This window comes from Pseudomonas sp. MN1F, from assembly GCF_009391885.1.
Taxonomy (GTDB): domain Bacteria; phylum Pseudomonadota; class Gammaproteobacteria; order Pseudomonadales; family Pseudomonadaceae; genus Aquipseudomonas.
In genome coordinates, this window is record NZ_VZII01000021.1 from 1 (window position 1) to 55,871 (window position 55,871).

At 63.9% G+C, this 55,871-nt stretch carries 51 protein-coding genes and 1 pseudogene (1 of these 52 running past the window's edge); 21 read left to right on the forward strand and 31 right to left on the reverse strand.

All coding sequences use genetic code 11. The annotated features are described in order from the left end of the window. Positions 1 to 196: 196 nt before the first annotated feature. Entirely contained in the window at positions 197 to 424 is a 228-nt protein-coding gene (locus tag F6X59_RS12060) for a hypothetical protein (protein WP_256669265.1), read from the forward strand. A gap of 404 nt (positions 425 to 828) precedes the next feature. On the opposite strand, the gene F6X59_RS12065 is transcribed toward F6X59_RS12060, so the two are convergent. Then, entirely contained in the window at positions 829 to 1,326 is a 498-nt protein-coding gene (locus tag F6X59_RS12065; protein WP_152956446.1) for a helix-turn-helix domain-containing protein, read from the reverse strand. A 207-nt stretch (positions 1,327 to 1,533) separates the two neighbouring features. On the opposite strand from F6X59_RS12065, the gene F6X59_RS12070 reads away from it, so the two are divergent. Then, positions 1,534 to 2,160 (forward strand): isochorismatase family cysteine hydrolase, encoded by a 627-nt coding sequence (locus F6X59_RS12070; RefSeq protein WP_152956447.1) that lies wholly within the window; start codon positions 1,534 to 1,536, stop codon positions 2,158 to 2,160. Between the two features lie 11 nt (positions 2,161 to 2,171). Further along, positions 2,172 to 3,380, forward strand: coding sequence for an MFS transporter (locus F6X59_RS12075; RefSeq protein ID WP_178120077.1), 1,209 nt, complete (start codon positions 2,172 to 2,174; stop codon positions 3,378 to 3,380). A 222-nt stretch (positions 3,381 to 3,602) separates the two neighbouring features. On the opposite strand, the gene F6X59_RS12080 is transcribed toward F6X59_RS12075, so the two are convergent. Further along, positions 3,603 to 4,526 carry a LysR family transcriptional regulator gene (locus tag F6X59_RS12080; protein ID WP_152956448.1) on the reverse strand — a complete coding sequence of 308 codons (924 nt, stop codon included), beginning with the start codon at positions 4,524 to 4,526 and terminating at the stop codon, positions 3,603 to 3,605. A gap of 126 nt (positions 4,527 to 4,652) precedes the next feature. On the opposite strand from F6X59_RS12080, the gene F6X59_RS12085 reads away from it, so the two are divergent. The 3 genes from F6X59_RS12085 to F6X59_RS12095 all read left to right on the forward strand — a co-directional run bounded on the left by F6X59_RS12085 (position 4,653) and on the right by F6X59_RS12095 (position 7,264). After that, positions 4,653 to 5,273 (forward strand): TetR/AcrR family transcriptional regulator, encoded by a 621-nt coding sequence (locus F6X59_RS12085; protein ID WP_167654047.1) that lies wholly within the window; start codon positions 4,653 to 4,655, stop codon positions 5,271 to 5,273. A gap of 45 nt (positions 5,274 to 5,318) precedes the next feature. Next, positions 5,319 to 6,302 (forward strand): MDR family oxidoreductase, encoded by a 984-nt coding sequence (locus tag F6X59_RS12090; protein WP_152956449.1) that lies wholly within the window; start codon positions 5,319 to 5,321, stop codon positions 6,300 to 6,302. 272 nt (positions 6,303 to 6,574) lie between these two features. Then, positions 6,575 to 7,264 carry a pyridoxal-phosphate dependent enzyme gene (locus tag F6X59_RS12095; RefSeq protein ID WP_152956450.1) on the forward strand — a complete coding sequence of 230 codons (690 nt, stop codon included), beginning with the start codon at positions 6,575 to 6,577 and terminating at the stop codon, positions 7,262 to 7,264. Between the two features lie 63 nt (positions 7,265 to 7,327). Here the strand turns inward: F6X59_RS12095 and F6X59_RS12100 are convergent, their stop codons facing one another. From F6X59_RS12100 to F6X59_RS12110, 3 genes are read right to left on the reverse strand one after another with little or no spacing between them, the layout of a single operon-like run. After that, a complete protein-coding gene (locus F6X59_RS12100; RefSeq protein WP_003291493.1) occupies positions 7,328 to 8,038 on the reverse strand; it encodes an SDR family NAD(P)-dependent oxidoreductase in 711 nt (236 codons plus the stop codon). A 28-nt stretch (positions 8,039 to 8,066) separates the two neighbouring features. Continuing rightward, complete coding sequence (locus F6X59_RS12105; protein ID WP_152956451.1) at positions 8,067 to 8,723, reverse strand: DsbA family oxidoreductase; 657 nt, start codon at positions 8,721 to 8,723, stop codon at positions 8,067 to 8,069. After that, positions 8,720 to 8,935 (reverse strand): 4-oxalocrotonate tautomerase family protein, encoded by a 216-nt coding sequence (locus tag F6X59_RS12110; RefSeq protein WP_046614894.1) that lies wholly within the window; start codon positions 8,933 to 8,935, stop codon positions 8,720 to 8,722. Before F6X59_RS12110 ends, F6X59_RS12105 begins: the two co-directional genes overlap by 4 nt. Before the next feature lie 129 nt (positions 8,936 to 9,064). Here F6X59_RS12110 and F6X59_RS12115 point away from each other — a divergent pair. Then, positions 9,065 to 9,511 (forward strand): annotated as a pseudogene (locus tag F6X59_RS12115) (alpha/beta hydrolase); the annotation flags it as partial. A gap of 80 nt (positions 9,512 to 9,591) precedes the next feature. On the opposite strand, the gene F6X59_RS12120 reads toward F6X59_RS12115, so the two are convergent. Continuing rightward, on the reverse strand, positions 9,592 to 10,413 hold the full coding sequence (locus tag F6X59_RS12120; protein ID WP_152956452.1) for a helix-turn-helix domain-containing protein: 822 nt from the start codon (positions 10,411 to 10,413) through the stop codon (positions 9,592 to 9,594). A gap of 240 nt (positions 10,414 to 10,653) precedes the next feature. Here F6X59_RS12120 and F6X59_RS12125 point away from each other — a divergent pair, with 240 nt between their 5' ends. Further along, entirely contained in the window at positions 10,654 to 11,082 is a 429-nt protein-coding gene (locus tag F6X59_RS12125; RefSeq protein ID WP_346653486.1) for an MAPEG family protein, read from the forward strand. A 135-nt stretch (positions 11,083 to 11,217) separates the two neighbouring features. On the opposite strand, the gene F6X59_RS12130 is transcribed toward F6X59_RS12125, so the two are convergent. The 5 genes from F6X59_RS12130 to F6X59_RS12150 form a co-directional block, all read right to left on the reverse strand. Then, a complete protein-coding gene (locus F6X59_RS12130; protein WP_152956453.1) occupies positions 11,218 to 12,540 on the reverse strand; it encodes an MFS transporter in 1,323 nt (440 codons plus the stop codon). 165 nt (positions 12,541 to 12,705) lie between these two features. After that, positions 12,706 to 14,379, reverse strand: coding sequence for an FAD-dependent oxidoreductase (locus F6X59_RS12135; protein WP_152956454.1), 1,674 nt, complete (start codon positions 14,377 to 14,379; stop codon positions 12,706 to 12,708). Positions 14,380 to 14,413: 34 nt separating this feature from the next. Beyond that, positions 14,414 to 14,734 carry an NIPSNAP family protein gene (locus F6X59_RS12140; RefSeq protein ID WP_152956455.1) on the reverse strand — a complete coding sequence of 107 codons (321 nt, stop codon included), beginning with the start codon at positions 14,732 to 14,734 and terminating at the stop codon, positions 14,414 to 14,416. Continuing rightward, the gene (locus F6X59_RS12145; RefSeq protein ID WP_152956456.1) at positions 14,719 to 16,446 is read right to left on the reverse strand and encodes an FAD-dependent oxidoreductase; all 1,728 of its coding nucleotides are present in this window, start codon (positions 16,444 to 16,446) and stop codon (positions 14,719 to 14,721) included. The genes F6X59_RS12140 and F6X59_RS12145 overlap by 16 nt, the downstream gene beginning before the upstream one ends. 4 nt (positions 16,447 to 16,450) lie before the next feature. Then, on the reverse strand, positions 16,451 to 17,260 hold the full coding sequence (locus F6X59_RS12150; protein ID WP_152956457.1) for a shikimate dehydrogenase: 810 nt from the start codon (positions 17,258 to 17,260) through the stop codon (positions 16,451 to 16,453). Positions 17,261 to 17,405: 145 nt separating this feature from the next. On the opposite strand from F6X59_RS12150, the gene F6X59_RS12155 reads away from it, so the two are divergent. From F6X59_RS12155 to F6X59_RS12165, 3 genes are all read left to right on the forward strand, one after another. Continuing rightward, positions 17,406 to 18,176: an IclR family transcriptional regulator C-terminal domain-containing protein gene (locus tag F6X59_RS12155; RefSeq protein ID WP_152956458.1), complete on the forward strand. Its 771-nt coding sequence runs from the start codon at positions 17,406 to 17,408 to the stop codon at positions 18,174 to 18,176. A 132-nt stretch (positions 18,177 to 18,308) separates the two neighbouring features. Further along, positions 18,309 to 18,713, forward strand: coding sequence for a DUF2251 domain-containing protein (locus F6X59_RS12160; RefSeq protein ID WP_152956459.1), 405 nt, complete (start codon positions 18,309 to 18,311; stop codon positions 18,711 to 18,713). A gap of 211 nt (positions 18,714 to 18,924) precedes the next feature. Continuing rightward, positions 18,925 to 19,425, forward strand: a complete 501-nt coding sequence (locus tag F6X59_RS12165; RefSeq protein WP_152956460.1) for a glycine zipper domain-containing protein — start codon at positions 18,925 to 18,927, stop codon at positions 19,423 to 19,425. Positions 19,426 to 19,449: 24 nt separating this feature from the next. On the opposite strand, the gene F6X59_RS12170 is transcribed toward F6X59_RS12165, so the two are convergent. Next, complete coding sequence (locus F6X59_RS12170; protein ID WP_152956461.1) at positions 19,450 to 20,310, reverse strand: CAP domain-containing protein; 861 nt, start codon at positions 20,308 to 20,310, stop codon at positions 19,450 to 19,452. A gap of 210 nt (positions 20,311 to 20,520) precedes the next feature. Beyond that, complete coding sequence (locus tag F6X59_RS12175) at positions 20,521 to 20,907, reverse strand: glutathione binding-like protein (RefSeq protein WP_152956462.1); 387 nt, start codon at positions 20,905 to 20,907, stop codon at positions 20,521 to 20,523. A 220-nt stretch (positions 20,908 to 21,127) separates the two neighbouring features. On the opposite strand from F6X59_RS12175, the gene F6X59_RS12180 reads away from it, so the two are divergent. Together F6X59_RS12180 and chrA are read left to right on the forward strand one after the other, a co-directional pair. Then, complete coding sequence (locus F6X59_RS12180; protein WP_152956463.1) at positions 21,128 to 22,069, forward strand: chromate resistance protein ChrB domain-containing protein; 942 nt, start codon at positions 21,128 to 21,130, stop codon at positions 22,067 to 22,069. After that, positions 22,062 to 23,432, forward strand: coding sequence for a chromate efflux transporter (chrA, locus tag F6X59_RS12185; protein ID WP_152956464.1), 1,371 nt, complete (start codon positions 22,062 to 22,064; stop codon positions 23,430 to 23,432). The genes F6X59_RS12180 and chrA overlap by 8 nt, the downstream gene beginning before the upstream one ends. A 52-nt stretch (positions 23,433 to 23,484) precedes the next feature. Here the strand turns inward: chrA and F6X59_RS12190 are convergent, their stop codons facing one another. From F6X59_RS12190 to F6X59_RS12245, 12 genes are all read right to left on the reverse strand, one after another. Further along, a complete protein-coding gene (locus tag F6X59_RS12190; RefSeq protein ID WP_256669267.1) occupies positions 23,485 to 23,958 on the reverse strand; it encodes a fasciclin domain-containing protein in 474 nt (157 codons plus the stop codon). Between the two features lie 161 nt (positions 23,959 to 24,119). Then, positions 24,120 to 24,827, reverse strand: a complete 708-nt coding sequence (locus tag F6X59_RS12195; RefSeq protein WP_152956466.1) for an anti-sigma factor domain-containing protein — start codon at positions 24,825 to 24,827, stop codon at positions 24,120 to 24,122. After that, a complete protein-coding gene (locus F6X59_RS12200) occupies positions 24,824 to 25,399 on the reverse strand; it encodes a sigma-70 family RNA polymerase sigma factor (RefSeq protein WP_152956467.1) in 576 nt (191 codons plus the stop codon). Before F6X59_RS12200 ends, F6X59_RS12195 begins: the two co-directional genes overlap by 4 nt. A gap of 72 nt (positions 25,400 to 25,471) precedes the next feature. Next, complete coding sequence (locus F6X59_RS12205; protein WP_372240370.1) at positions 25,472 to 26,971, reverse strand: diguanylate cyclase; 1,500 nt, start codon at positions 26,969 to 26,971, stop codon at positions 25,472 to 25,474. A gap of 171 nt (positions 26,972 to 27,142) precedes the next feature. Continuing rightward, entirely contained in the window at positions 27,143 to 27,928 is a 786-nt protein-coding gene (locus F6X59_RS12210) for an ABC transporter ATP-binding protein (RefSeq protein ID WP_152956468.1), read from the reverse strand. A gap of 26 nt (positions 27,929 to 27,954) precedes the next feature. After that, positions 27,955 to 28,710 (reverse strand): ABC transporter permease, encoded by a 756-nt coding sequence (locus F6X59_RS12215; RefSeq protein ID WP_152956469.1) that lies wholly within the window; start codon positions 28,708 to 28,710, stop codon positions 27,955 to 27,957. Between the two features lie 9 nt (positions 28,711 to 28,719). Further along, positions 28,720 to 29,472, reverse strand: coding sequence for an ABC transporter permease (locus tag F6X59_RS12220; protein WP_152956470.1), 753 nt, complete (start codon positions 29,470 to 29,472; stop codon positions 28,720 to 28,722). A 207-nt stretch (positions 29,473 to 29,679) separates the two neighbouring features. Continuing rightward, positions 29,680 to 32,127, reverse strand: a complete 2,448-nt coding sequence (locus tag F6X59_RS12225; RefSeq protein ID WP_152956471.1) for a TonB-dependent siderophore receptor — start codon at positions 32,125 to 32,127, stop codon at positions 29,680 to 29,682. 59 nt (positions 32,128 to 32,186) lie between these two features. Beyond that, complete coding sequence (locus F6X59_RS12230; RefSeq protein WP_152956472.1) at positions 32,187 to 34,430, reverse strand: TonB-dependent receptor; 2,244 nt, start codon at positions 34,428 to 34,430, stop codon at positions 32,187 to 32,189. A 219-nt stretch (positions 34,431 to 34,649) separates the two neighbouring features. Then, on the reverse strand, positions 34,650 to 35,708 hold the full coding sequence (locus F6X59_RS12235; RefSeq protein ID WP_152956473.1) for an ABC transporter substrate-binding protein: 1,059 nt from the start codon (positions 35,706 to 35,708) through the stop codon (positions 34,650 to 34,652). Then, positions 35,705 to 36,769, reverse strand: coding sequence for an ABC transporter substrate-binding protein (locus F6X59_RS12240; RefSeq protein WP_152956474.1), 1,065 nt, complete (start codon positions 36,767 to 36,769; stop codon positions 35,705 to 35,707). Before F6X59_RS12240 ends, F6X59_RS12235 begins: the two co-directional genes overlap by 4 nt. A gap of 18 nt (positions 36,770 to 36,787) precedes the next feature. Then, positions 36,788 to 37,939 carry an LLM class flavin-dependent oxidoreductase gene (locus F6X59_RS12245; protein WP_152956475.1) on the reverse strand — a complete coding sequence of 384 codons (1,152 nt, stop codon included), beginning with the start codon at positions 37,937 to 37,939 and terminating at the stop codon, positions 36,788 to 36,790. 28 nt (positions 37,940 to 37,967) lie between these two features. Here F6X59_RS12245 and F6X59_RS12250 point away from each other — a divergent pair, with 28 nt between their 5' ends. Next, the gene (locus tag F6X59_RS12250) at positions 37,968 to 38,135 is read left to right on the forward strand and encodes a hypothetical protein (RefSeq protein ID WP_152956476.1); all 168 of its coding nucleotides are present in this window, start codon (positions 37,968 to 37,970) and stop codon (positions 38,133 to 38,135) included. A 19-nt stretch (positions 38,136 to 38,154) separates the two neighbouring features. On the opposite strand, the gene F6X59_RS12255 is transcribed toward F6X59_RS12250, so the two are convergent. Genes F6X59_RS12255 through F6X59_RS12265 form a run of 3 tightly spaced genes read right to left on the reverse strand, consistent with a single transcriptional unit; the run spans position 38,155 to position 43,052 of the window. Continuing rightward, positions 38,155 to 40,005 (reverse strand): ABC transporter ATP-binding protein, encoded by a 1,851-nt coding sequence (locus F6X59_RS12255; protein WP_152956477.1) that lies wholly within the window; start codon positions 40,003 to 40,005, stop codon positions 38,155 to 38,157. After that, positions 39,998 to 41,773 (reverse strand): ABC transporter ATP-binding protein, encoded by a 1,776-nt coding sequence (locus tag F6X59_RS12260; RefSeq protein WP_152956478.1) that lies wholly within the window; start codon positions 41,771 to 41,773, stop codon positions 39,998 to 40,000. Before F6X59_RS12260 ends, F6X59_RS12255 begins: the two co-directional genes overlap by 8 nt. A gap of 46 nt (positions 41,774 to 41,819) precedes the next feature. Continuing rightward, positions 41,820 to 43,052 carry an acyl-CoA dehydrogenase family protein gene (locus F6X59_RS12265; RefSeq protein WP_152956479.1) on the reverse strand — a complete coding sequence of 411 codons (1,233 nt, stop codon included), beginning with the start codon at positions 43,050 to 43,052 and terminating at the stop codon, positions 41,820 to 41,822. Between the two features lie 293 nt (positions 43,053 to 43,345). Here F6X59_RS12265 and F6X59_RS12270 point away from each other — a divergent pair, with 293 nt between their 5' ends. The 7 genes from F6X59_RS12270 to F6X59_RS12300 all read left to right on the forward strand — a co-directional run bounded on the left by F6X59_RS12270 (position 43,346) and on the right by F6X59_RS12300 (position 51,666). After that, entirely contained in the window at positions 43,346 to 44,401 is a 1,056-nt protein-coding gene (locus tag F6X59_RS12270) for an ABC transporter substrate-binding protein (protein WP_152956480.1), read from the forward strand. A gap of 21 nt (positions 44,402 to 44,422) precedes the next feature. Continuing rightward, a complete protein-coding gene (locus F6X59_RS12275) occupies positions 44,423 to 45,154 on the forward strand; it encodes a class II aldolase/adducin family protein (RefSeq protein ID WP_152956481.1) in 732 nt (243 codons plus the stop codon). A 72-nt stretch (positions 45,155 to 45,226) separates the two neighbouring features. Beyond that, complete coding sequence (locus F6X59_RS12280; protein ID WP_152956482.1) at positions 45,227 to 46,414, forward strand: LLM class flavin-dependent oxidoreductase; 1,188 nt, start codon at positions 45,227 to 45,229, stop codon at positions 46,412 to 46,414. A gap of 10 nt (positions 46,415 to 46,424) precedes the next feature. Beyond that, on the forward strand, positions 46,425 to 48,002 hold the full coding sequence (locus tag F6X59_RS12285) for an ABC transporter substrate-binding protein (protein WP_152956483.1): 1,578 nt from the start codon (positions 46,425 to 46,427) through the stop codon (positions 48,000 to 48,002). Beyond that, on the forward strand, positions 47,995 to 49,074 hold the full coding sequence (locus F6X59_RS12290) for an ABC transporter permease (protein WP_152956484.1): 1,080 nt from the start codon (positions 47,995 to 47,997) through the stop codon (positions 49,072 to 49,074). Before F6X59_RS12285 ends, F6X59_RS12290 begins: the two co-directional genes overlap by 8 nt. Next, entirely contained in the window at positions 49,067 to 49,894 is an 828-nt protein-coding gene (locus tag F6X59_RS12295) for an ABC transporter permease (protein WP_152956485.1), read from the forward strand. The genes F6X59_RS12290 and F6X59_RS12295 overlap by 8 nt, the downstream gene beginning before the upstream one ends. Further along, positions 49,891 to 51,666 (forward strand): ABC transporter ATP-binding protein, encoded by a 1,776-nt coding sequence (locus tag F6X59_RS12300; protein ID WP_152956486.1) that lies wholly within the window; start codon positions 49,891 to 49,893, stop codon positions 51,664 to 51,666. The genes F6X59_RS12295 and F6X59_RS12300 overlap by 4 nt, the downstream gene beginning before the upstream one ends. Positions 51,667 to 51,743: 77 nt before the next feature. Here the strand turns inward: F6X59_RS12300 and F6X59_RS12305 are convergent, their stop codons facing one another. From F6X59_RS12305 to F6X59_RS12315, 3 genes are all read right to left on the reverse strand, one after another. Continuing rightward, positions 51,744 to 52,832: an LLM class flavin-dependent oxidoreductase gene (locus tag F6X59_RS12305; protein WP_152956487.1), complete on the reverse strand. Its 1,089-nt coding sequence runs from the start codon at positions 52,830 to 52,832 to the stop codon at positions 51,744 to 51,746. A gap of 23 nt (positions 52,833 to 52,855) precedes the next feature. Further along, entirely contained in the window at positions 52,856 to 55,432 is a 2,577-nt protein-coding gene (locus tag F6X59_RS12310; RefSeq protein ID WP_152956488.1) for a TonB-dependent receptor plug domain-containing protein, read from the reverse strand. A 97-nt stretch (positions 55,433 to 55,529) separates the two neighbouring features. Continuing rightward, a protein-coding gene (locus tag F6X59_RS12315; RefSeq protein ID WP_152956489.1) for an ABC transporter substrate-binding protein crosses the window boundary here: on the reverse strand, positions 55,530 to 55,871 show its final stretch. 1,212 nt of this gene lie beyond the right edge of the window; 342 of the gene's 1,554 nt are visible here — the last part of the coding sequence; its start codon lies beyond the right edge, outside the window — the gene reads right to left on this strand; it ends in the stop codon at positions 55,530 to 55,532.

Here is a 55,871-nt window from a genome sequence, read left to right on the forward strand (position 1 = left end):
ATCGCTTCATGATCGTCCCCGCCGCGATCTCGACGATCAGAAGGTTAGACAATCGCAGGCGTTTTCACACAGCCTGGACCCATTGCTGCCTCTCGTGACGGGTAGCAATAGTGGACTCATGTCATCTAGCTATGGTCTCGGTCCCGCATGATAAAGTTCTCGTGGAAATCATTTTTTGAAGTCCCTTACCGAGTACTTGGATTACGTTTACCCCGACGGGCCTTTATATCCTCGTGCGCCCCGTGCTAAAGCACGTGCTCGGCAACTTCAGGCATGGATACGCAGTGATTTCATGCCCATTCGTGAAGAGCGCTCCACTGCTGTGATCTTCTTCCGACCAACCAACAATCCGCTATCCGAAAACGCCCAACAGGCCGCGCATCGGCTATTCGAAGCGATCGATCCGCTGATAGAAGATCCATGAACTGTTGCTGGCATTCGCCGTCTTGTTTGGCATTTTTGACTACTCCACGGTTCCGGTCACGGCGAGCCTACTGGGTAGCCGGTTGGGTCTACGGAATTTAGGGCTATCGCTTGGTCTACTCTCTGCCGGGCACGCGATCGGCGGTGCATCCGGCGCATTTTTCGGAGGGTAGATATTCGATCACGCGGGTGAGTACGTTACCTTATGGTACGTCTCCATCATGCTTGCCGGCCTGGCAGCAGCTTTGATCATCCTATTGAAAGAAGAAAGGGAGCCTGCCGGTACCATTCAGGCTCAGGACGCTTAGTTTTCAGGCACTGAGCGAGACCCCAGCTAATCGCTTCCCTTCATAGCGTCCACTTCCAATTCAAACATGTCAGTACAGGAAAGCCTCTTAGCCTCAGCTACTTCCGCTTGAAGGCATCACGACGAGACTCGCGTTCGTGAAGGAAACGATCGCTGATCAGCGCTTCCAAGTCCTTGCGTTCCACAGCGTCGCCGCAGTGAGGACAAACGCTGGCCACACCCACATCATGGCCGCAGGCGCGGTGCACGAAATGTACGGCCAACCCCTCATCCGGGTTCTTGCACCACTTCTCGCCCCAGGCGCGCAGCGCGTAGATAACAGGATAGAAGTCCCATCCCTTGTTGGTCAGATGATATTCGTAGCGCAGCGGCTTCTCGCTGTAGGGCCGGCGTTCGACCAGGCCATTCGCCTCCAGCGCTTTGAGCCGCGAAGTCAGCATCTGGGGCGTAGCGGTGGTCTGGATCTGCATTTCCTCGAAGCGTGTCGCGCCCATGTACAGCTCACGCAGGACCAAAATGGTCCATTTGTCGCCCACTAAATCCATCGAGCGTGCCACCGGGCACACCGTATCGCTTGTCACGTCCAGCCTCGACATCACGCTGCTTTCTCCGCAGAAACTATTGTTTTCATAGTAACCCAGCGTGATTAACCATGTCGCATGGATTAACGCTCAAAGCCTCATCCTTGTTGACACTATGATTTTCATAGTTAGTATGAGGCCTATGCGGCTTGCGCTGTCGCAGCGCGGCATTTGTCGGTATAGCAAACGTCCCAGAACGCCTCTCTCACCTGGAGCACCATCATGACCCATCCTGTGTATGCCTCGGAGCGGACCGCTCTGCTGCTGGTCGACCCCTACAATGACTTCCTGTCCGATGGCGGCAAGCTTTATCCCATGCTCAGAAGCGTCGCGGACGAGGTTCAACTGCTCGACAACCTGCGCAGGACCGTTGCCGCCGTTCGGGCACAAGCAATTCAGGTGTACTACGTGCCTCATCGGCGCTGGCAGCCCGGCGACTACACCCGCTGGGATCACCCCAATCCCACCCAACGCCTGATCCAGGAACGTCACACCTTTGCCAAGGGCTCCTGGGGCGGCGAATGGCATCCCGACTTCGTGCCACAGGAGGGCGACATCATCATCCAGGAACACTGGGGACAAAGCGGGTTCGCCAATACCGACCTCGATTTCCAGCTGAAGCAACGAGGCATCACACACTTGATCGTCGTCGGCCTGCTGGCGAACACCTGCATCGAATCGACCGCACGCTTCGCCATGGAGTTGGGTTATCACGTCACGCTGGTACGCGATGCGACAGCCGCCTTCAGCAAGGAAATGATGCACGCGGCGCACGAACTGAACGGGCCGACGTTTGCGCACAGCATCGTCGACACCCACGGGCTCGTACTGACTTTGCAACAGCAGTGAAGAGGCTACGCATGTCTGCCTCTAGCGCATCGCCAATGGGGGTTTCCAGCCGCCTTGCCACACTCATGGCCATGTGCTGCGCGCTGGCGGTCTCGACTATCTACTACCACCAGCCGCTTCTGCCGCAGATGGCAGCGTCGTTTGGCATGGCGCCGACACAGGCCGGCCTGGTCGCCACGCTGACGCAGCTTGGCTATGCGCTAGGCCTGCTGTTCATCGTGCCACTCGGCGATTGCCGACAACCACGCCAACTCGCGCTGCTGGCCATCGCGGGAAATGCCGTTGCCTTACTTCTTTGCGCGGTATCACCGACTTTCATGATGCTGTGCATAAGCAGCCTTCTGGTCGGGGTGACGGCGATCACTGCGCAGCTCATCATTCCCTGTCTGTCGGGGTTGGCCACTCCGGCTGAGCGAGGTCGAATCGTAGGGAGCCTGCTCAGCGGCCTCTCGGCAGGCCTGTTACTGGCCCGCATGCTCGGGGGCTTCGCCGGTGCACATGCGGGGTGGAGAGTCGTCTTCGTGCTGGCCTCGCTCAGCGATGTCCTACTGCTGTTCATCGTTGCCAAGCGCCTGCCCGCCACCGCGAGTCTGCAGACGATAAGCTACGGGCGGCTCCTGGGTTCGTTAGGCAGCCTGGTCAAACAGGAAAGCGTGCTGCGTTACTGCGCGGCGAGCGGCCTATTGATGTTCGCTGCATTCAGTGCGCTGTGGGCTTCGCTTGCCGCGCTATTGGCACAACCTCCATACGGACTCGACTCCGCTACCATTGGTCTGTTTGGCCTGGTCGCGTTGTTGGGCATCGTCGCGTCACCTTGTATTGGCACGCTTACCGATCGCCTGGGCAGGCACACCATGGTTCTAGCCGGCGCGATGACCCTCGTCCTGGGCTTCGCCTGCATAGCAGCGGGCGGGCAACATCTTGGCTGGCTGATCCTCGGCATGGTGCTGCTCGACCTAGGCAATCGTGCCGGGCTGGTTGCCAACCAGGCACGCGTATTCACCCTGAGGACGGAGGCCAGAAGTCGGCTAAATACCGTATTCATGGGGTCGTATTTTCTGGGGGGAGCGATCGGCGCCGCATTGGGGAATTATGGCGTGCACCAGGCCGGCTGGATCGGCCTTGCCACTGTTGGCATTCTGCTGTCTTTAGCGGCCACAGTTATCAATGCGCTTGCACCCCGTGAATCGAGCTCGACGATGGGTGAGGTACGCCCATGAGCGATTAAAAGACGACTCGACAGCGCATCTTTTGCTGGTTTGCTTAGGCTTCCAGCCATGCCGTAAGCTGGCATTCAACTCCCGGGCGGGCGCAACACTCACCCAACAATCGAGACATCCAATCCGCTTGGCTCCCCATCAAGCTCTCATAACTGGGTGGGGATCCTGCGTCGTGTTTCGTTCGCCCCTACTCGAACACGGAACGGGGGACCAACTTTCGTGCTAGAGCGAAGCCCACTCATCGCGATACTGAACCAGGAAATCCACAAAAGCGCGCACCCTCTGCGGGATATGACGACCGTGAGGGTACAACAACGTGTACGGCCTCGATCGCCCGCTAAACGGTTTCAAGACTTCGACGAGTCGCCCATCAGCGAGCTCTTGTTCCACGATGAATTTGTAGGTTTGGAATAATCCGGCACCGTTCTTGGCAAGTGTCACTCCGCCCAGCACGTCGTCGGAACAGGAATAGCCTCCAGCAGTGAATACCTCACGCTCTCGACCGTCCTCTTGGAACAGCCAAGAGATACGCCGCCCGCTACTCGGAAGCTCAAATTGAATGCATTCATGCTGGTCCAGGTCCTGCAAAGTCTGCGGTGCCTCGACCTTCTGCAGGTAGGCTGGAGACGCTACGACAACCAACTTTGCATCCTCCAGTAACCTCGCAATCATCGTGGAATCAGGCTGAGCTCGTACCCGAATCGCCAGGTCGTACCCTTCTGCAACAAAGTCGATATTTCGATTACCGAGGTGGATATCAACGGTTACCTCAGGATATAGCTCCCGAAATTTTGGCAGCAAAGGCAGGATGCGGTGGTGCCCATAAGTCGTGGGCAGGCTGATACGAAGGCGGCCTGAAGGCGTTGCTTGAGCGCCCATAACTGCCTGCTGGGCCTCTACCAGTTGCGTGAGCGCCTGGCTGCACTGCTCGAAAAAATCCTTTCCCGCATCGGTCAATCGAATGCTTCGCGTTGTCCTTGCGAACAGCCGTGAGCCCAGCCTTTGTTCCAAGCGAAGGATCGACCTGCTCACTGCGGCCGGAGTAACGCCAGCGAGCTGAGCTGCGGCAGTAAAGCTGCCCGCTTCTGCGGACAGGCAAAACAGCTCAATACTTCCCAACTGCAGATCGTCAAAATGCCGCTTCATAGGATTTATCCGTACAGGGGCTGGTAGAAGGCTTGTTGTCGGACTGCAGTAGACGGTTGCGCGGACCGGAGAACGCTGCTTGACATTTAGACTGTTCGGTCTAATTATCCCTAGATGGACATTCCAATGAAAGCCCCCAGGCGCGGGCGCCCTCCAAAAATCTCGCGTAGCGATCCCGATACTCGGCGTGCATTGATCCGCTGTGGCGTGGAGCTGCTGACCGAGCAAGGATTCAACACTACTGGTATTGAACAGGTTCTCAAACGGGTCTCCGTACCGAAAGGCTCCTTCTATCACTATTTCGACAGCAAGGATGCCTTCGGGCGTGAGGTCCTCGCTGAATACGGAAATTTCTTTGAGCGCCGCCTGCGCCGGATCCTGCTCAACCCCCATCGAGAACCGTTGGAGCGCATCGAAGATCTGCTGCAGGAGTCGCTCATCGGCATGGAAAAGTACAACTGGCGTCGCGGCTGCCTGGTAGGCAATCTCGGCCAGGAAGTGACTTTGCTGCCCGATGATTTTCGCGATCAGATAGAGAAGATTTTTCGAGTTTGGGAGGCACTACTCAGCCAATGCCTCCAGGAAGCGCAGGCCAACCAATCGATAGCCCAGTCTGTGGAGTGCCAACAACTGGCAGCTTTTTTCTGGATTGGCTGGGAGGGCGCAATCACGCGCGCACGTCTCTGCGAAAGTGGTCACCCACTATCGATCTTCGTCAGGGGATTTCTCGCCGGCATTGCCCGGTGAGTTTTTATCGTCGATTACTAGACAACCGGTCTAAAAGGAGTCGCTATGTTCAATGCTGTCGTTGTGGAGAACCAGGAAGGCGCTAAGCAGGCACATTACAGAGAGCTATCAGATGACCAATTGCCAGCCGGCAGTGTCACCGTTGCGGTGTCTCACAGTACGCTGAACTACAAAGATGCCCTTTGCATCACAAGCCGTAGTCCTATCGCCCGGCACTTTCCCATGATTCCTGGGATCGATTTTGTAGGGGTAGTGGAGGGCAGCGAAGACAGCCGCTATCGCGAAGGCGACGCTGTTTTACTCAACGGCTGGGGTGTTGGGGAAAGTCATTGGGGCGGACTATCCCAGAAGGCCCGAGTGAGCGCAGATTGGCTGATTTCTTTGCCGCAGGGGATGACGCCGCGTAACGCCATGGCGATAGGCACCGCAGGTTATACATCCATGCTTAGTCTAATCGCCCTGGAACGCGCCGGGCTAAGGCCTGATGCAGGGCCTGTTTTGGTAACCGGGGCGAATGGTGGGGTCGGCAGCATTGCCGTAGCGCTGCTGGCCGCGCGTGGGTATGAGGTCATTGCCTCGACCGGCCGGTTAGATGAGGCAGACCACTTGGTCCGGCTGGGCGCGACGGAAGTGATTGATCGAAACACGTTATCTTCACCAGGTAAGCCATTGGGCAAAGAGCGCTGGACAGCGGCGATTGACTCGATAGGAAGTCATACCCTTGCGAACGTATGTGCTCAGACCAAAGCCGACGGCTGGGTTGCCGCGTGTGGCCTGGCACAGGGCATGGAGTTCCCGGCTACGGTAGCCCCCTTCATTCTGCGGGGGGTGAGCCTCTTGGGGATCAACAGCGTCACACGTCCATATGCCGAGCGAGTCGAGGCATGGGCTCGGCTGAACGCGGAGCTTGATCTGTCGATTCTGGAGCAGTTAACAAGCGAAGTACCACTTTCAGAAGTCATCCCTGTTGCAGATGACCTATTGGCTGGAAGGATTCGCGGGCGCCTCGTTGTTGATACCAGCATTTAATCCATAGCCCAAGCACACTCATTGCTTTCAAAGAGGCCAGCCCTCTGCGTTGGGGGCTGGATCGCTGTCAATGTGAAATACCAACCGGAGCACATGCCAATGAGGGATGCTCAAAAGGATGTACTGGACGCTTTCGATAGAGTGACGCTCATCGAGGCGGCAACCCCGAACGACTGGCGGACTCCAATCTAACCATGCACGACTTACTGCCGCTGCAGCTGCGCGACTCGGCTTGGACTGCGAACTGGTCCTCGGCAGGGTAGTGCCGCGGCATGATGCAGAGTACGAAAACAACGGCAACGTTCTTGCTTGATAAGATCTATGGCGCCAAGCTCCATGTACTCCCGCAAGGAAAAAAGGCAGCCGAGTTCGCAGCTAAAAGAATCCAGCTGCTGATCGAAGAGGGCAAGAAACCCTACCTGATCCCTATGGGGGGATCGTCACCTCTTGGCGCGCTGGGTTACGCCAGATGCGGTGATGAGATAATGCAGTATGAACGGGATAACGACATCCGCTTCGAGAAGGTACTTCTGCCTAACGGCAGCTCGGGTACTCACGCGGGTCTAGCCGCAGGTTTCGTCACGCGTGGACGATCCCCGACGATTATTCGATCCTATTCAGTGTTGGGAGAGCAAGAACAGGCGGTGCAGCAAACCCTGAAGCTCGCTAACGACGCGCTGGCATTGGTCGGGGCCTCAGAGATCGCGCCCAATCAGATCGATGTAGATGGGAATCACCGGGGAGAGGGTTATGGAATTCCGACGGCTGAGGCTCTTGAGGCAATTGCTTCCCTAGCTCAGTCCGAAGGCATCCTGCTTGATCCGGTTTACTCTGCAAAAGCCTTTGCCGGCATGCTTCATGATATTGCTGCAGGAGGCTTCGTCGAGGGGGCTAACCTGCTGTTCCTGTTTACAGGCGGCGGACCAGGCGTTTATGCCTATCGCAGTGCATTCGATTTCTGAGAAACCAGCCTTCACAGGAAACTGCTCATCACCGGAATGTGCTGGTGATGAGCATTCTGTCAATCAATGACCTGCGCTCTGACCGCCGTCGACGTGCAGGATCTCGCCGGTGACGAACGAAGCGCTGTCCAAGTAGAGAATCGCTTGAACGATGTCGTTGATCTCGCCCATGTGGCCGACGGGGTGCAGCTTGCCCAGGGCATCGTGAGTTTCGGCGCCATGCATAGGGGTCTTGATGATGCCAGGCGACACGGCGTTAGCGCGGATACCTCGTTTGGCATACTCAATTGCGATCGATTTGGTGGCAGCGTTGATGCCACCTTTGGTGAGCGATGCCATTACCGAAGGAACGCCGTCGATTGCGTGGTCAACCAGGCTGGTGGTGACGCTGACCACATGCCCGCTACCATTCTTTTCCATTTCCGCGATGGCGAGTTGGGAGATGTAGAAGAAGCCGCTCATATTGGTCGCAACGACCTGCGCATAGTCTTCTTTGGTGTAGCTGGTGAACGGCTTGGCAACAAAAATCCCGGCATTGTTGACGAGCGTATCGATGCGCCCGAAGCGGGCCACGGCTTCGCGCACAACTCGTTCCGCTGTGGCCGGATCCGCAATATCACCGGCAACAGTCAGGATATCTGGATCGGTCGATGGTTGAATGGAGCGCGAGGTCGCTACCACTTTGTGGCCGAGGGCTCGGAACCCTTCCACTACACCTGCACCAATGCCTTGAGATGCGCCAGTTACGATGATGACTTTTTGAGAATTGCTCATGATATTTCCTCTACGATGGATTAAATTTTCAGTTAGACGAAGCGGCTTGTGCCGCCTGTCTTAACACTTGCTCGTAATACTCAACAGACTGTGAGCCTGCGACGACTTGCCGATTGTTCAGTACCATTGCGGGTACAGAGTTGATGCCGCGATCCAAGTAAAAATTTTCGAGCGCTCGGACTTCATCGGTGAATTGCCCGCTTTCAAGTACTACCTGCGCTTGCTGGGCGTTCAAACCGACTTTCTGAGCCAACGCCACCAACGTCTGGTGACTGCTAGGGTTTTGCCCGTTCACGAAGTAAGCCTCAATCAGCGCTCGGTGAAGCTCGCTTTGGAGCCCTTCATTCGCTGCCCAGAACAGCAGGCGATGTGCATCATGGGTATTGAAAAAGTGAGTTCGCCTTTGGAGATTGAACTCAAAGCCGAGCTCCCATCCTCTTTCAACAACCATCTGATTACGTGCCGCCACCTGCTCCGCAGTTCTTCCGTACTTGCGAATCATGTGCTGGATGGCGTCCTCACCTTCGGCAGGCATATCGGGATTGAGCTCAAACGGTTTAAACGTCAACTCGACGTCGATTTCGTCGGCTACGTTGGCGATGGCTTGGACCAAGGCAGTCGAGCCCAGTGCGCACCAGGGGCAGACGACATCAGAAACGAAGTCGATTTTTACCGTGTGCTTCATGGCTTTGACTCCGACAATTGCTTTCTGTACTCGGTAGTCGTAATGCCGGAGTAGCCCCAGTTATCAGTGTCGACTTCTTCGATCACGATGTGGGTCAACTTAGGGTCTTTATGAAGCACGCGCTCCATAGTTTCAGTAATTTCTTTTATTACCTGAGCCTTTTGCTCTCGGGTAACACCATCACGAGTGATGCGGACGCTGATGAATGGCATGGGAAGTTCCTCTATCAAGTGTGCATTTGGGTGATGAGCAGTTGATGGAGAAACTTTAAGATTCCAGAGCAAACTGATAAATATGCCCTGAGGTACTTCATTTGTGACCTCGTGTATCGAATCACGGGGCACAACGCAGCGATGCTTGCGCTAGACCCTCGATGGCTGGCGGAGGTGGACATGGTGCCTTCGATGCTCCGCGGCTGGATCGGTCTGGCCGGGGCCTACGATTTTCTGCCCATCGCAAACCCGGAGGTGAAACCGGTTTTCTACTTTCCGAATTCGCCACCCGGCTCCCAACCGATCAACCACGTTAGCGCCAAGTCGCCCCCTGCGCTGTTAATAGCCGCAAAGGACGATACGCTGGTCAATCCCGCGCGCAACACGGGAGGCATGGCCCGCCGCTTGCGGGAGCAGGGTGTGCCCGTGCGCGAGCTCTATTTCGCAAGGCCAAGCCACGGGACATTGATTGCGGCGTTCTCCCGCCCTATGCGATGGCTGGCGCCGGTCCTGGATGAGGTGGTGGCGTTCATTCATGGGCAAAATCCAGCATCGGAAATCTCTGACGACAGATGAAGCGTTTGTGCCCAGTGCGCATCTTCTTTCTGGAAACGTGAAGACACGTTCGGGGCGAAAATTGCCTTCATCGAACGGGGCTATCGGCCGTAGTCCGCATTCCAAGCATCGAAAGCTTGCATCATCCTTTGTCTGGTCGACAGATCGGCAGGTATCAAATGCTCGATTCGCAGTGACTCTACAGTGATGTCCAGGGGTAGCCCGAAGGTCGTGAAGGTAGAGAGAAAACTCAATTCGCCATCGGCGGTGCGCACTCGTGTCAGCAGCACGGGGTTGCCAGTCTCTGCGTGCAAGGCCATGCCCGGTGGCGGGAGGCTGCTCAGGCGCTCTGCGAGCGCAGGGCTGCTGACTGACTCCCTGGCCGCGCGTTGCCACGCGGCAGCACGGATCTCTTGGGCATTGACCAGGCGATCTCCCAGGCCGCCGGGGCATAGCAGCGTTTCCAGCAGGTTGAGGCCTGATGACAGGTTCTGCTCCACACCCGCCAGCGCCAACAGCAGCCCCGTGCTCACGTTGGCGGCAGTGATATCCCAATTGCTGTCAATAACGATGGCAGGCGCCGGATTGTTTGCCTGCAGGATATGTTCGAGGGCGGTGTGCACCACACCCATAGCGGGCGCATCGAGTGGCGTCGCGGTGTAGCGCGGCGCGTATCCAGCGGCTAGAAACACTTCGTTGCAGTGATCCAGTGGCGCCCCAAGGGTCGACAGTAAGGCATGCAAGGTGCCGGGGCTGGCTTTGGCACGCCCGGTTTCCACACAGCTGAGGTGGCGCTGTGAAACCCCGGCCATCAGTGCCAGGTCAAGCTGGCTGAGCCCGGCCTGGCGGCGCAGGTGGCGCACATGCTGGCCCGCCGTTGTGGCCGGTGCGGGGGATTTTTGATGGAACAGTTGGTAACTCATGCGTCGTCTCTAGCCCGTCCTTGCGCTCGGGCTCAATGACCTCAGAGGTCATTGAGCGCCAACAATCCTATCTCTACTGTGCCAGGAAAACCTATCAGGGACATGATCATGGCACTTCGTTTTTTTGCGCTGGCATCGTTGGTGCTCTTTTCGATTTACAGCGGCTGGGCGATGTTGATTGCTGAACAATCGCTGCTGGCCTTCGGGCGCGAGCTTGTTTCGCAACCTGATAAAGCCCAGGTGAACGGTGCCTTGAACGTCTACGCGCTGTGCGTGGTTGTGCTGTTCCTCAAGATGTTTGCGGTCTCCTGTTACCAAGGTTGGTTCAGGCTGCGACACAGGGCATTCACCAACATAGAGGACGCCGCTGTTTTCAATCGGGTTGCCCGTGAAGCAGAGCTTGCACAAGTGATTCGGGCGAGCAGGGCCTGGGCAAACGACCTGGAGAACATCCCGGCTTTTTTCGCGCTCGGTGGCTTGGCCATTGCCATGAATGCACCGGCAACCGTCACGGCAGTGTTGAGCATGCTGTTCACCGCCGCCAGGGTCCTGCATACCTTGGCTTACTTGAGGGGTGTTCAGCCATGGCGCACGGTTTTCTATGGTGTCGGGATACTCTGCCTCTTGGGGCTCTGCACGTCGCTCACAATGACGATATGGGGGCGCTGATCCTGGGTTTCTGCCAGGAGCCCGAGGCAGCATTTGCTACTGCGAGGCCACCCGTGGAGAGTGCAGGAAACCCCGGACAGGCATGAAAAAAGGGGCCCGTCAGGGCCCCATCGAGGTAACTGGAATCCGCGCTTGTCAGGCTTCGATCTTGCGCGGCGCCATGAAGTACATCCAGATCAGCGCCAGGAAGTACATGGCCGGGATCATGGTGAACAGCACGGCATAGTTGTTGTTCGTCGCCGTCAGCACGCTGCCGACGATCTGTGTCATGAACATTCCGCCAATCGCCGCGCACATGCTGGCGAAGCCGAATACCGTGCTGATCAGGTGCTTGGGGGTGTAGTCCATCACCAGGCTCCAGATGTTCGCGGTCCAGGCCTGGTGCGCGCCGACCGCCAGGGCGATGGCCAGCACCGCCACCCACAGGCCGCTGGCATGGGCGGCGAAGGTCACGCTGACCATGGTGCAGGCGAAGATCAGCATCGACACCAGGCGCGCGGTGGTGGCGCGCACGCCGCGGCCGATCAGCCACGAGGACAGGATGCCGCCGCCGATGCTGCCGAAGTCCGCAGTCAGCCAGATCAGCATCAGCGGGATACCCATCTGGGTCACGCTGATGCCCAGGCTGTACTGCTGGTTGAGGAACGGCGGCAGCCAGTACAGGTAGAACCAGAACACCGGCGCGGTGATTGCGTAGGCCACGGCAAAGGCCCAGGTGCCGCGCATGCCGAGGATGCGGCTGAAAGGCAGGCGCGCCACTTCCGGCTCGACGTCCTGCTGGATGTAGTCAAGTTCGCTCTGGCGCACACTTGGGTGTGCTTCCGGGTTGAAGTACTTCAAGCCCCAGAACACCAGCCAGACCAGGCCCAGGCAGCCCATGGCGATGAACGCGGCCTGCCAGCCCCAGACGGTGAGGATCAGCGGCAGCAGGGCCGGGGTGACCATGGCGCCGACGTTGGTGCCGGCGTTGAACAGGCCAGTGGCGATGGCGCGCTCGCCAGCCGGGAACCACAGGCGCACGGTCTTCACGCAGGCCGGGTAGTTGGCCGCTTCGGTCAGGCCGAGGATGAAGCGGCAGACCATGAAACCGGCCGCCGAGGTGGCCAGGCCGTGGGCGCCGGTGGCCAGGCTCCACAGCAGCACGGCGGCGAAGAAGGCGCGCTTGACGCCGACCTTGTCGATCAGCCGGCCCTGCAGCACGAAGCCGACGGCATAGCCGACCTGGAACCAGAAGTTGATGTTGGCGTAGTCCATCGCCGTCCAGCTCATGGCCTTGGCCAGTTCCGGCTGCATGATGCCGAGCGCGGCGCGGTCGATGTAGTTCAGGGTGGTGGCGAAGAACACCAGGGCGAGCATGCCCCAGCGGGTCTTGCCGACGGCGAAGGCGCCACGGATCTTGTCGCCGATGCCGGCGGATGGCAGCCGTGGGCTGGCGGTAGTGAGCTTGGAGTGGTTCATATCCTGGTCGTTTCTTGAAATTGTAATGAACGGCTTTTTCTCGAACGTGACCTGGCCCCAGGCAGGGGGTACACGCAAGGCCGGTGCATGGTGAGCAGTGAATCGGCGACCGTCAATTCGCTGGAGGGGGCTATTGTTCGATAACCGAACAATAGCGAGCCCCGCTCACACGCTGGCCAGCGCCTTGCCCGCCAGATAGCCGAAGGTCATGCCCGGCCCCAGGGTGATACCACCGCTAGGATAATGCCCGGCCATCACGCTGTGCATGTCGTTGCCGACCGCGAACAGGCCGGGTATCGGCTGCTGTGCGTGATCGAGCACGCGCGCGGCAGCATCGGTGTGCAGGCCGGCGAAGGTGCCAAGGCTACCGGGCAGCAGTTTCACCGCATGGAAGGGGCCGTGCAGCAAGGGCCGCAACGACGGGTTGGGCCCACTCAGCGGCTCGCCCTGGGCTATGTTGTAGGCCGAGGCGCCGCGCTGGAAGGTCGGGTCTGCGCCGAGAGCCGCATGGCGATTGAACTCGGCCACGGTGCGTTGCAGCTGTTCGGCATCGATCCCGCAGCGCTGCGCCAGTTCTGCCAGGGACTGGCCGCTGAACAGATAGCCACGGCGCCGATAGAAGCGGGTCGGGAATGGGAACGGCTTGGCCCAGCCGATACCGTAGCGCCGCTGTGCGGCATGGTCGCAGATCAGCCAGGCCTCGTGCGCTTCGCCCGCTGGCGTGGCGGCGAACAGTGCATTCATGAAGTCGTGGTAGCAGTCGGCTTCGTTGACGAAACGCTGGCCGTCACGGCGCACTGCGATGAAACCGGGCTTGGCGCGGTCGATCAGGTGCGGAAAGTGGCCAACGCTGCCGTCACGGCGCGGTACCTGCGAGACCGGTGCCCAGGCGCCGGCCTGTGCCAGCGTGGGGCCGAGCCGGGCACCGACCTGTTCACCCAGGCGCAGGCCGTCACCACTGTTCTGCGGCGGCGCGGCCGAGTGATGCTGAGTGCCATCGGGCGCATGGGGCATCAGCTGGGCGATGCGCTGGCGATCGTGGGCAAAGCCGCCACACGCCAGGACCACGCCACGGCGTGCGTGAATCACCTGGCCATTGGCGAACTGGGCGCCGTCGATGCGCCCATTGCCAAGCAAGCGGGTGGCCGCTTTGTCGGTGAGCACGGTCACCCCGAGGTCCAGGGCACTGCGCAACAGGCGGGCGACCAGGGCGTTGCCGTTGACCAGTTGCAGGCCGCGCCGATGCAGCAGCAGGTCGCGGCCATGGCGCAGCAAGCGCTTGCCAACGTGCAGGGCTGCTTGAGGTGAGCGACGGGCATTGAAGAAGGCGGCCAGGTCGGCGCCACCGGCGATGCCCATGCCCGCCAGGCTGATGATGTCCAGCGGCGGGCGCAGCTTGTGCAGCCATGGCCCGAGCAACCGACCGTCGAACGGCAGCGCGCACAGCGAGCGCCCGCCACGCGCGCTGCCGTCGCCTTCACGCATGTCGGGCATCTTGCTGCCGGACTGGAACTGCACGGCCGTGTGTTGCTGGAAGAACGCCACCATCTCCGGGCCATGGCGCAGGAAGGCTTGCTGGCGAGGGTCCAGTTCGGCGACGTGGGTCTGGGCGCGCAGGTAGCGTTCCGGAGCATCGTCGCTTTCGACGATGCCTTCGGCGACGGCCAGCGGGTTGCGTGGAATCCACAGCCAGCCCCCCGACCAGGCACTGGTGCCGCCAAGCTGGCTGGCCTTTTCCGCGACGATCACCTGCAGGCCGTGATGCGCGGCGGTAACGGCGGCCGCCAGGCCAGAGGCACCGGAACCGATGACAAGTACGTCACACGCGAGGGGTTGCATGCTGGGGTCCCGCTCAGGTTAATGAAGTGGTCAGTTATTGCAGCGGTGAAAAGCCCGTGGGCCGCAGCAGCCGCGAGTGCAGTTGCACCACCGCGCCCAGCTCCCGGTTACGCCGCGAGAACTCCGCCCAGCGCGGGTCGGCGGCCATCGCGGCGCGGCGCGCCATGCGCTCGTCGAGGCTGGCGTAGGCCCACATATGCACCACCTGGTTGACCTCGCCGAACTCGCTGGTGAAGAAACCCACCAGGTTGCCCAGGTGCTCGCTCTGCACCTCCAGCGCATGGCTCTGATACAGGGCCAGCCAGTCGGCCATCTTCAGCGGGTCGAGGGTGTAGGTTCTCAGTTCGTAGTACATGTGGGTTTCTCCAGAAGGGTGGCTGGCGCCTGCAGGCGCTCGGCGATATGGCTGGCAGCGATCCAGCCAAAGGTGAGGGCGGGGCCGAGGGTGATCCCGGGGCCTGGGTAGGTGCCGTTCATCATTGAGTTCATGTCATTGCCCACGGCATACAGCCCGGCAATGGGCGCGCCGCTGCGGTTCAGCACGTTGGCATTGGCGTCGGTCACCAGGCCGCGTGCCGAGCCGAGGTCGCCGGTATGGAGGCGGATGGCGTAGTACGGCGCTTTGGTCAGTGGCGCCAGGCACGGGTTGGGCTGGTGCTGTGGGTCGCCCATGTAGCGGTTGTAGCTGTTGCCGCCTTTGCCGAATTCACGCTCGATGCCGTTACGCGCGTCGGCATTGAAGTGCTCAAGCGTCTGCTGCAAAACCTGCGGATCGACGCCGATGGCCGCAGCCAGGGCAGGCACGCTGGCGGCGCGCTGCAGGTAGCCGGCGGCGATCAGCGCCGCGTTGTCCACCGGTTTGGGCCGCGCCAGGCCCAGGCCATAACGGTTCATCGCCTCGGCGTCGCAGATCAGCCAGCAATGGCCGATGCCGTTGGCGAACATGGTCTGCACGAAGTGGTGGTAGGAATTGGACTCGTTGACGAAGCGCCGCCCGCCCGGGTCGACCGCGATCACCCCCGGCTTGGCGCGGTCGGTGACCAGGTGCGGAAAGCGTTCGCGCTCGCCATTGGCATGGCGCAGCTCGGACACCGGTGCCCAGAAGAAATTGGCCGCCAGGCCCTCGCCCTGGGCGGCTGCTACTGCCTCGCCAAGGCGCAGGGCGGCGCCGTCGTTGGTCGGCGGCGACATGCTCAGGTGTGGCGCTGTGGCGTCCGGACGATAGCCGGCAGCCAGCTGCCCGGCAGCAAAACCGCCCATGGCACAGACCACGCCACCGCGGGCCTGCACCGGTATTCGCCGGCCTTCGCGCTGCACGATGACACCGGTTACCACGCCGTGTTCGACGACCAGCTCTTGCGCTTCGCTGCGCAGCCACAGGTGTGTGCCATGGGCGAAGGCGCTGCTGGCCAGGCGGGCGATCAGCGCGTTGCCGGTGGTCAGGCGAGTACCCCGCGGGTGCTTCAGGCGGTCCCGCGCATAACGTGCCATCAGTTTCAGGCAATGCCACAGCGAGGCGGGCGAGCGGCGCAGGTTGAGAAAGTGCTGGATGTCCACGCGGTTGACCATCATGCCGCCGAACAGCAGCATGCCCGGTGGTGGCATCTTCAGGTCCTTGAAGCGTGCACCGAGGTGGCGACCGTCGTACTCGACCATCTCCAGCGCCCGGCCGAACTCGGTGGCGCCGGGCTCGTCGGGGTAGTAGTCCGGCGAATGCGGGCGCAGGCCGTAGCGCAGCTCGGTGTTGTGCTCCAGCCAGCGCAGGGCCTGGTGGCCACGCGCGATGAAGGCATCCACCAGCGCCGGGTTGTAGCCTGCGCCGATGATAGTCTGCAGGTAGGTGCGCATGGCCTCGGGCGAATCCTTGGCACCGGCAGCCTGTGCCTGATCGCTGCCGTAGATCCATGCCGCGCCGCCGGAAATCGCCGAGGTGCCGCCAAAGTGCTCGGCCTTCTCCACCACCAGTACCTTCAGCCCGCGGCGGGCCGCCGTGGCCGCCGTGGCGAAGCCCCCGGCACCGCTGCCCAGCACCACCAGGTCGAACACCGCTTGTTCGCTAGCGCTCATGGCTTCAGATCTCCAGCGGCGTGACGCCCATGAAGGCGCCGAGGTGGCCCAGTTGGGCGAAGGCCATCTGCGCGCCGGTCTGGATCGGGCAGCCGCGTTCACGCGCCTTGTGCAGCAGTGGGGTGATTTCCGGCGAGGTGACCACGTCGGCCACCAGCGTGGCGGCTTTGAGGGTCTCCAGCAGTGCAGCCGGCAACGGCAGGTCGCCGCTGTTGCCCATGCCGACGGGGGAGGCGTTGACGACCAGGTCGAAGTCCTCCAGCGAGTGATACTGTGTGGCGATTTCCAGTTCCGGGAAGGCATTGCCCAGCACTTCGCCCAGCGCACCGACGCGTTCGGTGCTGGGGTCGCTGAGGGTGATCTGGCCCAGGCCTGCTTCACCCAGCGCATAGGCGATCGCACTGCCGACCCCGCCGCAGCCCACCACCAGCGCCCGCTTGCCGCTGGCCACGAAGCCTTGCAGGCGGGCGGCGCCGAGGAAGCCCGCGCCATCGACGTTATCACCCAGCAGGCGGCCGTCGCGCTCGCGGCGGATCACGTTGACCGAGCCCAGTGCCTTGGCGCGGTCGCTGAGCCCGTCCAGTCGTGTGGCCAAGGCCTGTTTGTAGGGCACTGTCACCACACAGCCGCGCAGGTTGCGCCAGCCGCGCAGGTTGTCGACAAAAGCACCCAGCGCCGTTTCCTGCAGGTCGATGGGCAGCATCGCCAGGTCGCGGGCGTTGTTGGCGAACCAGGTGTTGAAGTTTTCCGGCGACTTCACCTGAGCGATTGGCGAACCGACGATGGCGACCAGTTCTGTCGAACCTCGGATCATGCTGACCTCCGTTGTGACTGTTGTTGTGGAGGCAAGCTTGGCGCGAGGTGGCGCCCTCAACAATGCGCTTATCGAGCGATTGATGCGATAATCGCAGCCAGCATGCGTTAATCGCATTAAAGGCCACTTTCCAAGAGCCGAGTTCATGTCCCCACCCGAGATCCACCCCCGCGACCTGATTGCCGGCCTGCAGAAAGGCCTGGCGCTGATGCAGCTGTTCAGTGCCGAGCAACCACGCCTGAGCGTGCCCCAGGCGGCCAGGCTGTCCGGCCTGACCCCCAGTGCCGCACGGCGCTTTCTGCTGACGTTGGTGCATGAAGGCTTTGCCGAGACCGACAACCGCCATTACTGGTTGACGCCCAAGGCCCTGCGTATCGGCCAGGCCTATGTCGACTCGGCGCAGTTGCCGCGCATGTTGCGGCCGATCGTCGAGCAGGTGGCACGGCAGACCCAGGAACACGTGTCGGTGGGCAGCCGTGATGGGGACGAGATCATTCACCTGGTGCGCAGCCGCTACAGCCACATTGCTTCGTTGTCGATCCGCCCCGGGTCACGGGTGCCGATGTATTGCACGGCCAGTGGCCGGGTCTGGCTGGCGTGGCTGGAGCCGGAGCAGCGCGAGGCATACTTCGCACGCAATCCGCTGCATGCGCTTACGCCCTACACCCAGACCGACCGGGCATTGCTGGAGGCGCAGCTGCAGCAGGTGAGGGCGCAGGGCTACAGCATCGTCGATCAGGAATACGAAATCGGCATGCGCGTGCTGGGCGTGCCGCTGCTCGACCGCAGCGGCCAGCTGAAGGCGACCCTGACGATCACCACCCATGCTGCGCGGTTGAGCGTTGACGAGATGCGCCTGCGCTACCTGGCGACGCTGTATGAGGCGCAGGCACTGCTCAAACCGGTGCTCGATTGAGCGCCGGCCAGCTGGCGGCGCGGATTCCGGCCAGTGCAGCCCGGTATTGCATGGCCCGATCTGATTCGCTTGCAGGGCGCATCCGTTGCTGGGCATGATCAAGCTCCCAGACATAGGAATAGGAATGCCAACATGCCTGCTTATCTTGCCGCGCAGAACGAATTGCTCGTAGGGGATGGCCTGGTAGTCGAGGCGCCGGCCGGGGAAGGGCCCTTCGTCGTGGTGTTCGAGGACGATGAGGAAACGGGATATTTCTACGCCCTGGACAGCTCAGGCGGCGGCAACCCGATCCAGAATGCGCTGCACATCTACGACGTGGAGAGCGTCACGGACCGGGACAAACCGTCGATGGTCAAGATTGCCTGGTCCGAGGACCACCGCAAGGCGCTGCTGCTGATCAACGACTACCCCCATGCGGTCTTCGACTTTGAAGCCAAGCAGGGGCATTGCCGTACCGGGTTCCCATTGCCGATGGACAACGGCTGGTCGCACGCGGGCCATGAATGGGATGACAGCGCACTGCGGCATTTTGCCTGAAGGCCATTCAGGCTTGACCAGCCAAGGCTCGATGGATGGCCTTGATCTGTTCAGTGCCAAGTAGCCAAAGACCGTCAAAAAGCCGAAAAGTTTCGCAGAAAAAACAGCAACTTAGAGAATTTTTACAACCCGTGTTACTCGTCGGATTTCCGTTGTAAGCCTCCGTGCAGAGCCTCAGGATCGCCTCGGCATTCCCTTGAGGCTTTCATGAATGAAGTACTCCTCGATTCTGTTGTTGTCACTTGGCCTGCTGAGCGGCGTTGCATCGGCAGGCGGTAATACCGAAGCAGGCATAGGCGGCGCATTGGGCGGGGTATTGGGCTCGGTGGTCGGCCAGTCGATCGGTGGCAGCACCGGCTCGGCAATCGGCGCAGGCTTGGGTGGCGCGGCCGGCGGTGCGGTGGGTGCCAACAAGCACAGCCGTGGCGAAGCTGCCATTGGCGGCGCACTGGGCGCCGCCGGCGGCAACGTGGTAGGTCGGCAGATGGGCGGCACCACGGGCAGCATGATTGGTGCGGCTGCCGGTGGCGGCGTGGGCGGTGCCCTGGGTAACCACATGGGCCGCGAATACGACGATGAAAGTGGTCACCGCGGCGGTGGTCGCGGCTATGACGATGATGACGACGACCGTGGCTGGCGCCGTCACCACCACGACCGTGGCCACCACTATGGCTGGCGCAAACACCACCGGGACTGGCGCGACGACGACTGATCGGCGCCAAGGCTGGCGCGCCTATCAAGGCGCGCCGAACAGCATCGTCCAATACACGCCCTGATCGCTGCGCGCATTCGCGACATAGGCCGCGCCAACCTGGGTGAACATCGGGTTCATCAGGTTGGCGCAATGCCCGGGGCTGGCCAGCCAGCCGGCCATCGCCTTGCTCGGGGACCCTTGGCCGGCGGCAATATTCTCACCTACCTGACGCCCCCGGTAGCCGGCATCCCACGCCCGGTCTGCGGGCCAGTCACCGTTGGGATCACGGTGCGCGAAGTAATTGCCGTTGGCCATCGCCCGGCTATGGCGCTGCGCCGCCGTTCCCAGGGCGGTGTTCCAGGTGAGCGGCCGCGCAGCGGCGAAACGCTGGCGACCACACAATCGCGGTTTCGCTCGTGCTGCGTTGACCTCGGCCAGTAACGCTTTGCTTGCAGAGCGCTGATCGCCCAGCTGAGCGTCGAGCACGGGACGCGCCAGCACCACCTGCCACTCGCTGCGGGCGCGACTGACGCCGATATCGGCAAACTGGTTATCGAGCAAGGCAGCGCAGTAGCTGCTGCGCAACCTGTCAAAAGCCTCCTCGGCATCCTGTGCACCGATTACACGGATGCTGCGCACCCTTGCTGCCTGATAGCCGGCGGCCTTCAAACCTTCGCGCAAAGCGCCGCCGTAGCCGACCGGCAACGCCAGGTTCGACTTCAACGTAAGCGGTGTCGAGACCAACACCCGGCGCCCTTCGCAGCGCTGTGGCTGGGCGCGGTAGTCGTTGATGGCTGCCACCAGTTGGCGTTCCCCGCTGGCATGGGCGGGGCTGATGATCAGCGGGAAGCAATGAACGAGGCACAGCGAGACAAACGACGAGCAGCGGGCAGCTTGGCGCATGGGGCGGACAGCTCTGCAGGGATGATGGCGGGAGTGCCGAACAAAGGGCCCGGATATGACTGCGCGCCTCAATTCAGGTTCACCAGCAGAGGTGACAAATCTGTCGCCAGGGGCCGCGATGCGGCCCCGTTTTACCCAGCACGGATTCTCGACATTTCCCCCGCATAGGGCTCAAGCCGCAAAGGGCAGGGGGCTTGAGCCCAGCGAGGGTCAGATCAAGCCTTCGGCTTGCAGGGTTTTCTGCACGGCAGGGCGGCTGGCCACGCGTTTCTGGAACGCCGCCACGGTCGGCCAGGGTGATAGGTCAATGCCCAGCATTGGCGCCCAGTTCACGATGGTAAACAGGTAGGCATCGGCCACGCTGAAGTGCTGGCCGGTCAGGAAGTCCTTGCCCTGCAATGCCTTGTCCACGAAGCCCAGGCGTTTGCCGAAGGTATCGATGGTCTTGCTCTTGGCCTCTGGGCTGTAGTAATCCGCGCCGCTGGCAGTCGTGTGGTGCTTGAGGTCGACTTTTTCGGCGGTGTAGGTCAGGCCCAACTCGTTGAGTACGATATGCGGCGAGAGTGAGCAGGCACCTGGCGAGTAAAAGAGCTTCATTTTCGTCTCCCATTTGCGTGGGTCAGCCGTGCGAAGGCTGGCGAGGTGAGGCACTGTGCAGCGCTCTGGTTATGACACCAAAGCGGGAATTCACGCAAGACGCCAAGGGAGCTTCGTCGACGCGAGCCCCTGTTTTTCAGCACACTCGAAGAATAATCGTTGCTTTTGGACAAGCCTCGATTAATGTAGAGGAAAGTACATTTTTCGTTGAGTATTCTACATGACCTTGTGGTCGCTATTGATCCTTGGGTTGCCGACGGCCAACGCCACCGAGCGAATGCGTGCCTGGAGGACGCTTAAAGCCTCGGGTGCAGCTGTCCTGCGGGATGGCGTATACCTGCTGCCGGAAAGACGCGCGGGCCGAGAAACCTTCGAAGCTGTGGAGCGAGATGTGCTGGCCATCAACGGCACCGCGTTTCTGTTATCGCTGTCTGAACGTGAAGAGCGCTTCAGCGGGCTGTTCGACAGAAGCGATGAGTACGCCAGGCTGATGGACGAAATTGCACATAACCGGGCTGATTTGACGCCGGACAATGCGCTTCAGATAGCACGGCAGGCACGCAAGCTCAGAAAGGCTTTCGGCCAGTTGGCGGCGATCGATTTCTTCCCAGGCCTGATCAAGGCTCAAGCCGACTCGGCACTGCAAGAGCTTGAGACCGCTATTAGCCGGGCACTGTCCACCGATGAGCCGCGTGCGCACGATGAAGCTATTACTCGACTGGCGCGCACCGACTACCAGGGGCGACGGTGGGCAACCCGAAAACGTCCCTGGGTGGATCGGTTGGCCTGTGCCTGGCTGATCCGTCGCTTCATCGATGCCGACGCCCAATTCATTTGGTTGGACAGCCCCAGCGACTGCCCGAGCGATGCACTGGGCTTCGATTTTGATGGGGCCCGGTTCAGCCACGTTGGCCAGCGGGTTTCCTTGGAGACCCTCATCGACAGCTTTGCCGTGCAGCAGCCAGGCCTGGCACGCCTGGCTGGCATCATTCACTACCTGGATGTGGGGGGTAACCAACCTTCCGAAGCTCCAGGTATCGAGCGTGTCCTCGCCGGCTTGAGAGAGAGCATTGGCGATGACGATCAACTGACCATGGTCGCCGCGGGCATCTTCGATGGCCTGCTGACGGCTTTTGCAAGTGAGGAAGCCCAAAATGGTTGATACCACCTCCGTAGTGAGTGAGCAGCCGCCATCACAAGCGACTCGGCAGCCGATAGGCTTGTATGAAGCCTTCCTGTTCTGGCTCAAGTTAGGCTTCATCAGCTTTGGCGGGCCCGCCGGGCAGATCTCGATCATGCACCAGGAGCTGGTCGAGCGCCGGCGCTGGATCAGCGAGAAGCGTTTCCTGCACGCGCTGAACTACTGCATGTTGTTGCCCGGCCCCGAGGCTCAGCAGCTCGCCACGTATATCGGCTGGCTCATGCACCGCAGCTGGGGCGGGGTGATTGCCGGCGCATTGTTCGTGCTGCCTTCGCTGTTCATCCTGATCGCGTTGTCCTGGGTCTATGTCGCCTTTGGCGAGGTACCGGTCGTCGCCGGGATCTTCTATGGCATCAAGCCGGCGGTCACGGCCATTGTCGTCCACGCCGCCCACCGGATTGGTTCACGCGCCCTGAAGAATGGCTGGCTGTGGGCCATGGCCGGAGCCTCGTTCGTGGCCATCTTCGCCCTTAATGTGCCGTTCCCACTGATCGTGCTGATGGCCGCCCTCATCGGCTATGTGGGGGGTCGCTTGGCGCCAGGCAAGTTTGTGGTCGGCGGCGGTCATGGGGCCGTGAAGGACAGCTTTGGCCCGGCGCTGATCGATGACGACACCCCACCCCCTGAGCATGCCCGTTTCAGCTGGGGGCATCTGCTACGCCTGCTGCTGATCGGTGCAGGGCTGTGGGTACTGCCCATGGGGTTGCTGACGCTGTCGTTCGGCTGGGGCGGCACCCTGACGCAGATGGGCTGGTTCTTCACCAAGGCCGCACTGATGACCTTTGGCGGTGCCTACGCGGTGCTGCCCTATGTCTACCAGGGGGCTGTCGGGCACTACGGCTGGCTCTCACCCACCCAGATGATTGATGGCCTTGCGTTAGGGGAAACCACGCCAGGCCCGCTGATCATGGTGGTTGCCTTCGTCGGCTTCATCGGTGGCTACGTCCATCCGATGTTCGGTGCCGAGCACCCGTTCCTGGCCGGCGCAGTCGCGGCAAGCCTCGTCACGTGGTTCACCTTCCTGCCGTCGTTCATCTTCATCCTTGCCGGAGGCCCGGTGGTGGAGTCGACTCACAACGAGATGAAATTCACCGCCCCGCTAACAGGCATCACCGCCGCTGTGGTGGGGGTGATCCTCAACCTCGCCCTGTTCTTCGGCTACCACGTGCTTTGGCCAACGGGTTTCAGTGGGGCGTTTGACTGGCCTTCTGCAGTGATCGCGGTTAGCGCTGCGATTGCGCTGTTCCGCTTCAAGCGAGGGGTGATTCAGGTGCTGTTCGCCTGCGCACTGGCAGGCCTGGCCGTTCACCTGTTGCGTGCATGAAACCAGAGCAAACCAGCGACGGCCCAACCCGGGCCGTCGCTGGTCGGTCTATCTATTTGGGCATCAGCACAGTATCAATGACGTGGATCACGCCGTTGGACTGCATTACATCGACGATGGTAACCGCAGCCTTGCCGCCCTTGGCGTCCATCAACCAGAGTTTGCTGCCGTGCATCATCACGGTGAGCGGCTCCCCCTGGACGGTGGTCAGCGTGGTTTTGCCACCCTGCATCTTGACCTCGTCCATGAGTTGCTTCGCCGTATGAGTACCGGCTACGACGTGATAGGTCAGGATCTTCGTGAGGTCGGCCTTATGTTCAGGTTTCACCAAGGTGTCCACCGTACCTGCCGGGAGCTTGGCAAAGGCTTCGTTGGTGGGCGCGAAGACGGTGAACGGGCCTTTGCCGTTGAGGGTATCCACCAGGCCGGCGGCTTTGACAGCTGCCACCAGTGTCGTGTGGTCCTTGGAGTTGGCCGCGTTTTCAACGATGGTCTTGTCCGGGTACATCGGTGCGCCGCCCACCATTGGCAGGTTTGCGGAAAAACCATTGGATGCCACAAGGCACAGGGCGACCAGGCAGGTTTTTGCGAGGCGTTGAGCAAAGCTAGGCATGATGCGTCTCCTCGATTCTTCGACCCTTCGAATGAAGGTGAGGAATATACGGAGCAGCCCAGGAAACGGATGCATCACAGCGACGATATTTTTCCTTGAGCAATGACGGGCCCGGTGGGCAAGCCCGTAGGTGAGCCGTTTTCAGGCTCTAGCGACACGGCTAGCACTGCACCATCGCCGAGTGATGCCGCCAGCTCCGGTGGAATGGCCAGGTCTGCGGCCGCATTCGCCGGGAGCAGGCCCAGCGAGTGAGGTTTGCCATCCTTGCCAATTAGCCAGGCTTGGGCGCTGAGGTCCTTCCAGTTCGAGGCACGCGTGGGCACAAATAGCACGGCGCGGTCGCCAGGGTGGACCGTTGCGGTAAACAGGACATCACCGTCACTTTGCTCAAGGCGGGCCAGTAGGGTTGTCGCTACCCTGTGCTCGGGCATGCCAAGGGTGAAGACAGCGATGATCAGGCCGGCAGCCAGGGCCGCAGTGGTCCAGCGCCAAAAACCGACAGTTTGCCACCCGCTACGACGGGGTTGCTTCATTGACGGCTCATTCGAGAACAGTTGCGCCTCGATCCGCTGCCAGGTGCGGTCAGGCGGACTGACCTCAGGTACCTGACTCAACCAGCCCTCGAACTGACGCTGCCACGCAGCCACTGCGGCTTGCACGGCGGGGTCGCGCGCGGCCAGCGCCTCCACCTCTTCGCAGGCTTCGCGGCCAAGCACTCCCAGCACGTATTCGGCGATCAATAGATCGCGATCATCATCCGGGGGAAGTTCGTGTTCGTTCATAAGCCAAGGCACACACGCAGTCTGAGGAGCCCACGGCGAATCCAGCTTTTCACTGTCCCTAGGGGGACGCTGTGACGCTCAGCCAGTTCAGCGTAGGAATAGCCTTCGAAAAATGCCACTCGAATGTATCGCTGCTGGTCTTCCTCAAGTGTCGCGAGGCAGCGCTCCAGGGCACTGCCTTGGTGATCTCGCTCGACGCTGTCCACTACCGAATCCAGCGTGGGCCACTGCGTGAGGGTTTCGAGGGGTTCGTGGATGTGCCGGGAACGGCGTCTGTCGATTGCCTTGTGTCGAGCAATCGAAGCCATCCAGGTGCCAGCACTGGATAGCGCCGGATCGAAGCTGGAGGCCTTGAGCCAAATACTGGTGTAGATCTCCTGAAGGACTTCTTCTGCCTCTGCGCGGTTGTTCAGGTAGTACAGGCAGATACCGAACAATTTAGCCGAGGTGGTGCGGTACAGTGCCTCGAATGCCAGACGGTTGCCTGTGCCACAGGCCAGCAGCAGCACGTTCTGCGCCGCAGCTTGCGACTGCTCGGCATGATGACCTGTGATGTCAGCGCTTATGGCCAATGTGCAGTCTCCTGAAGGCGCTAAACAACCTTAGCCCGGATTTTCAATCGCTGGCGACCCAGGCTGCCGGTTTCAGCCGATCTGCACACCGTTACGGCCTGCGTCCTTGGCCCGGTACAGCGCCCGGTCGGCGCGCGCGAGCAGGGCCTGTTCGCTCTCCAGTTCACTACCCGTCGTGCAGGCGATGCCGATGCTCACGGTCACTCGGGAGAAAGGGCTGAGCGGGTGGGTGATGGGCTCCTTGCTCAGGCTATCGAGCATTGCCTGGGCGACAATGGCCGCGCCGGCGCTGTCGGTGCCGGGCAGGATCGCGGCCAGCTCCTCGCCGCCATAACGGGCCAGCAGATCGGGGGGGCGACGGATGCAGGCCGATAGCCGCTTGGCCACCAGGTGCAGGCAGGCGTCACCGGCCGGGTGGCCATAGGTGTCGTTGTAGCGTTTGAAGTGGTCGATATCGATCATCAGCAAGCTCAGGGCGCCGCCGTTGCGCCGGGCCCTTCCAGCCTCCCGGGCCAGGGCCTGGTCGAAACTGCGGCGGTTGGCCAGCCCGGTCAGTGCATCGTGCATCGCCAGGCGTTCGAGCTGCTGGTTGCTGTCGAGCAGCTGTTGCTGGGCCACCCGCAGGTCACCCTCGGCCAGGCTGCGCCGGCGCATGGCGCGGATCAGCAGCCAGCCGATGGTGCCGGTCAGGCCCAGCAGTGCGCAAACCACCAGCAACGACAGCTGCGCCTCGAGCTGCCAGGCGGCCAGTGCTTCACCCTTGCCCAGGGCGACGGTGGTCACCAACGGCAGGTGGTCGCTCTTGCGAAACGCATACAGGCGCTCGACGCCGTCCAGGCTGGAGGTGAACGAGGCGGTGCCGACCGACTTGTCGACCAGGTACTTGGTGTAGATCGGCGACTGGGAAAAGTTGCGCCCCATGTCCTGCTCGCGAAACGGGTAGCGCACCAGCATTGAGCCGTCGGTGTAGGACAGCCCGATGGCGCCATCCCGGCCGACGTCAATCTGACCGAACAGGTGCAGGAAGTTCTCGACCCCCAGCGTCACCGCCACCACGCCGGCGAATTCGCCCTTGGCATCGTTGAAGCGACGACTGATGGTAATCACCCATTCCTGGTTGGAGCGGCTGCGGATGGGCAGGCCAATGAACGACTCACGCGAAGGGTCGTCGCGGTGATGGATGAAGTAGGCCCGGTCGCTGCTGTTGGCACCGGCCGGGATCGGGCGATTGGAGGACATCAGCCAGCGCCCGTCCCGGGCGTAGATGGTAATGCCGCTCAACTGTGGCATCAGCGGCTGTTGCCGGCTGATCAGCTGGCTCAGCCGTTCGATCTGTGCCGGCCCGCTGCCTTCGTTTTCCAGGCGTTCCACCAGGCCGAGCAGGATCATCGAACTTTGCCGCACGATGCCTTCGGAATAGGTGGAAAGCGCCTGGGTGAGGTTCAGGCCATGGGTGTTGATGTCTTCCAGCGCACGTTCGCGAGAAGCCATGACCTTCCATAGCGTCAACGAAGCGAGTGAGCAACCAATGACTGATAGCAAAAGGACAACGAGATGAATGTCACGCTTCACGTTAGTACCTGAGAAGTCCGGATTTCGACGCTGGCGATCATTGGCTGAAGGCCATGGCACTTAGCCATTCCTGGCATTAGAGCTAGAATACCGTGGAGTCGAATCGAACCGCAGCAGATACATCACTTACTTGAGCATATTGACGGGCATTTGTTGTCTCTGAATGGCTGCTCAGCGACCGATCAGCTCCGCCAGCAGCCGTTGCTTGTAACCATGCAGCAAAGCGCTGTCGCGTTCGCGCGGGTGCGGCAGGTCGACGCGCAGGTCTTCGCGGATACTCCCGGGGTGCGCATCCATCACGATCACCCGGTCGCCCAGGTAAAGCGCTTCTTCGATGTCGTGGGTCACCATGATCACGGTGCAGCCCTCCTGTAGCCAGATGCGTTGCAATTCCTGTTGCAACCGTACCCGGGTCAACGCGTCGAGCGCGCCCAGTGGCTCGTCGAGCAGCAGCACCTTGGGCTTGTTCACCAATGCCCGGGCAATGGCTGCCCGTTGCGCCATACCGCCCGAGAGCTGGTGCGGGTAAGCGCTTTCGAAGCCGCTCAGGCCTACCAGCTCGATGTGTTCGGCCACCAGCCGGTCTTTCAGCGTGGCCGCCATGGCGTGATTCTTCAGGGCCAGGGCAATGTTCTGCTGCAGGGTCATCCAGGGAAACAGGCGATGGTCCTGGAACACGATGCCGCGCTCCAGGCCCGGCCCGCGCACGGGCCGGCCATCGAGCAGAATCTGCCCTTGATAGTCTTGATCGAGGCCGACGACCAGCCGCAGCAGTGTCGATTTACCGCAACCACTGGCGCCGAGAATGCTGACGAATTCGCCGGGGCGAATATCCAGGTCGATGTTTTCCAGTACGGATACCGGCTTGCCCTTGAGCGGGTACTGCTTGCTCAAGCCTTGGATGGACAGTGCGCCAGCGATGGCGCTGGGGTGAAACGGATGGGCGACGGCGTTCATGGTCGGGGCTCTTGAGGGTTCAGGCATCAGTGGTTCGGGCGCCAGCGCAGCAGGCGGCGGGCGAGGCGGCTGCAGAGCCAGGACATCAGGTAACCGCACAAGCCGATGCACAGCACGCAAACCACGATGATCTCCATGCGTGCCGCCGCCTCGGCATTCATCATCAAGCTGCCCAGGCCGGCGCCGGAGGACAGGAACAACTCGCTGCCCACCGAGGTTACCCAGGCGAATGCCAGGGCCTGCAGAACCCCGGTGGCAATGCCGGGCAGGGCTGCCGGCAGCAGTATCAGGCGCAATTGCTGCCCGTGGCTGAGCATCAGCACGCGCGCGGCTTCGCGGTGCTGGCCTTCGACCTGGCGCAAGCTTTCGCAGCTGTTGAGCGCCACCGGATAGGTGGCCGCCAGGCTGACGATCAGCAGCTTGGCGCCCTCGCCGTTACCCAGCCACAGGGCGATGAGCGGGATCCAGCCCAGCATCGGCACTTGGCGCAGGGCGTGGAACAGTGGGGCGATCAGCCGGTTGGCCGGCGCCGAAAGGGCCATCAGGGCGCCCAGGGCGAGGCCGGTGACGATACCGATGGCCAGCCCCGTACAGGTGCGCAGCAGGCTGGCCCACAGGTTGACCAGCAGTTCGCCGCTGCCCAACAGTTCGCTCAATGCCGAACCGACCTCGGCCAGCGGCACGAAGGCATAGGCCCCTGCCGCGCCCTGACGCGAGGCGTATTCCCAGGCACCGAGCAGCAACAATGGCAACACCACACCCCGCAGATTCTTCAGGTTCATCAGCAATCCTCAACGGCTCTGCCAGGCGGTAAAGCGCCTTTCGACGCAGCGCAGGCCATGATCCAGGGTGAATCCGATTACCCCGGTAAGCACCACGCCGACCATCACCACGTCGATGCGCAACATCTGCCGGCCCATTTCGATCATTTGCCCCAGTCCGCTGTCGGCGGCCAGCAGCTCGCACGCCACCAGCACCACCCAGGCGCGCGTCAGGGCAACGCGGATGCCGGTGACAATGGCCGGCAGGGCCGCCGGCAGGGCAATGCGGCCCACCCGTGCAGGCCAGCTCAGGCGGTACACGGCGGCAACTTCGAAGTGGCTACGGGCAATGGCGCGTATGCCTTCGCATGTGGCCAGTGCCACCGGGAAGAACGCCGTCTTGGCGACGATCGCCACCTTGAAGGCTTCGTCGACGCCCAACAGCAGGACGAACATCGGGATCAGGGCAATGCTGGGTATCTGCCGCAGGCAGTGGAACAACGGCGCGCAGTAGGCTTCCACGGTCTTCGACAAGGCCAGTGCGGTGCCGAATGCCAAGCCGCCCAGCGCACCGAAGACGAAACCCAGGGCCAGCCGTGACAGGCTGCCGGCCAGGTGCTCTTGCAGCTCGCCGCTGGCCAGCAGTTCGCTGAAGCTTAGCCACACCTCGTGTGGGGGGACCAGGAGGTTAACCGGGAACAGGCCAGCGTTGGCCAGCAAGCTCCAGAGGGCGAGCAGGGCCAGGGGCGATATCAGCCAGGTAAGAGGGGAGAGCAAGCGCATGGCAGGCCTTGGAGGAAGCGGACGATGTCAGTCACTTCGCAAGAGCTGTGCCAAGCCTCGCGGCGCCTGAAAACAGGCACAGCGCGAGCGATGCTGCTGCTGGCGCAACAAGGGGGTGCTGCTGGTGCAGCAGTCTTTCAGCAATGCGCTGACGGCAGCAGGCAGCAGCGCGCAGCGGCCCAACGGGTAGCTGCGCGCGCCCTCAGGTCAGAAGTCGTAGCTCACGCTGGTGTAGTAGAACGCCCCCTGCGCGCCCTCGGGGCTGGTAATGGAGTACTTCGGCACGCCATACAACTGCGCGCCCTCAAGCTTGTCCGGGTGGCTGTCGAACAGGTTGATCGCGCCTGCCGACAGGGTGAGCCCAAGGTCGAAGTGGTACGAGACATCCAGGTCGGTCACCCACTGCGCACCGAAGGTCTGGTCCAGCGCCGGGTTGGCGGCGTTGCGGTTCTGCCATTGGCCATAGCGCCGCTGCGCCACGGTCACGCTCCAGCCGTCATACAGCCAGTTGGCGCTCAGGGTCAGCTTGTCCTTGGGCGTGCCATCCTCGATCAGGCCCTGGGTGTTGCGCCCGATGATCTGGTTGCCGGGGATGCTGCCGACATCGTCCAGCCCGGTGATGCGCGTGTTGTTGCGCGCATAGCCGCCGTTGAAGTCCAGGCGCCCCCAGCGGGCCAGGTCAAGCTGGTAGTGGCCGGCCAGTTCGAAACCGTCGGTGCGCGTGTCGACGATGTTGGTGTAGAAAGCGGCACTCTGGATATTGGCGTACGGGGTACCGGCGAAGATCGGCCTGACCACTGAAGACGGCAACTGGTCGGACAGGGTGATGCGGTTGTCGATGTCGATGCGGTAGGCATCGAGGGTCAGCGAGGCATTGGGCAGCGGCTGCCAGACCAGGCCCACGGAGAAGTTCGTCGACTCCTCGGGCTTCAGCGCCTTGCCCCCCAGCAGCGCCGCCTCCGGGCTGTCGGCGCGCAGGGTGCGCTGCTGCACTTCAACCCAGTTGCCACTGCCTGGCGGCTGCTCCACCACCTGCACGCTGAACGACGACAGCCCGCTCTGTACCAGCGAAGGCGCCCGATAGCCAGTGCTGGCACTGGCCCGCGCGGCGATCTGCGGGGTGAAATCGTAGCGCAGCGACAGCTTGCCGTTGGTGGTGTCGCCAAAGTCGGAATAGTGTTCGCTGCGCACCGCCACGCCGGCCTGGAATTTCTCGGTGAGCTGCGCTTCGACGTCGAAGTAGGCGCCGATCACGCGGCGGTCGAGTGACACCGCATCGACCTGGGTAATGCCCGAGTAGTAGCCTGGAATGCGCCGGCCAGTGATCGGGTCGACGGTGTTGAACAGTGGCCCGTTGGACCAACCCGCGGCATCGCCAGCTGTCAGGTCGTAGTTCTCCTGGCGCCAGGCAAGCCCTGCCGAAACGGTCAGCGGTTTGAACAGCCAATCGTTTGCGAAGTCGCGGGTCCAGTCGAGGGTCAGGTTGGTCTGGTCGGCCTCGCGGCGGCCGGTGTAGATGGTCGATGGGCTGGCGTTGCCCCAGCTGGGGTTGATGGCGTCGCGGTCGGTGGAGTCGACCCGGTTGTTGCCGTAGTTCAGCGCCAGGTCGAAGTGGCCCAGGGTTTCGTTGTCCAGGCGCAGGCCGCCGGTGACGGCATAGTCTTCCAGGCCGTAGCGGGTGACTGGCAGGCGGCCGTCGGGGTAGCGCGCCAAGGCCACGCTCCCGTAATTGTTGCGCAGGGTCGTGGGCGGGTCGAAGAAGTTCTCGGCGTCGGTATTCTTGTGCGCATAGGTGGCAAAGCCGTAGGCGCTCAGGCCCTCGCTCAGGCCCATCTCGGCATTGGCGGTGAAGTTGTACTGGTCGGAGACATTGCCCGAGCCCCAGCGCCAGTTGCGGTAGCGGTTGTTTTGCTCGCGCGGTGTATTGATGCTGGTGGAACCGGGGTAGAACACGCGGTTGTCGTCGCGGGTGTCGCTGGCCGGGTCCTGGCTGCCGGCGTCGAACGCCAAGGTCAGGAAGCCGTCGTTGGGCAGGGCGAAGCCTTTCCATCCGCTGAGCTTGCGTTGCAGGCCATCGCCCTTTTTGTAACCGCCGAAACGGTAACCGGCATTACCGCCGTCATCGCGTTCCTTGAGGACGATGTTGATCACCCCGGCGATGGCGTCCGAGCCGTACTGGGCGGCCGCGCCATCGCGCAGGATCTCTACCCGTTCGATGGCCGAAAGCGGGATCAGGCTGAGGTCCACCGCTGCGGCGCCGCGGGCGTTGACCAGGCCCTGGCGGGTGACGTTGGCGCTGGTGTGCCGGCGTTTGCCGTTGACCAGCACCAGTACCTGGTCGGTGGCCAGGCCACGCAGCGAAGCGCCCTGGGCAATGGAGCCGGCGAAGGCCCCTTGCGGTGATTGCGGGAAGCTGAACGAGGGCGACAGTGCGGTGAGGGCGCCAGACAGGTCGCTGGCGCCGGTTTCCTGCAGCTTTTCGCCACTGAACACGTCCACGGGGGCGGCGCTTTGCAGGGCAGTGACGTCGCTGCGATGGGTGCCGACCACGACCACGGTGTCGAGGTAGTCGTTGGCTTCGGCGGCGAAGGCGGGCACGGCAAGGCTGCCGATGGCCAGGGCGATGGCGCCGGCCAAGGGGTGGTGGTGGGGCATGCTGGGTTTCCTTGAGTAGGCATCGTTGCCGGGGGCTGCGCGGCAGCCCCACGGGCACATCAGAAGCGGCTGGTGACGCTCAGGCCGACCGTGCGCGGGTCGCCGTAGGTGATCACGTATTGCCCGGCACTGCCGTTGGGCCGGCCATGCACCTGGTAGCGGCGGTCGGTGACGTTGTTGACGAAACCGGTCACGCTGAGCTTTTCATCCGGGCTGAACCAGGTCAGGCGGGTGTTGGCCAGGGTGTAGTGCGGTTGGCTGAGGGTCTTGTCGGCGCTGCTCTGGCGGTCGGCGAGGAAGTATTCCTTGTCGCGGAAGCTCACGTCGCCACCTGCTACCAGCTTGCCGCCCACCTCCAGTGGGATGGTGTAGTCGGCGCCCAGCGACACCACGTTGCGCGGCGAGCGCACGAAGCTGTTGCCGCTGTAGTCGCCGGTCACCGCGCCGGTGTTGGGGTTGGTGTTCTTGAAGTCGGTGTATTCGGTATCGAGGAATGACACCGCCGCCTGCAGGTGCAGGCGCTCGGTCGGTTGGCCTTCGATTTCCAGCTCGGCACCCTTGACCTTGCCCTTCGCGCCGTTGGTCAGTGCGGTGGTCAGCACACCGTTATTGACCGTCAGCAGGTTCACCTGGATGTCGGAGTAGTCGTAGTAGAAGAGGTTGGCGTTGACCGTCAGGCGGCGGTCGAACCACTCCGACTTGAGGCCCAGCTCGTAGGCATCCAGTTCTTCCGGGTCGACCGTGGTCAGTTGCGCCAGGCTGGTCGACAGGCCGGTGTTGAAGCCGCCGGAGCGGAAGCCGTGGGCGTAGCGGAAGAACACCCGCAGGTTGTCGTTGATGCGGTACTCAGGCGTCAGGTCGTAGGTCCAGGCTTGCCAGGTCTTGTCTTCCTGGCGGTTGCCGTTGGTGCCCACGCCAGCCAGCGGGATCAGCGGGCCGTTGGCGGTGGCGCGGGTCAACTGGGTGAGGTCCAGGTCGATGTCCTTCTTCTCCTGGGTCCAGCGCAGGCCGCCAGTGACGCTGAAGGCATCGGTGAAGTCGTAGGTCAGGTTGCCGAACAGCGCATAGCTGTCGGTGCGGTGGTCATAGCCCAGGTCGCGGAACGCGGTGGTGCCGACCTGGTTGGAGCCAGTGCCGTTGGGCGTCGGGCCCGGGGTGACGATACGCTGCGCCGAGCTGTCGAGGTCTTCGTGGAAATAGTGGGCGCCCGCCAGCCAGTGCAGCGGGCGGTCCTCGGGCGAGGCCAGGCGCAGCTCCTGCGACCACTGGCGGTAGCTGTTGTCGGTGATCGCCGCGCCATTGACCTCGTAGGGGGTGTAGTCGGCATCCGTGGTGGAACGGTTGCGGATGTAGTCGTAGGCGCTGATCGAAGTCAGCGTGTAGTCGCCCAGGTACCAGTTGAAGGTCAGCGATGCCCCGTCGTGGTCCAGGCGGTAGTCTTCGTCGACGTTGACCGAGATGTCACGGCCATTGGGGCGTTGGTAACCGACGTTGTAATAACGGCCCACCGGCAACGATCCGTTGCTGCCGTCGCCTTTGAACTGGCGGCTGTGCAGCTTCAACAGGGCGTCGAGGTCGGGGTTGAGCTGGGCCAGAAACTGCAGGCGGATAGCCTTCTTGTTGACGTCGCCGTAGGTGTGGCCGTCGAAGTCGTTGTTCTGGAAACCGTCGCGCTCCTCGGAATACAGCGCCACCCGGCCGGCCAGCTTTTCATCGACCAGCGCACCACCAACGGCGCCGGTGAGGATGCGCTCGTTCTTGCTGCCGAAGCCAACGGTGCCGTAACCGTCGGTGTCGAACGTCGGCTTCTTCGAGATCACATTGACCGCGCCGGCGGTGGTGTTCTTGCCGTACAGCGTGCCCTGCGGCCCGCGCAGGATTTCGATGCGCTCCAGGTCGAACAGCGGCCCGCCACCGGCGATCGGGGCATTGAGGTAGACGTCGTCAGCGTAGATGCCCACCGGGTACACCGTCGCCGCACCGGTATCGCCGGTGCCCAGGCCGCGGATGTACCAGCGCGGGCGGCCGTCGCCATCGGGGTTCTTGGCCGAGGCGTTGGGCACGAAGGTGGTGATGTCGCCCATCGCGCGTACGCCGTCGGCGGCGAGGCTGGTGCCTTTGATGGCGGATACCGCGACCGGCACTTCCTGGAGGGTTTGCTCACGGTGCTGGGCAGTGACGGTGACGGTTTCCAGGGCCGTTTCGTTCTTGTTGTCTTCGCTGGCGGCGATGGCCTGGCTGCCGGTGCCTGCCAGCAACAGCGCGAGGCTGATCTGGCGGGCCAGTGGGTGGCGTTGGTGCATGGTGGTTCTCCCCGTATGTAAAGCGTTGTTGGGGAGAGCTAGAGCAGGGACTGTGCCATGTTTATAAGCTGTTGATTTGTAATGATTTATTGGTATTTTTCGGCGGCTGCTGCAGGCGGGGCAGCAGTGGGGTGCTTGGTGGCTGCTGCTGGGGCAGCAGGTGCTGGTCAGGCAGCAGCATCGGTTGCAAAAGGTTGGGGGCGCAAAGCCCCCAATCCCTTACACCGCCAAGCGCGAAGTCGAGCCGATCACACTCTCCAGCACACTGAAGTCGATCCATTCGCGCACATCGAAGCGGCGCGGGATGAAGCCCCACCTGAACAGGAACTCGGTAAAGTCCTGCAGGGCCTCGATCGAGCGGCTGTCCAGCGTGGTACGCAGGCGACGGTGGGCATCGTCGCCGTACGCTGCGGCTACCCAGTATTCGCTGGTGTTCAGCTCCCGGGCCAGAAACCGCCGGGTGTCCTCCGGGTTGGCCCAGGCCCACTGCTCGGTCCGTAGCACGGTGTCGACCAGCGTACGGCTGGCATCGAAGTGCTCGGTCAGCAGGTGGCTGTCCACGGTCAGGGTGCGCGGCGTGCCGTTGTTGCTGCGGATCAGCGGGTCGGGGTGGCTGCCGGTGTCGACCACCACGCGCAGGCCGAACTCGTGGGCCAGGTGCACGGCGTGGGCACCCTTGAGGAAGATCGCGTCGATGTCGCCGCGCAACAGGCCGATCAGTTCGTTGTTGCGGCGGCTGAAGCGGCTGGTGCCCAGGCTCACTTCGGCGCCATACAGATGCTGCTTGGCATCATCACTGTAGGTGCCGCCGTAGGGGTAATCCACCAACTCGACATCGGCCACCGCCAGCCCTTCGAGCTTCAGGGCGTTTTCCAGCCCACGCAGGGCCTGGGCGCGGGTGAAGTCGATCTGCACGTTGGCCCACTTGGGCAGGCCGAAGCGGCGGTTCTTCAGGTCGCGGATGCTGCGCACGCCGCTCTCTTCGGTGGTCAGGATCAGCTGCACCTCGTCGCTCCACGACAGCCCCAGCACTCGGGTGTCGACGCCGCTGGCATAAGCCCAGATCGCCGGGATGTTGCCGCCGTGGCGCACCGAGTTCTGCAGGTGGTGGTCGTAGTGGGCTTCGCGTACCTCGCGTTCGCTGGACTCACGCAGCGACTGGATATTGGTGCCGAAAGGCGCAAAGGCCTCGGCCAGCCGCCCGGACTGCACGGCGATGCCCAGGCCGGTGGGGACGGGGCTGTGGGTGTACCAGAGGGTTTGCAAAGGCTTGCTCATGGTGTGACGGGCTTCCTGTCCAGGGGGGTGGGGGCCAGCAGCTGGGCCAGCGGGCGCGGGTCGATCCAGTCGCGCACATCGAAACGCGCCGGGATGAAGCGCCAGCGCTTGAGGAACTCGACGAAGTCCTGCAAAGCCAAGATGGCCTGCTCGTCCAGGCGGGTGCTCAGGCGCAGGTGGGCGTCGCTGCCGTAGGCGACACTGACCCAGTATTCGCTGCTGTTGGTTTCCCGCGCCAGGTAGCGACGGGTGTCGTCCGGGTGTTGCTGGGCCCAACGCTCGGCACGCAGTACCGAGGCGAGCAGGGTGCTGGCGACCTGTGGGTGCTGCTGCAGCAGGTGGCTGTCCACCGCCAGGGTGCGCGGCGTACCGTTGTTGCTGCGGATCAGCGGGTCGGGGTGGCTGCCGGTGTCGATCACCGTGTGCAGGGCGAAGGCATGGGCCAGTTGCACCGCGCTGGCGCCCTTGAGGAAGATCGCATCCACCTCGCCCCGCAGCAGGCCGGCCAGTTCCAGGTTGCGGCCCTCGCTCTGGGTGCTGGAAACCGGTGTGCCAGCGACGTTGCGCACCGGGCGGTCGCTGAAGGTGCCGTCGTAGCGGTAATTGACCAGTTCGACATCACCAACCTGCAGCCTTTCGAGCTTCAGCGCGTTCTCCAGGCCGCGCAGGGCCTGGGCGCGGGTGAAGTCGATCTGTGCCGCAGCCCAGTCGGGCAAGCCGAAGCGCCGGCCCTTGAGGTCCTTCACGTGCTGTATGCCGCTGTCGGGGCGCGTGAGGATCAACTGCGCCTCATCGGCCCAGGACAGCCCGATCACCCGGGTTTCGCGGCCCTGGGCGCGGGCCCAGATGGCCGGGATGCTGCCGCCATGGCGTACCGAGTTGCGCAGGCTATGGTCGAAATGCGATTCGCGCACTGTCTGCTGCTCGGCTTCGCGCAGGGACTGCACGCGGGTGCCCAGGCGAGCCAGGTCATCCTGCAGCCAGCCTTGCTGTACGGCGATGCCCAGGCCGGTGGGCACCGGGCAGCGGGTATACCAGAGGGTATCCAAAGGTTCGCTCATGTTGCTGCTCCAAGGGTGTCAGGCGCTGGCCTTGAGGGGGGCGGATGCTGGGCTTTGCTGAACCAGTGGCAGCACTTCCTGGCCGATGCGCAGGGCTTCTTCCAGGTGCGGGTTGGCGGCCAGGATGAACGTGCTGAAGCCGGCATCGCGGTACTCGGCCAGGCGTTCGGCGATGTGCTGGTGGCTGCCCACCAGGCCCACGGTCGGGCCGGGCTTGGCTTTGGCGAAACCGGCCCAAAGGTTACGTGCCAGGATCAGTTCGTCGAAGCCCTGCAAGCCTTGGTGATAAGCCGCCTGGCGGGCAGCGCCGACCGAGTCGGAGCCGGTCACGAAGCCCTTGGCCGATGCGCTGGCCTTGCCTTCCAGGCGCTCGAACTGCTGGCGCAGTTCGCGCCAGGCCTGTTCCTCGGTCTCGCGGGCGAACAGGTCGACGCGCAGGCCGAAGCGCACCGTGCGCCCTTGTTTGTCAGCCAGTTCGCGGACACGCTCGATGTGCGGCTTGAGCTTGTCGATCGGCTCGGCCCAGTTCAGGTACACATCGGCATGGCGCGCGGCCACCCCAAGCGCGGCATCGGAGAAGCCGGAAAAATACACGCCCGGTTTGCGTTCATGTTGCAGGCCCGCTGGCAGGCTGCCGTTTTCCAGGCGATAGACCTGGCCTTCGTAAGAGAACGTGTCGTTCTGCCACAGGCCCTGGATCACGTCGAGAAACTCGCCGGTGCGCTGGTAGCGCAAGTCGTGTTCGAGGAAGTCGCCATTGGCGCGCTGGCTGGCCGGGTTGCCGCCGGTGATGATGTTCCAGTCCAGCCGGCCACCGCTGAGGTTTTGCAAGATGGCGGCCTGTTGCGCGGCATAGGCAGGCAAGGTCCAGGTGGCCTGGAAGGCGATCAGGAAGCGGATGCGCCTGGTTTCCCGGGCAAGTGCCGCGGCGGCGATCCAAGGCTCCGGGCCGGTAGGCAGCAGGGCGCCCTCGAAGCCTGCGAGCTCGGCGGCCTTGGCCACTTGGGCGATGTAGTCGATGTAGGTGAAGCCGTCGCGTTCGCCGTTGGGCAGGCGACCGGGGGCGATGTGGCCGGGGCGGTGCTGCGGATTACCACGGTTGTGGCTGTCAGTGGAGAGCTGCGGGCCGTCGGTGCCCAGCGGCAGGCGCCAGAAGAATTCGGTGGTCATGGGGGCTCCTGAAGGGGGAGGGTGTGGGATGGCGAGGGTGCTGCAACCGCTGTGCCATGCGGCGCCGGGGCCTGTGGCGCGGGGGGTTGCGTTGCCAGAGAAGGTCGAGGTGCTGCTGTGGCAGCAATCGGGCAGCAGTGGATGCTGGAAGAGCAGCATGGGCATGCCCGGCCGTTACCCGGGCGTGCCCGCGTAGCGGCCGACGAAATCATGCGTCAGGCCGGCATGACGTCTGGCAGGACCTCACCTGCACTGCGCAGGTAAGCCTCATGCAAGGCCGCGTAAGCCCCGTTCCTGCCGAGCAGCTCGGCATGCGCGCCTTGTTCGACCACGCGCCCGCGGCTGATCACGGCAATCCGGTCGGCGTCGCGAATGGTTGCCAGGCGATGGGCGATGATGATTGCCGTGCGCCCCTGGCACAGCCGGCGCAGGGCTTGCTGGATGCGTCGCTCGGTGTGCACGTCCACCGCCGAGGTGGCTTCGTCCAGCACCAGTACCGCAGGGTCGGCCAGGTAGGCGCGCACCAGGCACACCAGTTGCCGCTGGCCGTGGCTCAAGTGTGCGCCAAGCGGGCCGACTTCGCTGTGGTAACCCTGCGGCAGGCGTTCGAGCACTTCGTCGGCCCCCAGCTCGCGCGCCGCCGCCACCAGCCGGGCATCGTCGGCATCCGGCGCGACCAGGCGCAGGTTGTCGAGGATGCTGCCGCTGAACAGCACGTTGTCCTGCAGCACCACGCCGACGTTGCGCCGCAGGTCGTGCTGGGCCAGTTCGCGCAGGTCGATGCCGTCCAGCTTCACTGCGCCATGCTGTACCTCGTAGAAGCGCGTCAGCAGCTGTACCAAGGTACTTTTGCCATGCCCGGAGGGGCCCACCAGGGCCAGCACTTCGCCGGCCTGGATGTGCAGGTCCAGCCGGTCGATCACTGGCCGTGAGCCGTTCGCGGCATACGAGAAACCGACCTGTTCGAAGTCTACCTTGCCTTGGGCTCTGGCCAGCGGGCGCGGCGTTGGCGGGTCGAGCACCTGCGCACGGGTGTCGAGCAGCAGGAAGATCCGCTGCGCCGAGGCGCTGCCGGTAGCGTAGCGCTCGAACAGGTCCGACAGCTCCTGCAAAGGCCCGAGGAACAGGAGCACATAGAACAGGCTCTCTGCCACCTGGCCGACACTGACGTTGTCTTCGGCCAGGCCATAGCCCCCCACCAGTAACAGCACCGCCATGCCCGCCGTGCTCAGCAGCGCGGTGAACGGCGCGAACCAGCCGGCACGCAGGCTGCCGCGGATCAGTGCCTGGTTGAAGTCCTCCAGCAGGCCCTGGTAGCGCACCTGGTTGGCATGCTCCTGGCCACACTGCTGGATCAGGCGCACACCACTGACGCTCTCCACCAGGTGCGCGGTGAAGCGGCTGCGCTGTTCGGCAACCTTGGCCCAGTTGCGCTGGGAAACCCGCTTGAAACGCCAGGTGGCGATGGCCAGCAGCGGCACCGTGGCGGCCAGGCTGCAGAAGAAGGCGGGCTCGATTCGCCACAGCATCAGCGCCGCCAGGCCACAGCGCAGCAGTGCTCCGAGCAGCTCCGGCGGGCCCTGCACGAGCAATGGCTCGAGTGCATCCACATCACGGTCGGCGCGCGCGATGATGCGCCCGGCGCGGGTCTGGTCGAAGTAGCTCACCGACAGTGCCTGGACGTGGGCGAACACCTTGACCCGCAAGTCGTTGAGCACGCCAATGGCAGCGCCCCCGGCAATCCACTGCGACACCCCGGCGAGCATGAAGCGCCCCAGCCAGCTGGCTGCCAGGCCCAGGCTCAGCCACAGCACCAGGCGCTCGTCCAGCAGCCAGTGCCCGCCATCGGCCACCAGGCCCTTGTCGAGCAACTCGCGGACGAACCAGGGCCGCAGGAACACGGTAAGCACCAACAGCAGCTCGATGCCGATGACGGCCAGGATCTGCCGACGAATCGGCCGCAACAACGGCAGCAGGCGGTGGAACATGCCGCGGTCCAGCGCCTGGCGGGCCAGGTGCTGTTCGATCTCGATATCGCTGGGGGTCTTGTTGCGCGTGTCAGTCATGGTCGATCCCCAGCAGGTCACGGTAGTGTGCGTTGTTGGCGCTCAGCTCGGCATGGCTGCCGCTGGCGCTGATGCGCCCGTTCGCCAGCATCAGCACGCGATCGGCCAACAGCAGCGTCGACAGGCGGCTGCTGATCAGCAGCAGGGTCGGGCCGTGGCCAGTGTCGCCACGCAGGCGCCGGATATTGTCCAGCACACGGCGCTCGCTCAATGCGTCCAGCGCACTGGTGGCGTCGTCCAGGCAGAGGATGTCCGGCGCCGCCAGCAGCGCACGGGCCAGGCACAGGCGCTGGCGCTGGCCGCCGGACAGGGTCACGCCACGGTCGCCCAATGGGGTATCCAGGCCATGGGGCAGGCGTTCGAGCACGTCCTCGGCGGCGGCCAGGCGCAGGCCCTCATGCAATTGCGCCGTGCTGGCCTGCGGCGCCGCCAGGCGCAGGTTGCTGGCCAGGCTGTCGGAGAACAGAAAGGTCTCTTGCGCCAGCACCTGCACCCTGCGGCGCAGTTCGGCGAGGTCCAGGCCGCGCACATCGTGCCAACCGGCAGCGTCGCTGCCGACCAGCACAGCGCCGTGCTGCACATCGGCCAGGCGCGGCAGCAAGCTGGCGAGCAGGCTCTTGCCGGTGCCGGTGGCGCCGACCAGGGCGACGACTTCACCCGGCTGCAGGGTCAGCGAACAGTCCTGCAGAATGTCGCGACCGCCTTCCACCGCGCCGATTCGCACCTGTTGCAGCTTCAGCCCCAGCGGCCCGGCCGGCAGCGGGACAGGGCCACTGACAATTGCCGGGCGTTCGTCGAGCAGTTGCCAGATGCGCTCGGCGCTGGCGCGGGCGTCGGCGAAGGTCTGCATGACCCGGCCTATGCCCTCGATCCGAAACACCAGGGTGGTGGCCACCAGCAGCGAGGTGACCAGCTCACCGATGCCCAGCGCGCCCGCTGCCACCCGGTGGGCGCCATAGAACAGAATCCACACGTGCCCGAGCGCGACCACCGCCTGCGGCAGCGGAATACGTGAGCTGGCGTAGCCCAGGGCGGCGCGGGCATGCCCGGTGAACACGCCAACCTGGCTGGCGAAGCGCTCGATGCGTTGCTGCTCCAGGCCGAACGCCTTGATCACCCGCACCCCGCCGATGCCTTCGGCCAGGTCCTGGCTGACCTGGTCATAGGCGGCACCCACCGCACGGTCGAGGCTGACCAGGCGATCGGTCTGGACCACGAACAGCCACAGGCCGACAGCGGTCAGCAACAGCGGCACCAGCCCCAGCAGCGCGTCGTACCAGCACAGCAGGCCGACGGCGGCCATTACCACCAGCGGGGTTTCGATGATCTGCCGCCAGAAGGTGATGAGCGCGTCGCGTACCTTGTCGGCATCGCGGGTGGTGCGGGTCACCAGCTCACCCATGCCGTGGCGCCAGTGGTAGCCCAGATGCAGGCGCTGCACCTGGGTCAGGATGCGCGCCCGCAGGCGCGTGAGCAGGGCCTGGCTGAGCACCAGTGACAGCACCGCCGCCGCGTATTGCAGCAGGCCGCGGCCCAGGGCGATGGCCAGCAGCAGCCACAGCCAGTGCCAGGCCAGGGTGGCATCGAGGTTGCCGTCCGCCATCCGCATCACGGCGCGGCCGCTGCTGACATCGTTGACCGCATGGCCGATCAGCCACTGTTGCCAGACCAGGCCCAGGTTGCCAGCGATGTACAAAAAGGTGACGAGTGCGAAGCGCCAGGGCATTTCACGGTAGATGGCCAAGGCGCGCAGGAGGGGGTGGTTCATGTAGAGACTCGGTACCGGGGCCGCATGGCGGCCCCTTGCATGGGGGTTAGCGGCGCGTCGCGCCCTGGGCTTCCTTGGCGTTGAGCACGGCGGTGTACTCGCCCGGGTCGGCACCGTTGAGGTAGTAGTTGCCGACGTTGTGCAGGCGCCAGCGGATCGGGTCATGGGTGGTGTGCACGCGGGCGTTGCGCCAGAAGCGGTCGAGGTTCCATTTGCTCAACGAGGCGCTGGCCCCGAGCAACGAGAACAGGTCGCTGGAAATCTTCAGCGAGGCGGCGTCGGAATGCGCGCGGGCGGTGGCCACGGAAAGAATCAGCTCGTCCTGCAGCGCCTTGTCCTCCGGGTCACGCTCATGTGCGTCGAACACGCGCGCGGCATCGCGCAGCAGCGATTCGGCGCCGCGCAGGGCCACGGCGTACTCGCCGATCTGGCGAATCACATGGGGCTCGTCACTGGCGCGGTCGACGCCGCTTTCCACCCAGGCGCGGGCGTGTTCACGCAGGTAATCAATGCCGGCCTGCAACGCGCCGGCGGCGATGCCGGTGTCAATGGCGGCGTGAAGGATCTGCGGGAAGGTCAGCCCGGTGCGTTTCATCGGGCCGCTGCGGCGCGACAGGTAGCGTTCATCGAGGACGATGTCGTCGAATTTGACGGTGCCGCTCACCGAGTTCTGCTGGCCGAAGGCTTCCCAGTCGTCGACCAGCGTCAGCCCAGGTGTGTCACGGTGCAGCAACACGCCGACGCCACCGTCTTCACTGGCGGCGGTCAGCGAGATCCAGTCGGCCAGGTAAGCGCCGGTGGAGTAGAACTTGCTGCCATTGAGCACCAGCTTGCCATCGGCGCGGCGCTCGACGCGGGTCTTGAGGGCGAATTTGTTCTTGCCACCGACCTCGGCCAGGGCATTGCCCAGGCGCTTGCCGGCGAGCACGTCGGCGATCAGGCGGTCGCGAACGTCATCGGCATAACCGCTGAAGATGCCGCGCAGCATCACATTGTGGATCTGCAGCAACTGGCCGACGCCGCCGTCGGCGATGGAGATCAGGCGCACGGTTTCGACGATGGTCTGCACCGAGGCGCCGAGGCCGCCGAATGCGGCCGGCACACCGATGGCGGTGAGGCCGCTGCTCGACAGCAGTTCGGCCTGGCGGCGAGGCAGTTGGCCGTTGTTGCCGGGGTCGGCGGCGATCAGGGCGATTTGCGCGGCGACCTCGCGGGCGGCGGCGATGGCATCGGCTTCGCTGTTCAGGCGGTGGGAAGGGTTGGGTTCGATGGCGCTCATGAGGGGTCTCGAAGGTTGTCTGGAAAGGCCAGGGCGTTTGCCTGTGAGCCTTGAGCAAGTTCTTTGCCATCGCCCGCAATCCCTCATGGCACAAGGCCTCGGCCTTGACACTGCTGCTCGGGCAACAGCGGCCGGCAGGTGCTGTGCTGATCTGGCAGCACCCGGCCCGCAATCCTGCTCCCAGCCCAGCAGTCGGCGCCCGGCCGCCGCCGCCTTATCCCGTGAATCAAGGCCTCCAGCGGTTGGCACGCACACTGCAACAGGGCCAGGACGACGCCCCAAGGAGCCACGCCATGACCCTCGCTACCCCCATCCCGCCTGCGGACGACATTGCCACCCTCGACCGCATCTGGTTCACCCGCTGCCCGGTCCCCACCGCCTCGGGCATCGCCTACAAGCTCGGCTGGCTGGACGAAGAGTTCGCCCGCGACGGCCTGCCCGTCTCGACCCTGCAGGAGGCCCGCCAGCTGGGCCATCATCACTACGATCATCAGCTCCCGGGGCTGTTTCGCGAAGGCGGCAATGTCCCGGCCCTGGCCGCCCGTGCCGCAGGTTCGCCGAGCCGCCTGATCGGTCTGACCTGGATCGAGGAATGGCAGACCATCCTGGTTCGCCCGGACTCGAACATCCGCAGTGCCGCCGACCTGCGCGGTAAGCGCCTGGCCCTGCCAGCGTGGGGCGACAGCCGCCCTGGCAGCATCGCCCGGGCCATGAGCCTGCAGGGCTACAAGGGCGCGCTGGCCTCGGCTGGGCTGCACCTGGACGACGTGCAACTGGTGGAGGTGGCATTGCTCGACCAGGCCGACGCAAGTACCCCGCAGCTGGGCCTGCAGCGCCTGTGGTCGGGGCTCGATTACCTGGCACGCGGCGAGGTGGATGCCGTCTACGTCAAAGGCGCTGCGGCGGCCGATGCGGCACGCCGCCTGGGCCTGGTGGTGGGGGTCGATCTCGACCTGCTGCCCGACCCAAGCCAGCGCATCAACAACGGCACGCCCCGGCCGATCACCGTGCACCAGAGCCTGGTCGACAACCATTACGAGCTGGTGGTGCGCTTCCTCGCCCAGACCCTGCGTGCTGCCGAGTGGGCCGCCGGTAACCGCGAGGCGCTCAATCGCTTCCTTGAAGACGAGACCCGCGCCGGCAGCCAGGGCGTGGCCGAGGCCTACCGCGGCGAGTACCACACCACCTTGGCACCGGACCTTTCTGCACAGCGCCTGGATTTCCTAGGCAAGCAAAAGACCTTCCTGTACCTGCACGGCTTCCTGGAAGGCGATTTCGATATCGCCGAATGGGTCGATCCGCGCCCCCTGCAAGCTGCCCGACAACTGCTGGCCCAGCGCCGCGCCTGACCCCGTATCCGGAGAATCGACATGACCGTACTGATCAACGAACGCCCCGTCACCGCCGAACTGCAAACCTTCATCGACCAGGTGGTCGCCGAGGCCGAGGCCGCTTTCACCGTATTCCGCGAAACCAACACCATCACCGCCAACGGCACCGTGGGCTTCATCGAGCGCTTGCCGGGCGAGGAGTTGCTGGTGTCGGTGAACTACGGTGGCCCATGGAACCAGCGCAAGCCGCTGCAGGCCACCGTCACCGACTTTGCCGGCAACGTCATCGTCGGCAAGGGCAAGGGCGGGTTGGGGCGTTACACCAAGCTGTTCCAGACCCACGCCGACGTCACCACCGTGTCCCATGTGCACAGCCCGTACCTTGGCGCCTGGGCCCAGACCCACCGCACCTTGCCGTTCCACTATGTGCCGGTGCAGCGCTACCAGCTGGCCCGCGAACTGCCGGTGTACATCGATCGCCGGCAGGCAGAAGTGGACTTCATCCTGGAAAAGATCGCCGAAAACCCGTTCAACCTGGCGATTCTCGAAGCCAATGGCGGCTCCACCGTGTGGGGCAAGCAGGGCCTGCGTGCCACTGCCGAGTTCATCCTGCTGCTGGAGGAGGGCGCGCAGATCCAGCTGCTTGCCGATGCCCTCGGTGGCTCGCGGCCCTACGGCCCGGGGGTGCTCACCCAGCAATGGAAGATGAGCGGTCTGTACGAGCGGGCGACCGAGCTGGGCCTGGTGCCCGGCAGCGACCGGCGCAGCTGATTCGGTTTGCGGGGCGCAACGCGCCCCGCAGGCCTGCTGGCCAACCTCTCATCCAACGCAAGGACCCCCCACATGGCGGTAAAGATCCTCTGGTACCTCACCACCCCCGACGGCCCCTATCCCTGGGAGCCGGAAGGGCGCTGGAACACCGACTTCCAGCACCTCAAGCAACTGGCCGTGGCGGCCGACCGCCTGGGCTATTACGGCTCGCTGCTCGGCTCCAGCCCAAACGAAAGCCTGGCCGTGTCGGCGGCCTTGATCGATGCCACCTCGCGCCTGCGTTTCCTGGTTGCCCAGCATCCAGGTGAGCTATCGCCAGCGGTGCTGGCCAAGTGGGCGCTGACCTTTGACCAGTTCTCCAACGGCCGCCTGTTGTTCAATGTGGTCAATGGCAACGACGCCGGCCTGGCGACGCTGGGCGTGCATTACCCGCACGATGAGCGCTACGACTTCAGCCTGGAGTACTGGCGCGCCTTCCAGGCCTTCTATGCGGGTGAAACCGACGGCTATGACGGGCGCTACGTGAAGCTGTCGCCGCGTTCCCCGGCAGCGGCCCGGCACCCCTTGGGCGGCTGGCACCCGCCTCGGCAAACGCCCGGCATCCCGCTGTGGGGCGCGGGCACGTCGGCCCCAGGCGTGGCCCACTCGGTGCAATTGCTCGACGTCTACCTGAGCTTTGCCGACACTCCGCAGAAGCTCGGTGACAAGTTCCGCCGCGTGGCGGAGCAGGCGGCGAAGATCGGCCGCGAGCTGACCTATGGCACGCGCCTGCAGGTCATTGTCCGCGAGACCGAGGAAGAAGCCTGGGCCCATGCCGAACGGTTGTTGCAGCGCACCTCGTTGGCCACGGCGCGGGCCGCCATCGAGCGTCAACTGCCGCCAGGCCAGACCCTGGACAGCTATGTCAGTGACGACCCGCGCATCCAGCGCAACCTCGACAGCATCCGCGCCGGGCGCCTGCCCACGGCGCGCGAGCTGGAGATCTATCCCAATGTCTGGCTCGGCCCCAGCCTGTTCGGTTTCAACCTGCTCGGTCCAGCCGCAGGTACTTACCTGGTCGGTAGCGCCGAGCAGGTCGCCGCACGCATCCGTGAGTACGAAGCGCAGGGCACTTCAGCGTTCATCCTGTCGGGCTTCCCGCTGATCGACGAGGCGCAACGGGTGGCCGACCTGCTGTTCCCGCTGCTGGAGCTGGACCACGGCTTCGAGGTGCCACGCCTGGGCGCGGCAAGCACGCCGCGCGTGGCGCAACCTGCCTGAGGAGAGGGTGATGAGCGAGCTGTTTTCGCGCCGGGCGTTTCTCGGCAACAGCCTGACGGTTGGCGGCGGCCTGCTGCTTGGCGGCGGGCTGCTCAGTGGCTGTGACGGCGGGGCACCCCTGGCGACGGCGGCCAACCCACCGCAGGCGACCACCCCGGTGCGGGGCGGCCGCCTGCGGGTGGGCATCATCGATGGCGACCAGGCGGGCAACCTCGATGCGCACAAGCCGGTGGGCGGCGGCATCATCCGCGGCTGGGCACTGTATGCCAAGTTCTGGGAGTGGAACGCCGATGTCAGCACGCGCCTGGCGCTGGCCGAGTTTGCCGAGCCGAATGCCGATGCCAGTGCCTGGACCATCCGTATCAAGCCAGGCCTGGAGTTCCACCATGGCAAGAGCATCAGCGCCGATGACATGCTGTTCTCGATCCTGCGCCTGACCGACCCGCAATTGGCTTCGCCGTTTGCCGGGCTGGTTGGCGCGATCGACCGCCAGGCGCTGCGCAAGCTGGACACGCGCACCATCGAGGTCCGCTTCAAGCAGGGGCGGAGCTTCTATCCACTGGATGAAACACTGATCAGCTTTGGCGGCATCGTGCCCACCGATTATCACCCGCAGCTCAACCCGGTCGGCGCCGGGCCGTACCGGTTGAAAAGCTTCATCCCCGGCCAGCGCTCGCTCTACAGCCGTTTCGAAAACTACTACAAGCCCAACCAGCCCTACGCCGACGAGCTGGAAATCATCGAATTCAAGGACCAGGTCGCACGCGCGGCGGCGTTGCGCGCCGGGCAGATCGACGTGGCCAGCGGCGTACAGGCCGAGCACAGTGCCTTGCTCAAGGCCGACCCGCGGCTGCGCCTGTATGCCTCGCCCACCACCTCGTTCACCGGCTTCAACCTGAACCTGGCCAAGGCGCCGTTCCAGGACCTGCGCGTGCGTCAGGCGTTCCGCCTGCTGGCCGACCGCCAGGAGTTGGTGGCGCGCGGGCTGAATGGTTTTGGCCGCATTGCCAACGACCTGTACTCGCCACACGACCCGACCTACAACCACGCCATCGGCCAGCGCCCCTACGACCTCGACCAGGCGCGCTCGCTGCTGCGCCAGGCGGGGCAAGAGGATTTGCGCGTCGAGCTGACCACCACGCCGGGGGCTGGCGTCAATGCGGCATTGGTGTTCGCGCAGCAGGCACAGAAGGCCGGGGTGCAGGTCAAGGTCAACCAGGTCGACGCCTCGGTGTTCAATGGGCCGCAGCGCGAACAGTGGCAACTGTCGCCGGGTTCGACGCCGGCGCGTGGTTTTCTCGCCACCGCGTTGCACAACGATGCGCCCCAGGCCATCTACAACCGCAGCAACTTCCACGACCCGCGCTTCACCGAGCTGTACCAGCAAGCCCTGGCCCAGCCCGATCTCGAGCGGCGCAAGGCCCTGGTGCACGAGGCCCAGGTCATCCAGCACGCACGGGGCGGGTTGTTGATCTGGGGCTTCTCGGACGTGCTCGATGCCGCCTCTGCCAAGGTCGGCGGGCTGGCCCCGGAACAAACCACTTTCGCCTCCTGGCGCTTCGATGAACTCTGGTTGAACCATGCCTGATCACGCTCACCGTTCCCCCCGCACACCCGCCTGGCTGGCCTGGTTCGTTGGCCGGCTGGGTTACGGCCTGCTGACCGCCTGGGTGATCAGCCTGGTGGTGTTCATCGCCACCCAGGCACTGCCCTCGGACCCGGCGCGGGTGATTCTCGGCCCCGATGCGCCGCTGCAAAGCATCCTCACCTTGCAGCGCCAGCTGGGGCTCGACCAACCGATCCTGATGCAATACCTGCGCTGGCTTGGCGCGGCGCTCAGCGGCGACCTGGGCACTTCGCTGGACTCACAGCTGCCAGTGGCGCAGCTGCTGTTCGGCCGGCTGGGCCATACCCTGGCCTTGCTGGCCGGAGTGCTGGCTCTGGTGGTGCCGCTGGCGCTGCTGCTGGGGGTGAGCCTGGCCTTGCGCCGCGACCGGCCGCTGGACCGCTGGGGCCTGTCGGCGCTGATCCTGCTCAAGGCCACGCCCGGCTTTTTGCTGGCCATTGGCCTGGTGCTGCTGTTTTCCATGCCCGGCATGGGTTGGTTGCCTGCAGTTTCGATCCTCGATCCGCAGCAACCGCTGTGGCGCCAGCTGCAGTTCCTGGTGCTGCCGGTGATTGCCCTGAGCCTGTCGGCGTTGCCTTACCTCACACGCATGGTGCGCGCCTCGATGATCGAAGCGCTGGAGTCCGACTACGTGGTTGCCGCACGCCTGCGGGGCATCCCCGAGCGGCGTATCGTCTGGCGCCATACGTTGCCCAACGCCCTTACCCCGGCCATCCAGGGGGTGGCGCTGACCCTGCGCACCCTGGTCGGCGGCGCGCTGCTGGCCGAGGTGATCTTCAGCTATCCCGGCATCGGCACCGCGCTCAACGCCGCGATCCAGATGCGCGACTTGCCGATGATCCAGGGCGTGGTGCTGGTCATCACCCTGGCGGTGGTGCTGATCAACCTGCTGGCCGACCTGCTGACGGTTCTGCTTACTCCCAGGCTGCGTACCGCGCACCGGGTCAGGATGATCCGTCGCAACCGGCGCGGTATCCGCCCTTGGTGGCGGCGAACACGTAGCTCACCTGCCCAGGAGGCGCAGCATGACTGATTCGCGCTGGATGGCTGACCCGCAGGTGCGGCGCGGCGCTGTGATCACCTTGATGGTGGCCTTGCTGGCACTGCTTGGCCCGTGGCTGGCTCCGCATGCACCGACCGCCATGCTCGGGCCGGTGTTCGGCCCACCGACTGCCGACGCTCCGCTGGGGCATGACTTCCTCGGCCACGACCTGTTGTCGCGGCTGCTCAGCGGCGGCCTGTCGGTGCTCTGGATGTCGCTGGCAGCGGCGACCCTGGCCTTGCTGGTCGGCGGCAGCCTGGGCCTGCTGGCCGGTTTTTCGCGGCGCCGGCTGGACCAGGCGATCAGCTGGGCAGCGGATGTTTCGCTGGCATTCCCGGACCTGATCCTGGTGCTGCTGATCGTCTCGATGCTGGGCCGTGCACCGTGGTTGATCGTGCTGACCGTGGCCATTGCATTTACCCCCGGGGTAGTGCGCCTGGCGCGTGGCAGCGCGGTGGCGGTGGCCGGGCAGGAGTACGTCGAGGCCGCGCAGATGATGGGTTACCCGCGCTGGCGCATCCTGTTCAACGAGATCCTGCCGAATATCCTCACGCCGCTGCTGGTGCATTTCGGCAACATGCTGACCTGGGCCGTGGGCATGCTCTCGGGGCTGAGTTTTCTGGGCTATGGGGTGGCGCCGCCAGCGGCGGACTGGGGCCTGATGATCAACGAAAACCAGGCCGGGCTGCTGGTGCAGCCATGGGCGGTGCTGGCGCCAGCGCTGCTGATCGGCGTGTTCGCCTATGGCACCAACATTCTGGCCGAAGGCATCGGCCGGGTCAGTGCACGGATTGGGGAGATACAGCCATGAATGCAGCGTTCAAGCGGGGCAGCGAAGTCTTGCAGGTTCGCGACCTGCGCGTGGAACTGGCGGGCGAGGTCGATGTGCTGGCCAACGTCTCGTTCAGCCTGGCGGCGGGGGAAATCGTCGGCCTGGTGGGCGAGTCCGGTTCGGGCAAGACCACCCTGGCCACCGCCTTGCTGCGCCATGCCCGGCAGGGTGCGCGGATTGTCGCGGGGCATATCGCGGTGGCCGGGCAGGCGCTGCTCGAACTGCACGGCGAAGCCCTGCGCCTGGCCCGGGGCGGTATGGTCGGCTACGTCGCCCAGGACCCGGCCACGGCATTGAACCCGGCATTGCGCATTGGCACGTTGCTGCGTGAAACCCTGCTGGCGCATGAGCCGGCGCTGGCCCGGGGCGTACTTGACCGGCGCATCGGCGAAACCCTGGTCGATGTCGGTTTGCCCGATGACCAGGGATTTCTGCGGCGCTTCCCGCATCAGCTGTCCGGCGGCCAGCAGCAGCGGGTGATGCTGGCGCTGGCGTTTGTCCTGCGGCCCAGGCTGATCGTGCTTGACGAGCCGACCACGGCGCTCGACGTCACCACCCAGGCGCATGTGCTCGATACCCTCAAGCGCCTGTGCCGCAGCCAGGGTGTGGCCGCGTTGTATGTGACCCACGACCTGGCGGTGGTGCGTGACCTGGTCGACCGGGTGATGGTCATGTACGCCGGCAGACTGGTCGAGGTGGCCGGGCGCGACAGGCTGTTCAAGGCCCCGGCGCACCCCTACACCCGCGCCTTGCTCGCGGCCATCCCCGACATTGCCCGGCGCCAGCCGTTGCAGGCGATTGCCGGGCATGCCCCGGCCCCTGGGCAGCGTCCTCATGGCTGTGCGTTCGCGCCCCGGTGTGCCAAGCGTCGTGCCGAATGCGCGGTGATCGAACCCGCGCTGCTTGGCCACGCGCCGGACCATCAGGTGGCCTGCCTGGCGCCGCTGCGCGAGGCCATGGCCTTGCACGAAACGGTTGCTACGGTTGCCGCGACGCATGACGCAGCGCCGCTGCTGGAGATCCAAGGCCTGGATGTGGCCTATGACCGCCAGGTGCTGTTCGATGTTTCGCTCGCCGTGCGCCGGGGTGAATGCCTGGCGCTGGTCGGTGAGTCCGGCTCGGGCAAGACCAGCCTGGCCAGGGCCGTGGCGGGCCTGGGTGAAAACGTCCAAGGGCAGCTTCGCTACGCGGGCCAACCCTTGGCATTTGCCGCCAGGCAACGTGATGTGCGGCAGCGCCACCAGATCCAGTACGTGTTCCAGAACCCGTACCGGGCGTTGAACCCACGCCAGACCATCGCGCAAATCTTGAGCGCACCGCTGAAGCATTTCTTCGGTACCCGTGGTGTGCAGGCGCAGCGCCAGGTCGAGGCGGTGCTGGCGCGGGTATCGTTGCCGGCGAGCATTGCGCAGCTCTACCCCAACAGCCTTTCCGGTGGCGAGCGGCAGCGGGTAGCGATTGCCCGGGCACTGATCTGCCAGCCGAAGCTGCTGGTCTGCGATGAGATTACCTCGGCGCTGGACGTGTCGGTGCAGGCGTCGATCCTGGCACTGCTGCGCAGGCTTCAGGATGAAGGGCTTACGCTATTGTTCGTGACCCATGACCTGGGCGTGGTGCGGGCGATTGCCGATCGGGTGCTGGTGTTGCGCCAGGGCCGGGTGGTGGAGCAGGGCTCGGCCGACCAGGTACTTGGGCAGCCGGTCGCCGCCTATACCCGAACGCTGATCGAGCATTCACCGAGCCTGGCGTAGGCTGATCCTCTGCATGGCGCAATGAGCGCAGGCAAACAGGGCTGCATTGGCAGCCCTGTTTGCCTGCAGCGTTGCAACTACCCGGCAAACCTGGCCTGGCGGCGCCGCACCTCCTCCTGCACCGCCGGAATGATCCAGCGCCCATAGTCCACCGTGTCATACAGCGGGTCATAACCGCGGTTGAGGAAGGTGGTCACTCCCAGGTCGACGTAATCCAGCAGTGCCTGCGCCACGGTCTCTGGCGTGCCCACCAGTGCCGTGGTATCCCCGTAGGCGCCGACCGCCGTCGCGGTTGGCATCCACAGCGCACGGTCATGCCGGTCGGCGCGTGCCGCCGCGGCGAGCAGGCGCTCGGAGCCGGTGCCCTTGATCCGCTTCTGCCACGGGCTGTCGGCGGCGAACTGTGGGTTGGCCTTGATCTGCGCCAGGATCTGTTCGGCGCGCTGCCAGGCCTGTTCCTCGGTGGCGCCCAGGATCAACCGCACCGACAGGCTGACCCGTGGCGCCGCGACGCCGGCGGCGCTGGCCGCCGTCTTGAGCTTGGCGATCTGCTCGGCGACGCCGCTCAGCGGTTCACCCCACAGGGCATAAAAGTCTGCGTGCTTGACGGCAATCTGGTAGGCGATGTCGGACGAGCCACCGAAAGAGATGGGGATATGCGGCTGCTGCAGTGGCTTGACCGGTGAGAACGCACCCTTGATGTTGAAATAGCGGCCTTGGAAGTCGAAGGGCTCCTCGGCGGTCCAGGTGCGGCGGACAATTTCCAGGTATTCATCGGTGCGCCGATAGCGCTCGGTCTTGTCCAGCAGGCTGTCGCCTTCCTGGGGCTCGGCGGTGATCCCGGTGATGGCATGCAGGCGGATACGCCCGCCACCGGTGGTGTGGTCGAGGGTGGCAAAGGCCCGCGCCGCCACCGTGGGCGCGGTCAGGGCTGGGCGGTGGGCGATCATGAAACCCAGGCGTTCGGTGTGCGCGGCGGCATAGGCGGCGATCTGCAAACTGTCGGCGCTGCCTGGGCCGCTGGCGATCAATACCCGGTCGAAGCCGGCGTGCTCGTGGGCGCGGGCATGATGGCGGATGAACGGGAGGTCGAAGTCGGGCGTGCGCACGCCGCGGGTCTCCGACCATTGGCGGGGGAAGATCATACCGACGAATTCAATGGACATGGACGTGGCCTTATGTGTGGGGGTCAGAATTGGTAATCCACCTGCGCCAGCAGGGTGCGGCCCGGCATGGGTTGGAGGAAGGTGTTGGTCGAGCCGGCCAACCCGCTGACGAAGTTCAGCTCATCGGTGACGTTGAGCATGCGCAGCGTCACGCCCCACTGGGGCTGGCGGTAGTACGCGGCGAGATCGAGGTTGTACTCGTCGGGCACCTTCACCGTCTTGCTCAGGTTCAGGTACCAGCTGCTGGTCCACCAGCCCGACAACTCCACGCCAAAGCCCGAGGCGAAGCGGTAGTCGATGTAGCCGCCGGCGTTGTATTCGGGGATCTGCACCGCATCGAACCTGCCGGACGGACGCTGGTTCAGGCTGTTGTTGTCGCCGAACACGGTGCCGTTGTCAGGGATGAAGCCGGCCGAGGCGAAACCCGCCTGGCTGGTGAACTCGTTGTAGGCACTGATACGGCTGAGGTTGAGGCCGCCGCGCAGGTGCTCGTCCTGGTAGCGCAGGGTGGCTTCCCAGCCTTTGACGATCAGCCGGGCGATGTTGTTGTTGCTGTCCGGCGCCTGGTCGCGGGCCTGGCGGTAGGCGGCCAGGGTGAAGAACAGCTGGTCAGGCATGGCCTCGACCTTCAGCCCCAGCTCATGCAGCACGCTGAGGCTTTCGAAGGCCAGCGGGTTCAGCAGGTTGGCCCCGGCACCACTGCCCCAGCCCAGGCCGTTGGTGAAGAAGCCGGTATTGACCGCCAGCGAGCGATCGAAGGTGTAGTACAGCGTGCTGTTTTCCGAGGGCTTGAAATAGGGGCTGACCTGTACCGAGAACAATCGGTAGTTGTTTGCGTCCTTGCGTGGGTTGCCGCCGGCGAGGACGAAGGGGTTTTCGATGTGCGCGTCGATCCAGCTGCGGCTGGCACCCAGGTTCAACCCCAGGCGATCACCCAGGCGCAGGTTGTGCTGGCTGAACAGGGTCCGGGTGGTCCAGGTGCTGTCGGCGGTATAGGGCGCCACCGACTCGGCGTACAGCCCATGGCCGGCCGGGTACATGGCCGGCAGGTTGAGCCAGCCGTAATAGCTGGACAACTGCGGCACGCCAGGCTGGCCGATCCAGGCCGCGTTGCCGCCAGCGGGGTTGCGCGCGGCCAGGCCCAGCAGGTCACCGGGGTTCTTCAGCGTTGGGTCGAGCGTCAGGTCGTAGGCGTTGATGGTAGAGCCGAAGCTGTTGTTCGCGGCAATCGATTCATTCGACTCGCGACGGTAGATCAGCCCGGTGTTGCTGTCATCGATCAGGGTCAGGCTGCCCAGCTGCCATTGGCCGCGGGCGCGGAACTCGAAGCGGTTGTCGAAGATGTCGTCCTTGCCCTGTACCTGGAATGCCCCCACCGCGTCGGTGCTGTCGGTGGAGTGCTGGTAGAACGTGCTGTTGGCCAGGGTGATGGCCGGGGTCAGCTCGCCTTCGACGCGCAGCTGCGTGGTGAAGCGCCGCGAGCGGTTCTGGTCTTCGTCGCGCTGGCCGGTCTGCGACGACAGCGAGGTCAGGCCATTGCCCGCCAGCGACGGGTCGTAGACCCAGCCGCGCAGGCTGCCGGGGCTGGCCTGGGTGTTGGGCGAGGCGCCCTGGAAGCTGCCATTGACGACTGCGTACTGGCCCTGGGCATTGCGCTGGCGCTGTACCCAGCCGAGCACCTGGGCGTCGGCGGCACCTGATGACAGCACCGGCGACCACAGTGTCTTGCCGTTCTGGATGATCGGCGTGGCGCGGCCAGCGTAGTACTTGCCGTGGTCGACCAGATCCTGGCTGGCGCGGTTCCAGCCATGGGTGATGTTGTAGTCGAAATAGTCGTCATAGGCAGCGTTCCAGTCCACCCGCACGTTGTCGTTGCGCCAGGCCAGTGCGCCGTAGAAGGCGTCGAAGTTGTTTTCGACGTTGTCGTAGAAATCTTCCTGGCGCTGGCGAGTGATGCTGACCCGGTAGGCCAGGCTGTCGCTGAGGGGGCCGGTGTTGTCGATGCTGAAACGGGTGGCATCACGCGATTCGCCGTCGGGGATCCAGCTGCCGATATCGCCGCTGAGCTTGGTGCGGAACTGGTTGAAGTCGGGCTTTTTGCTCAGGTAATTGACGTAACCGCCGCTGCCGCTGACCGAGCCATAGCTCACCGAGGAAGGCCCGGCAACGATGTCGGCGCCCTCGTAGGCGTTGAAGTTGGCCGGGTGGCGCACGCCGTAGGCGCGCTGGCCGTCCTGGAATACCTCGGTGTTCTGCCCGCGCATCTGCGGGGCGATGCCGGCGTTCTGGCCCCCACCGCGGGTGATCCCGGGGGCATATTTGACCAGGTCGTCCGAGCTGCGGATCGGGTCGCGGGCCAGTTGCTCGGCGTTGATCTGGGTGACCGAGCGCGGGGTGTCGAGCAGCTTGGCTTCAAGGCCGCCGTAGATCGAGGCCGCTGGCCGGGTGGGCAGGGCATCGTCGTCGGCCTGTCGGGCCTGTACGGTCACTGTTTGCAGCTGGGTGTCCTCGGCCTGGACGAAGGGCGCGCTGGAAGCCAGGATGGCCAGGGCCAGCGAGCTGGGCCTGAATGTCGGGTGCAGCAGGGCAACGCGGAGCATGTGGCTGGGCCTCGTTCTGTTCGGGAAAGGGAAAAGCGAGGGCGCAGCCGCGCCTGCGGTTGGGGGATTCAGCGAGTGGCCGCTGGCGGCCGGACGTTCAGCTTTTCAGCCACAGGCTCTCGAATCGCCAGGTACTGAACAGCGATTGCTCTGCCTGTGCGCCGCCAACCCGGTTGCTGACGCTGTCGAGCAGGTCGGCATAGCCCCAGATCAGCATGCCGCCGCGCTGGTACTGGATACGCTGTGCGCGGTGCACCAGCGCTTTGCGTTTTTCCAGGTCCGGTTGGGCCATGGCGGCGAGGAAGGCTTCGGCAAATTCAGGGTCGTGGAAATGGGTCTTGTTGGCCACGGCGAAAGGCGCGTCGGTGTGGATGGCGCTGGCCAGGAATGGCGCGCCGATACTGCCGCCGGTGCTCAGGGTCCAGTCATTGCGTTGCGG

Excerpts from the sequence above, each read along its gene's own strand:
- F6X59_RS12255 (WP_152956477.1), bottom strand. The coding sequence starts at position 40,005 with ATGACTGACACGCGCAACAAGACCCCCAGCGATATCGAGATCGAACAG.
- F6X59_RS12160 (WP_152956459.1), top strand. The coding sequence starts at position 18,309 with ATGCCTGCTTATCTTGCCGCGCAGAACGAATTGCTCGTAGGGGATGGC.
- F6X59_RS12165 (WP_152956460.1), top strand. The coding sequence starts at position 18,925 with ATGAAGTACTCCTCGATTCTGTTGTTGTCACTTGGCCTGCTGAGCGGC.
- F6X59_RS12270 (WP_152956480.1), top strand. The coding sequence starts at position 43,346 with ATGACCCTCGCTACCCCCATCCCGCCTGCGGACGACATTGCCACCCTC.
- F6X59_RS12090 (WP_152956449.1), top strand. The coding sequence starts at position 5,319 with ATGTTCAATGCTGTCGTTGTGGAGAACCAGGAAGGCGCTAAGCAGGCA.
- F6X59_RS12250 (WP_152956476.1), top strand. The coding sequence starts at position 37,968 with ATGGCGAGGGTGCTGCAACCGCTGTGCCATGCGGCGCCGGGGCCTGTG.
- F6X59_RS12120 (WP_152956452.1), bottom strand. The coding sequence starts at position 10,413 with ATGAGTTACCAACTGTTCCATCAAAAATCCCCCGCACCGGCCACAACG.
- F6X59_RS12135 (WP_152956454.1), bottom strand. The coding sequence starts at position 14,379 with ATGCAACCCCTCGCGTGTGACGTACTTGTCATCGGTTCCGGTGCCTCT.
- F6X59_RS12260 (WP_152956478.1), bottom strand. The coding sequence starts at position 41,773 with ATGAACCACCCCCTCCTGCGCGCCTTGGCCATCTACCGTGAAATGCCC.
- F6X59_RS12220 (WP_152956470.1), bottom strand. The coding sequence starts at position 29,472 with ATGCGCTTGCTCTCCCCTCTTACCTGGCTGATATCGCCCCTGGCCCTG.
- F6X59_RS12075 (WP_178120077.1), top strand. The coding sequence starts at position 2,172 with ATGTCTGCCTCTAGCGCATCGCCAATGGGGGTTTCCAGCCGCCTTGCC.
- F6X59_RS12145 (WP_152956456.1), bottom strand. The coding sequence starts at position 16,446 with ATGAGCGCTAGCGAACAAGCGGTGTTCGACCTGGTGGTGCTGGGCAGC.
- F6X59_RS12070 (WP_152956447.1), top strand. The coding sequence starts at position 1,534 with ATGACCCATCCTGTGTATGCCTCGGAGCGGACCGCTCTGCTGCTGGTC.
- F6X59_RS12225 (WP_152956471.1), bottom strand. The coding sequence starts at position 32,127 with ATGCCCCACCACCACCCCTTGGCCGGCGCCATCGCCCTGGCCATCGGC.
- F6X59_RS12170 (WP_152956461.1), bottom strand. The coding sequence starts at position 20,310 with ATGCGCCAAGCTGCCCGCTGCTCGTCGTTTGTCTCGCTGTGCCTCGTT.
- F6X59_RS12180 (WP_152956463.1), top strand. The coding sequence starts at position 21,128 with ATGACCTTGTGGTCGCTATTGATCCTTGGGTTGCCGACGGCCAACGCC.
- F6X59_RS12275 (WP_152956481.1), top strand. The coding sequence starts at position 44,423 with ATGACCGTACTGATCAACGAACGCCCCGTCACCGCCGAACTGCAAACC.
- F6X59_RS12240 (WP_152956474.1), bottom strand. The coding sequence starts at position 36,769 with ATGAGCGAACCTTTGGATACCCTCTGGTATACCCGCTGCCCGGTGCCC.
- F6X59_RS12175 (WP_152956462.1), bottom strand. The coding sequence starts at position 20,907 with ATGAAGCTCTTTTACTCGCCAGGTGCCTGCTCACTCTCGCCGCATATC.
- F6X59_RS12290 (WP_152956484.1), top strand. The coding sequence starts at position 47,995 with ATGCCTGATCACGCTCACCGTTCCCCCCGCACACCCGCCTGGCTGGCC.
- chrA (WP_152956464.1), top strand. The coding sequence starts at position 22,062 with ATGGTTGATACCACCTCCGTAGTGAGTGAGCAGCCGCCATCACAAGCG.
- F6X59_RS12210 (WP_152956468.1), bottom strand. The coding sequence starts at position 27,928 with ATGAACGCCGTCGCCCATCCGTTTCACCCCAGCGCCATCGCTGGCGCA.
- F6X59_RS12215 (WP_152956469.1), bottom strand. The coding sequence starts at position 28,710 with ATGAACCTGAAGAATCTGCGGGGTGTGGTGTTGCCATTGTTGCTGCTC.
- F6X59_RS12285 (WP_152956483.1), top strand. The coding sequence starts at position 46,425 with ATGAGCGAGCTGTTTTCGCGCCGGGCGTTTCTCGGCAACAGCCTGACG.
- F6X59_RS12140 (WP_152956455.1), bottom strand. The coding sequence starts at position 14,734 with ATGTACTACGAACTGAGAACCTACACCCTCGACCCGCTGAAGATGGCC.
- F6X59_RS12305 (WP_152956487.1), bottom strand. The coding sequence starts at position 52,832 with ATGTCCATTGAATTCGTCGGTATGATCTTCCCCCGCCAATGGTCGGAG.
- F6X59_RS12310 (WP_152956488.1), bottom strand. The coding sequence starts at position 55,432 with ATGCTCCGCGTTGCCCTGCTGCACCCGACATTCAGGCCCAGCTCGCTG.
- F6X59_RS12105 (WP_152956451.1), bottom strand. The coding sequence starts at position 8,723 with ATGAAGCACACGGTAAAAATCGACTTCGTTTCTGATGTCGTCTGCCCC.
- F6X59_RS12280 (WP_152956482.1), top strand. The coding sequence starts at position 45,227 with ATGGCGGTAAAGATCCTCTGGTACCTCACCACCCCCGACGGCCCCTAT.
- F6X59_RS12150 (WP_152956457.1), bottom strand. The coding sequence starts at position 17,260 with ATGATCCGAGGTTCGACAGAACTGGTCGCCATCGTCGGTTCGCCAATC.
- F6X59_RS12100 (WP_003291493.1), bottom strand. The coding sequence starts at position 8,038 with ATGAGCAATTCTCAAAAAGTCATCATCGTAACTGGCGCATCTCAAGGC.
- F6X59_RS12110 (WP_046614894.1), bottom strand. The coding sequence starts at position 8,935 with ATGCCATTCATCAGCGTCCGCATCACTCGTGATGGTGTTACCCGAGAG.
- F6X59_RS12080 (WP_152956448.1), bottom strand. The coding sequence starts at position 4,526 with ATGAAGCGGCATTTTGACGATCTGCAGTTGGGAAGTATTGAGCTGTTT.
- F6X59_RS12095 (WP_152956450.1), top strand. The coding sequence starts at position 6,575 with ATGATGCAGAGTACGAAAACAACGGCAACGTTCTTGCTTGATAAGATC.
- F6X59_RS12265 (WP_152956479.1), bottom strand. The coding sequence starts at position 43,052 with ATGAGCGCCATCGAACCCAACCCTTCCCACCGCCTGAACAGCGAAGCC.
- F6X59_RS12155 (WP_152956458.1), top strand. The coding sequence starts at position 17,406 with ATGTCCCCACCCGAGATCCACCCCCGCGACCTGATTGCCGGCCTGCAG.
- F6X59_RS12245 (WP_152956475.1), bottom strand. The coding sequence starts at position 37,939 with ATGACCACCGAATTCTTCTGGCGCCTGCCGCTGGGCACCGACGGCCCG.
- F6X59_RS12195 (WP_152956466.1), bottom strand. The coding sequence starts at position 24,827 with ATGAACGAACACGAACTTCCCCCGGATGATGATCGCGATCTATTGATC.
- F6X59_RS12130 (WP_152956453.1), bottom strand. The coding sequence starts at position 12,540 with ATGAACCACTCCAAGCTCACTACCGCCAGCCCACGGCTGCCATCCGCC.
- F6X59_RS12295 (WP_152956485.1), top strand. The coding sequence starts at position 49,067 with ATGACTGATTCGCGCTGGATGGCTGACCCGCAGGTGCGGCGCGGCGCT.
- F6X59_RS12235 (WP_152956473.1), bottom strand. The coding sequence starts at position 35,708 with ATGAGCAAGCCTTTGCAAACCCTCTGGTACACCCACAGCCCCGTCCCC.
- F6X59_RS12190 (WP_256669267.1), bottom strand. The coding sequence starts at position 23,958 with ATGGTGGGCGGCGCACCGATGTACCCGGACAAGACCATCGTTGAAAAC.
- F6X59_RS12085 (WP_167654047.1), top strand. The coding sequence starts at position 4,653 with ATGAAAGCCCCCAGGCGCGGGCGCCCTCCAAAAATCTCGCGTAGCGAT.
- F6X59_RS12300 (WP_152956486.1), top strand. The coding sequence starts at position 49,891 with ATGAATGCAGCGTTCAAGCGGGGCAGCGAAGTCTTGCAGGTTCGCGAC.
- F6X59_RS12230 (WP_152956472.1), bottom strand. The coding sequence starts at position 34,430 with ATGCACCAACGCCACCCACTGGCCCGCCAGATCAGCCTCGCGCTGTTG.
- F6X59_RS12065 (WP_152956446.1), bottom strand. The coding sequence starts at position 1,326 with ATGTCGAGGCTGGACGTGACAAGCGATACGGTGTGCCCGGTGGCACGC.